At 37.0% G+C, this 57,671-nt stretch carries 57 protein-coding genes (1 of these 57 running past the window's edge); 31 read left to right on the forward strand and 26 right to left on the reverse strand.

Annotated features, from left to right (window positions below):
- Nucleotides 1-199: 199 nt before the first annotated feature.
- From MKJ01_RS11675 to topA, 10 genes are all read right to left on the reverse strand, one after another.
- Nucleotides 200-886, reverse strand: a complete 687-nt coding sequence (locus MKJ01_RS11675; protein WP_241614274.1) for a hypothetical protein — start codon at nt 884-886, stop codon at nt 200-202.
- 9 nt (nt 887-895) lie between these two features.
- Nucleotides 896-1,756 (reverse strand): dTDP-4-dehydrorhamnose reductase, encoded by an 861-nt coding sequence (rfbD, locus tag MKJ01_RS11680; protein WP_241614273.1) that lies wholly within the window; start codon nt 1,754-1,756, stop codon nt 896-898.
- Nucleotides 1,756-2,241 carry a thioesterase family protein gene (locus tag MKJ01_RS11685; RefSeq protein ID WP_241614272.1) on the reverse strand — a complete coding sequence of 162 codons (486 nt, stop codon included), beginning with the start codon at nt 2,239-2,241 and terminating at the stop codon, nt 1,756-1,758. The genes rfbD and MKJ01_RS11685 overlap by 1 nt, the downstream gene beginning before the upstream one ends.
- Before the next feature lie 68 nt (nt 2,242-2,309).
- Nucleotides 2,310-2,813: an OmpH family outer membrane protein gene (locus MKJ01_RS11690; protein WP_241614271.1), complete on the reverse strand. Its 504-nt coding sequence runs from the start codon at nt 2,811-2,813 to the stop codon at nt 2,310-2,312.
- Between the two features lie 63 nt (nt 2,814-2,876).
- Nucleotides 2,877-3,422, reverse strand: coding sequence for an OmpH family outer membrane protein (locus MKJ01_RS11695; RefSeq protein ID WP_241614270.1), 546 nt, complete (start codon nt 3,420-3,422; stop codon nt 2,877-2,879).
- Nucleotides 3,423-3,430: 8 nt separating this feature from the next.
- Complete coding sequence (gene bamA / locus MKJ01_RS11700; RefSeq protein WP_241614269.1) at nt 3,431-5,968, reverse strand: outer membrane protein assembly factor BamA; 2,538 nt, start codon at nt 5,966-5,968, stop codon at nt 3,431-3,433.
- A 27-nt stretch (nt 5,969-5,995) separates the two neighbouring features.
- On the reverse strand, nt 5,996-6,745 hold the full coding sequence (locus MKJ01_RS11705) for an isoprenyl transferase (protein ID WP_241614268.1): 750 nt from the start codon (nt 6,743-6,745) through the stop codon (nt 5,996-5,998).
- Nucleotide 6,746: 1 nt separating this feature from the next.
- The gene (locus tag MKJ01_RS11710; protein ID WP_241614267.1) at nt 6,747-7,640 is read right to left on the reverse strand and encodes a DUF6089 family protein; all 894 of its coding nucleotides are present in this window, start codon (nt 7,638-7,640) and stop codon (nt 6,747-6,749) included.
- 289 nt (nt 7,641-7,929) lie between these two features.
- Complete coding sequence (locus tag MKJ01_RS11715; protein WP_241614266.1) at nt 7,930-9,000, reverse strand: formimidoylglutamase; 1,071 nt, start codon at nt 8,998-9,000, stop codon at nt 7,930-7,932.
- Between the two features lie 197 nt (nt 9,001-9,197).
- Nucleotides 9,198-11,759: a type I DNA topoisomerase gene (gene topA, locus MKJ01_RS11720; RefSeq protein WP_241614265.1), complete on the reverse strand. Its 2,562-nt coding sequence runs from the start codon at nt 11,757-11,759 to the stop codon at nt 9,198-9,200.
- A gap of 633 nt (nt 11,760-12,392) precedes the next feature.
- On the opposite strand from topA, the gene MKJ01_RS11725 reads away from it, so the two are divergent.
- From MKJ01_RS11725 to MKJ01_RS11835, 23 genes are all read left to right on the forward strand, one after another.
- Entirely contained in the window at nt 12,393-15,962 is a 3,570-nt protein-coding gene (locus MKJ01_RS11725; protein WP_241632617.1) for an MMPL family transporter, read from the forward strand.
- Between the two features lie 42 nt (nt 15,963-16,004).
- A complete protein-coding gene (locus tag MKJ01_RS11730; protein ID WP_241614263.1) occupies nt 16,005-16,919 on the forward strand; it encodes a hypothetical protein in 915 nt (304 codons plus the stop codon).
- 1 nt (nt 16,920) lies between these two features.
- Entirely contained in the window at nt 16,921-18,060 is a 1,140-nt protein-coding gene (locus tag MKJ01_RS11735) for a beta-ketoacyl-ACP synthase III (RefSeq protein ID WP_241614262.1), read from the forward strand.
- The gene (locus MKJ01_RS11740) at nt 18,060-18,491 is read left to right on the forward strand and encodes a hypothetical protein (RefSeq protein WP_241614261.1); all 432 of its coding nucleotides are present in this window, start codon (nt 18,060-18,062) and stop codon (nt 18,489-18,491) included. Before MKJ01_RS11735 ends, MKJ01_RS11740 begins: the two co-directional genes overlap by 1 nt.
- A gap of 90 nt (nt 18,492-18,581) precedes the next feature.
- Entirely contained in the window at nt 18,582-19,025 is a 444-nt protein-coding gene (locus MKJ01_RS11745; protein ID WP_241614260.1) for a hypothetical protein, read from the forward strand.
- A 3-nt stretch (nt 19,026-19,028) separates the two neighbouring features.
- Nucleotides 19,029-19,433, forward strand: a complete 405-nt coding sequence (locus tag MKJ01_RS11750; RefSeq protein ID WP_241614259.1) for a hypothetical protein — start codon at nt 19,029-19,031, stop codon at nt 19,431-19,433.
- Entirely contained in the window at nt 19,433-20,428 is a 996-nt protein-coding gene (locus MKJ01_RS11755; protein WP_241614258.1) for a BtrH N-terminal domain-containing protein, read from the forward strand. Before MKJ01_RS11750 ends, MKJ01_RS11755 begins: the two co-directional genes overlap by 1 nt.
- Nucleotides 20,429-20,430: 2 nt before the next feature.
- The gene (locus MKJ01_RS11760; RefSeq protein WP_241614257.1) at nt 20,431-21,189 is read left to right on the forward strand and encodes an ABC transporter ATP-binding protein; all 759 of its coding nucleotides are present in this window, start codon (nt 20,431-20,433) and stop codon (nt 21,187-21,189) included.
- Complete coding sequence (locus MKJ01_RS11765; protein ID WP_241614256.1) at nt 21,176-22,444, forward strand: ABC transporter permease; 1,269 nt, start codon at nt 21,176-21,178, stop codon at nt 22,442-22,444. Before MKJ01_RS11760 ends, MKJ01_RS11765 begins: the two co-directional genes overlap by 14 nt.
- Nucleotides 22,434-22,862 carry a thioesterase family protein gene (locus MKJ01_RS11770; RefSeq protein WP_241632623.1) on the forward strand — a complete coding sequence of 143 codons (429 nt, stop codon included), beginning with the start codon at nt 22,434-22,436 and terminating at the stop codon, nt 22,860-22,862. Before MKJ01_RS11765 ends, MKJ01_RS11770 begins: the two co-directional genes overlap by 11 nt.
- Nucleotides 22,859-24,019, forward strand: a complete 1,161-nt coding sequence (locus tag MKJ01_RS11775; protein ID WP_241614254.1) for a beta-ketoacyl synthase N-terminal-like domain-containing protein — start codon at nt 22,859-22,861, stop codon at nt 24,017-24,019. Before MKJ01_RS11770 ends, MKJ01_RS11775 begins: the two co-directional genes overlap by 4 nt.
- Nucleotides 24,016-24,555 (forward strand): hypothetical protein, encoded by a 540-nt coding sequence (locus tag MKJ01_RS11780; RefSeq protein WP_241614253.1) that lies wholly within the window; start codon nt 24,016-24,018, stop codon nt 24,553-24,555. Before MKJ01_RS11775 ends, MKJ01_RS11780 begins: the two co-directional genes overlap by 4 nt.
- A 107-nt stretch (nt 24,556-24,662) precedes the next feature.
- Nucleotides 24,663-24,920 carry a phosphopantetheine-binding protein gene (locus tag MKJ01_RS11785; protein ID WP_241614252.1) on the forward strand — a complete coding sequence of 86 codons (258 nt, stop codon included), beginning with the start codon at nt 24,663-24,665 and terminating at the stop codon, nt 24,918-24,920.
- A gap of 94 nt (nt 24,921-25,014) precedes the next feature.
- Nucleotides 25,015-26,214, forward strand: coding sequence for a beta-ketoacyl-[acyl-carrier-protein] synthase family protein (locus MKJ01_RS11790; protein WP_241614251.1), 1,200 nt, complete (start codon nt 25,015-25,017; stop codon nt 26,212-26,214).
- Nucleotides 26,211-27,272, forward strand: a complete 1,062-nt coding sequence (locus tag MKJ01_RS11795) for a beta-ketoacyl synthase N-terminal-like domain-containing protein (RefSeq protein ID WP_241614250.1) — start codon at nt 26,211-26,213, stop codon at nt 27,270-27,272. The genes MKJ01_RS11790 and MKJ01_RS11795 overlap by 4 nt, the downstream gene beginning before the upstream one ends.
- Before the next feature lie 52 nt (nt 27,273-27,324).
- Nucleotides 27,325-28,077, forward strand: coding sequence for a polysaccharide deacetylase family protein (locus MKJ01_RS11800; RefSeq protein ID WP_241614249.1), 753 nt, complete (start codon nt 27,325-27,327; stop codon nt 28,075-28,077).
- Nucleotides 28,077-28,703: an outer membrane lipoprotein carrier protein LolA gene (locus MKJ01_RS11805; RefSeq protein WP_241614248.1), complete on the forward strand. Its 627-nt coding sequence runs from the start codon at nt 28,077-28,079 to the stop codon at nt 28,701-28,703. The genes MKJ01_RS11800 and MKJ01_RS11805 overlap by 1 nt, the downstream gene beginning before the upstream one ends.
- Nucleotides 28,669-29,304 (forward strand): hypothetical protein, encoded by a 636-nt coding sequence (locus tag MKJ01_RS11810; RefSeq protein WP_241614247.1) that lies wholly within the window; start codon nt 28,669-28,671, stop codon nt 29,302-29,304. Before MKJ01_RS11805 ends, MKJ01_RS11810 begins: the two co-directional genes overlap by 35 nt.
- A gap of 7 nt (nt 29,305-29,311) precedes the next feature.
- The gene (locus MKJ01_RS11815; RefSeq protein ID WP_241614246.1) at nt 29,312-29,923 is read left to right on the forward strand and encodes an outer membrane beta-barrel protein; all 612 of its coding nucleotides are present in this window, start codon (nt 29,312-29,314) and stop codon (nt 29,921-29,923) included.
- 135 nt (nt 29,924-30,058) lie between these two features.
- Nucleotides 30,059-30,661, forward strand: coding sequence for an outer membrane beta-barrel protein (locus MKJ01_RS11820; protein WP_241614245.1), 603 nt, complete (start codon nt 30,059-30,061; stop codon nt 30,659-30,661).
- Between the two features lie 4 nt (nt 30,662-30,665).
- Complete coding sequence (locus MKJ01_RS11825) at nt 30,666-31,046, forward strand: hypothetical protein (protein WP_241614244.1); 381 nt, start codon at nt 30,666-30,668, stop codon at nt 31,044-31,046.
- Complete coding sequence (locus MKJ01_RS11830) at nt 31,043-31,519, forward strand: hypothetical protein (RefSeq protein ID WP_241614243.1); 477 nt, start codon at nt 31,043-31,045, stop codon at nt 31,517-31,519. The genes MKJ01_RS11825 and MKJ01_RS11830 overlap by 4 nt, the downstream gene beginning before the upstream one ends.
- A gap of 4 nt (nt 31,520-31,523) precedes the next feature.
- Nucleotides 31,524-32,696 (forward strand): DUF2062 domain-containing protein, encoded by a 1,173-nt coding sequence (locus tag MKJ01_RS11835; RefSeq protein ID WP_241614242.1) that lies wholly within the window; start codon nt 31,524-31,526, stop codon nt 32,694-32,696.
- Between the two features lie 64 nt (nt 32,697-32,760).
- Here the strand turns inward: MKJ01_RS11835 and MKJ01_RS11840 are convergent, their stop codons facing one another.
- The 10 genes from MKJ01_RS11840 to hutH all read right to left on the reverse strand — a co-directional run bounded on the left by MKJ01_RS11840 (nt 32,761) and on the right by hutH (nt 45,221).
- A complete protein-coding gene (locus MKJ01_RS11840) occupies nt 32,761-34,773 on the reverse strand; it encodes an FG-GAP-like repeat-containing protein (protein WP_241614241.1) in 2,013 nt (670 codons plus the stop codon).
- Nucleotides 34,774-34,793: 20 nt separating this feature from the next.
- A complete protein-coding gene (locus tag MKJ01_RS11845) occupies nt 34,794-35,888 on the reverse strand; it encodes a hypothetical protein (RefSeq protein WP_241614240.1) in 1,095 nt (364 codons plus the stop codon).
- Between the two features lie 188 nt (nt 35,889-36,076).
- Nucleotides 36,077-37,825, reverse strand: coding sequence for a C45 family peptidase (locus tag MKJ01_RS11850; protein WP_241614239.1), 1,749 nt, complete (start codon nt 37,823-37,825; stop codon nt 36,077-36,079).
- Nucleotides 37,806-39,353: an NAD(P)/FAD-dependent oxidoreductase gene (locus MKJ01_RS11855; RefSeq protein WP_241614238.1), complete on the reverse strand. Its 1,548-nt coding sequence runs from the start codon at nt 39,351-39,353 to the stop codon at nt 37,806-37,808. Before MKJ01_RS11855 ends, MKJ01_RS11850 begins: the two co-directional genes overlap by 20 nt.
- Before the next feature lie 98 nt (nt 39,354-39,451).
- Nucleotides 39,452-40,285 carry a GLPGLI family protein gene (locus tag MKJ01_RS11860; protein WP_241614237.1) on the reverse strand — a complete coding sequence of 278 codons (834 nt, stop codon included), beginning with the start codon at nt 40,283-40,285 and terminating at the stop codon, nt 39,452-39,454.
- A 36-nt stretch (nt 40,286-40,321) separates the two neighbouring features.
- Nucleotides 40,322-41,206, reverse strand: coding sequence for a hypothetical protein (locus tag MKJ01_RS11865; protein WP_241614236.1), 885 nt, complete (start codon nt 41,204-41,206; stop codon nt 40,322-40,324).
- A gap of 99 nt (nt 41,207-41,305) precedes the next feature.
- Entirely contained in the window at nt 41,306-41,560 is a 255-nt protein-coding gene (locus MKJ01_RS11870) for an acyl carrier protein (protein WP_241614235.1), read from the reverse strand.
- A 4-nt stretch (nt 41,561-41,564) separates the two neighbouring features.
- Nucleotides 41,565-42,785: a beta-ketoacyl synthase gene (locus MKJ01_RS11875; RefSeq protein WP_241614234.1), complete on the reverse strand. Its 1,221-nt coding sequence runs from the start codon at nt 42,783-42,785 to the stop codon at nt 41,565-41,567.
- Nucleotides 42,786-42,899: 114 nt separating this feature from the next.
- Nucleotides 42,900-43,631: a 3-oxoacyl-ACP reductase FabG gene (gene fabG, locus MKJ01_RS11880; RefSeq protein WP_241614233.1), complete on the reverse strand. Its 732-nt coding sequence runs from the start codon at nt 43,629-43,631 to the stop codon at nt 42,900-42,902.
- Nucleotides 43,632-43,700: 69 nt separating this feature from the next.
- Nucleotides 43,701-45,221: a histidine ammonia-lyase gene (hutH, locus tag MKJ01_RS11885; protein ID WP_241614232.1), complete on the reverse strand. Its 1,521-nt coding sequence runs from the start codon at nt 45,219-45,221 to the stop codon at nt 43,701-43,703.
- A 100-nt stretch (nt 45,222-45,321) separates the two neighbouring features.
- Between hutH and MKJ01_RS11890 the strand changes: the two genes are divergently transcribed.
- Nucleotides 45,322-46,566 carry an NAD(P)/FAD-dependent oxidoreductase gene (locus MKJ01_RS11890; protein ID WP_241614231.1) on the forward strand — a complete coding sequence of 415 codons (1,245 nt, stop codon included), beginning with the start codon at nt 45,322-45,324 and terminating at the stop codon, nt 46,564-46,566.
- Between the two features lie 33 nt (nt 46,567-46,599).
- Here MKJ01_RS11890 and MKJ01_RS11895 read toward each other — a convergent pair whose 3' ends face one another.
- The 3 genes from MKJ01_RS11895 to MKJ01_RS11905 all read right to left on the reverse strand — a co-directional run bounded on the left by MKJ01_RS11895 (nt 46,600) and on the right by MKJ01_RS11905 (nt 48,524).
- Nucleotides 46,600-46,848: a hypothetical protein gene (locus MKJ01_RS11895; RefSeq protein WP_241614230.1), complete on the reverse strand. Its 249-nt coding sequence runs from the start codon at nt 46,846-46,848 to the stop codon at nt 46,600-46,602.
- Between the two features lie 126 nt (nt 46,849-46,974).
- Entirely contained in the window at nt 46,975-47,208 is a 234-nt protein-coding gene (locus MKJ01_RS11900) for a hypothetical protein (protein ID WP_241614229.1), read from the reverse strand.
- Between the two features lie 23 nt (nt 47,209-47,231).
- The gene (locus MKJ01_RS11905; RefSeq protein ID WP_241614228.1) at nt 47,232-48,524 is read right to left on the reverse strand and encodes a phenylacetate--CoA ligase family protein; all 1,293 of its coding nucleotides are present in this window, start codon (nt 48,522-48,524) and stop codon (nt 47,232-47,234) included.
- 509 nt (nt 48,525-49,033) lie between these two features.
- On the opposite strand from MKJ01_RS11905, the gene ileS reads away from it, so the two are divergent.
- From ileS to trpS, 7 genes are all read left to right on the forward strand, one after another.
- Complete coding sequence (gene ileS / locus MKJ01_RS11910) at nt 49,034-52,495, forward strand: isoleucine--tRNA ligase (protein WP_241614227.1); 3,462 nt, start codon at nt 49,034-49,036, stop codon at nt 52,493-52,495.
- Nucleotides 52,496-52,546: 51 nt separating this feature from the next.
- On the forward strand, nt 52,547-52,927 hold the full coding sequence (locus tag MKJ01_RS11915; RefSeq protein WP_241614226.1) for a TraR/DksA C4-type zinc finger protein: 381 nt from the start codon (nt 52,547-52,549) through the stop codon (nt 52,925-52,927).
- A gap of 85 nt (nt 52,928-53,012) precedes the next feature.
- Nucleotides 53,013-53,258, forward strand: coding sequence for a DUF6576 domain-containing protein (locus MKJ01_RS11920; RefSeq protein WP_241614225.1), 246 nt, complete (start codon nt 53,013-53,015; stop codon nt 53,256-53,258).
- Between the two features lie 14 nt (nt 53,259-53,272).
- A complete protein-coding gene (locus MKJ01_RS11925) occupies nt 53,273-53,464 on the forward strand; it encodes a DUF2683 family protein (RefSeq protein ID WP_241614224.1) in 192 nt (63 codons plus the stop codon).
- Nucleotides 53,465-53,514: 50 nt separating this feature from the next.
- On the forward strand, nt 53,515-54,153 hold the full coding sequence (locus MKJ01_RS11930) for a lipoprotein signal peptidase (protein ID WP_241614223.1): 639 nt from the start codon (nt 53,515-53,517) through the stop codon (nt 54,151-54,153).
- A 13-nt stretch (nt 54,154-54,166) separates the two neighbouring features.
- Complete coding sequence (locus MKJ01_RS11935; RefSeq protein ID WP_241614222.1) at nt 54,167-54,811, forward strand: vancomycin high temperature exclusion protein; 645 nt, start codon at nt 54,167-54,169, stop codon at nt 54,809-54,811.
- Between the two features lie 93 nt (nt 54,812-54,904).
- Entirely contained in the window at nt 54,905-55,873 is a 969-nt protein-coding gene (gene trpS, locus MKJ01_RS11940; RefSeq protein ID WP_241614221.1) for a tryptophan--tRNA ligase, read from the forward strand.
- 53 nt (nt 55,874-55,926) lie between these two features.
- Here trpS and MKJ01_RS11945 read toward each other — a convergent pair whose 3' ends face one another.
- The 3 genes from MKJ01_RS11945 to MKJ01_RS11955 form a co-directional block, all read right to left on the reverse strand.
- Nucleotides 55,927-56,622, reverse strand: a complete 696-nt coding sequence (locus tag MKJ01_RS11945) for a YjjG family noncanonical pyrimidine nucleotidase (RefSeq protein ID WP_241614220.1) — start codon at nt 56,620-56,622, stop codon at nt 55,927-55,929.
- Nucleotides 56,623-56,828: 206 nt separating this feature from the next.
- Entirely contained in the window at nt 56,829-57,419 is a 591-nt protein-coding gene (locus MKJ01_RS11950; protein ID WP_241614219.1) for an RNA polymerase sigma factor, read from the reverse strand.
- A 195-nt stretch (nt 57,420-57,614) separates the two neighbouring features.
- Nucleotides 57,615-57,671, reverse strand: the final stretch of a protein-coding gene (locus MKJ01_RS11955; protein WP_241614218.1) for a hypothetical protein. 435 nt of this gene lie beyond the right edge of the window; the window shows 57 of its 492 coding nt (coding positions 436-492); its start codon lies beyond the right edge, outside the window; the stop codon is at nt 57,615-57,617.

Below are 57,671 nucleotides of genomic sequence, written 5' to 3' on the forward strand. Positions count from 1 at the left end.
ATGATCATATTACCAAAACCCTAGCCCCGATAGTAACGGTTACCCCGCAACAGGCAAGGCAAAGCAAAGGAACAGCACAGGAAAAACAAAGCGTGAGGAGTAATAGTGCATAGCGGGATGAAGCTCCTGATAAAAAAGACCTGAAAACTGAAATTCCAATTATTGTTTTGCAAAGTATTTCATAAAAGAAAAAGCAAAGTTAATAACCCTGCTTTTCTTTATTATATATTGTGCTTAAAAATTCCGCATAAGATTTTTCGAGACCGATGATATCCCCGCTTTTTAAGTTCAGTCCGCCGGCTCCTGTTTCATCAGCTTTTACTTTCGCAGATGATATTTGAAAATATTGATTTGATCTGCTTTCTTTTGGCTGAATTTTTATAGTGGATCCCAGAAGCTTTTTTGTTGATAAAGTATATATCTCTCCCGGAATTATTTCTACTGTAAAATAAGATCTTGGGGAAATCATATAATCTTTTTTATTTATCGCTATTTTCTGATCTTTATCTGAAGAAGCGAATACATATATATAGCCTTTTTGATTAATTAATTTTTCTTTCGGCAGATAATATAAACTCAATCTATAATTTGCCGGATTAAAGCCCTGAGGCGAACCGTCAATATTCTCAAAAGGCTTTAACGAAAACGTATTGGCTCCAATTTCCTTTGCTTTTTTATAAATTAATGAAAAAACTTCAGCATCTTCTTTTGAAAATCCCTGAACTTCTATTTCACCCAGATATTCAGCATCTTTTATTTCTTCGTTTATTTTATATAAGAATCTGTCTGTGCCATCATGTGTTTTTTCAACTTTTGTGAGATATACATTTTGCCCACTTACAAAGTGAATCAGAAAAATGAAAACGAAAGCGGTAAGATTTTTCATGTTGTTTTGTTATTGTGTAAGCTGGTTAACACATTCTTCTAGACTGTTTTCCCAATATTTAGGCTCTATTTTATAAATTTCTTCAATTTTATCAAGGCACATGGTACTTCTTCTCGGTCTCGTGGCCGGTGTCGGGTATTGTTCTGTTGTTAACGGATTTAATTTGACTGAAGAATTTGAAAATTCGGCAATTTTTCGGGCAAATTCAAACCAAGTGGTTTCCGGATAGTTAGAGAAATGGAAAATGCCATAGACTTTTTCAGGACTTTCAATAATTTCCATGATGGCTTCTGCCAAATCATTTGCATTGGTAGGCTGCCCAAACTGATCGGCTACAATTCCCAGTTCTTCTTTCTGAGAAAAAAGGTTCAACATGGTTTTAACAAAATTCTTATTGAATTCAGAATATAGCCAAGAAGTTCTCAGTATGATGGTTTCCGTATTTAAATCCAAAGCTAATTCTTCTCCTTTTAATTTTGATGCTCCGTACACTCCGTTCGGATTTGTAAAATCGTCTTCAGAATAACATAAATTGGTATCTCCGTCAAAAACATAATCTGTAGATACATGAATTAAAGTAGTATTATATTCTTTACAGGCTTTAGCCAGATGGGCAACACCGCCAGCATTTACCGCAAAGGCTTTATCCGTCTCCGTTTCCGCAAGGTCAACAGCTGTGTATGCTGACGCATTAATACAAAAGTCGGGTTTATGTGTATGAAAGAATTCATTGACTCCATTTTCATCTGTAATATCCAACGTCTGCGAATCTGTAAAAATAAATTCGTAGTCCAATTCAAAATCCGGAGCGATTTTTGTGATACAATTTCCTAATTGGCCGTTTCCTCCCGTTACTATTATTTTCTTCATTATGAATTTCTTGCGTTTTGTGATCTTAAAAATTTAACCCTTGACTGGAAATCTTTCTGTTCCAAATCTACATAAAACCGATTGAATGTTTCCCTTATTTCTTCCGGATGCACTTCAGACTTTCTGGTTTTAACATTAAAATAAATTACCGTTACCCACAATACGGCATGAACTGTTTTTTCATCCAGGCTTTTCATCAGGATCTCGACTTTGGATGTCCTGTCCTGAATATCGATGGTTTTACTGCTGATCACAACCGAAGTATTGTATCTGACTTCTTTCATGTAAGCGATTTCATTCTGAATGGCAATCCATGTACACCCTGTAAGTTTGGTGTATTCTTCATACGTAAAACCATAAAATTCTTCTACATGGTCTTCTCTGGCATTGAACATGTAATCGAGGTATTTTACATTATTCAAATGACCGATCGGATCACAATCACTAAATCTAACCTTTACCGTGGTTGATATTTCTTTTTCCATTCTGCAAAAATAAAAAAACCACCCTGATGAGAGGTGGTTATTTTATAAATGTTTGATAATTTCTAAAATTATTGAACGCCCAGTTCTTTCTTCACTGCAGGAGTCGCATCAGGACCTCCTTTGAATACGAAAGCTGAAGAGTTAGCATCCATAATATAATCGTACCCATTTGCTTTCGCCACTTTAGAAACAGCATCATTCAGCTTTTTCTCGATTGGTTCGTAAGCAGCATCCTGTTTTGCAACAAAATCTTTCTGAGCTTTGTCATTCATTTGCTGAATTTCTTCCTGCATTTTTGCCAATTCACCTTCTCTTGCTTTGTTTTCTTCAGCTGTTTTCTTAGGAGCTTCCTCAGAATACAACTTTAATTTAGCCTGACCAGCGTCAGCTTTCTTTTTGATTTCGGCTTGTTTAGTATCTAAATAAGCTTTAAGATCAGTATCTGCTTTTTTCTTTTCAGGCATTGCATTAAGAACACCTATAACATCTAAAGTAGCAATTTTTTGAGCCTTCGCCATACCTACTGATACAACCATCATTACCGCTGCAAATAATACACTTAATTTTTTCATAATTGGTAAAATAAATAATTTAATTTGTTTTTTAGATCTGTAAATGTAATAAAAGTTAAACTTTTATTTTTTGGTTTTCGTTTTTTCTTTTTTGTCGGTATCTTTTAATAAGATATCCAGGACTTTATCTGAGTAATCAAATCTTTTCTGAAGAAAAATCACATTGTTACTCGTTTTATCGAGAACCATACCCAAACCGTTTTTTTCAGACATTGTTTTTATCGCTCCCCAGATCTGGTCCTGAAAAGGCTGTACAAGATTTGTCCTCAGCTTTTTAATTTCTCCTGTAGCTCCGAAGCGCAAACTTGTTGTGGTTTTGATATTCTTTTCCAGATCCATTACTTCTTTTTCCCTGAGCTTCAGCTGGTCACCGATCAGAAGAACTTTTTCACTTTCGAAAGCAGATCTTTTACGTTCGTATTCAGACTGAAGGCTCTGAAGCTCAGACTGCCATGTGTCGATCTGTGCGTTTAATCGTGCTTCAGCTTCTTTATATTGAGGCATTTTATTCAATATATATTCAGTATCCACAACGCCAACTTTCTGTGCATTGCTTAGACCGAAAAGCAGGAATAATACGAATGAGAAAACAATTCTTAGGTTTTTCATAATATGAATTATAATGATTGGTTCATCAAGAAGTGGGTCTTCCATCCGGAAGGCTCGGTTCCAGTAACTGTTTTGTCGAATCCGTAAGCAAAGTCAAATCCAATCAAACCAAATGCTCCCATATACACTCTTACCCCAACACCAATTGATCTTTTTAACTGGAAAGGATTATAACTTCCCCAAGAATTCCAAACATTACCTCCTTCAGCAAATGTCAGTGCATAAATTTTTGCCGTCTGGTTCAATGAAATCGGATATCTTAGTTCTAACGTAAATCTGTTGTAGATAGTACCTCCACCTGTTGGCGTAATATCTTCAGAAGTTCCTCCGTAAGTAGACGCATTTTCGTACCCTCTTAACGGGATCAATTCCCTACCGTCATATCGTCCTCCGAATAAACCGGTACCTCCTACATAAAATCTTTCAAATGGCGGAGCTCCCAATTCCTTGTTGTATCCGTCCATGAATCCCATCTCGGCAGAAGATCTCAACACCAATTTACCAACAATTTCATTGTAGACATCAGCTTTGAACTTTACCTTATAGAATTCCATCCATTTATATTTCTCCGTTGGCGTCATTGTAGAATAGTTTTTATTGCTAAACAATGAGTATGGTGGAGTGAATTTTACCGAAACATCAATATTAGAACCTGATGTAGGGAAAATAGGATCAACCCCTGCAGAGTTTCTGCTTAGCCCTAAATTGATGCTGAAGTTGTTTGCAGTACCATAATTTTCCGTAACTCCTCCGAAATCGAAAGGATAGTTTTGAAAGTCATACTTCTGAAACTGAAGACCTGTATATAAGGAGAAATAATCATCCGGCCATCTCAGATATCGGTTTAATCCTACTGAAGCAGAGAAAATATTCAGCTTCTGAGAAGATCCGAACTGATCGGAATATTTCACCCTTGAATTATTCAAACTCACAGAAAGTGCGGTAGGTCTTGTTCCGAATAGCCACGGTTCTGTAAATGACACTCCATAATTCTGGAAGTATTGTCCTGCCTGAGCCTGAAGGGAAAGCGTCTGCCCGTCACCCTGAGGAACCGGCTTAAAATCTTTGAACTTCAGGAAGTTCTTTAGTGAGAAGTTATTGAACGTTAATCCCAATGTTCCGATAAAGCTGTTACCTCCGTAACCGGCCTGTAACTGTACTTGAGAAGATCCCTTTTCTACCAGCTTCCAGTTGATATCTACTGTATTATCCTGCTGGTTCGGCTGGATGTCCTGACCTACCTGTTGCGGATCAAAGAACTGCATCCCGGCTAAATCAAAATAAGTTCTTTTAATATCACTTTTAGCAAAAAGGTTTCCCGGTTTGGTTCTTAAAGCTCTAAGGATTACATGATCATGGGTAGTGACGTTCCCTTCCCATGTTACTTTATTCCATGTTGCTTTTTCTCCTTCATTGATCCGGATTTCCAGATTGATCTTATCACCGTTTACCGATTTTTCTACGGGTGTTACGTTAGAGAAAAGATAACCGTTATTCATATACATCGATTTGATGTCTGAATCATCTTCTTTTCCACCATCCTCACCTACTTTTTTATTGAATCCTACGGCATCGTAGATATCTCCCTTTTTGTATCCCAATAATCTCTGAAGATATTCGGTAGGATATACGGTGTTACCAGTGAAAGTAATATCACCGATATAATATTGTTTTCCTTCGTTAAGTTTTACATTGATTTCGTAATTGTTTCTTTTATTCCTCCATACGGAATCTGAAACAATAGCAGCGTCTCTGTACCCTAAAGAGTTATAATAGCTGATCAGGTTTTGTTTATCTTCCTGGTATTTTCCTTCAATAAATTTTGAAGATTTCAAGATACCGCCGATCCCGAATCTTTTCTGCTTGGTTTCCTTAAAAGCTTTTTTTCTTAGCTTTCTGTCCGTTACTGCCTGATTTCCTTCAAATTCGATGTGATCGATTTTGATTCTTTTTCCTTTATCTACATTAATTGTCCAGTCTACCAAATTAGGATCTCCTGCATTTACTTTGTCCTGAATGGTAATTTTCGCATCCGCATATCCTTTTTTGATATAGTCTTTAGGAATATTTGTTTTAAGACTTGAAACTAAATTCTGGGTAATTTTAGTTCCGGGCTTCAGATTGTTATCTTTAGCCATTTTCTCATTCTTCGATTTACCGATTCCTTTTCCGGTGAATTTCACTTCACCAAGATCTTTAAGATCCTGAAGGTAAAAACGTAAAATAATGGTTTCGCCTTCAATACTCTGCACGTATACTTCCACCTCAGAAAAAGACTGGGTGTCCCAAAGTTTTTTTACAGCATTGCTGATTTTCTGTCCCGGAATGTCTACCGTTTCCCCTTTTGATAATCCTGTAAATCTCAGAATCTGAGCCGGCGTATATTTTTTAACCCCATCTACAACGATGTCTTTCAGAGTGTATGTTCCTGCCTGGTTTTCTGCATGTACAGAATTGCTTACCTGTGTGCTGTCCTGTGGAGTTACCTGTCCATAAAAATGTGCAGAAGCAACAAACATAATGATGGGTAATAGTCTAAACTTCATTTTTTATCGTAGTCTTTCTTTTCTTAATTACTGGATTTTTATTTGTTCACCGGTCATTCCGAATCTTCTTTCTTTGTTTTGATAATTCACAATACACTGGAAGAAAATATCTTTTGTGAAATCCGGCCACAGAACATCTAAAAACTGCAGTTCTGCATAGGCGATCTGCCAAAGGAGGAAATTACTGATTCTGATTTCGCCGCTGGTTCTTATTAAGAGATCAACAGGCGGCAAATCTTTTGTATAGAGGTAACTTTCGAATAATTTTTCATCAATGTTTTCTACATCTACCCTACCTTCTTTTACGTCTTCACTTATGTTTTTTATGGCATTCAGTATTTCATTTTGGGAACCATAGCTGATTGCCAGTACTAAATTCCCTTTTGTGTTTTCTTTTGTAAGTTCCATCACGCGAAGCAGCTGATCCTTCACAAGTGATGGTAATTTTTCCAGGTTCCCGATAACGTGCATTCTTAAACCTTTACTGAAGATTTCTTCCGCCTCCAGCAATAATGTTTCTACCAGTAAATTCATTAATGTATTTACTTCTTCAGCGGGACGGCTCCAGTTTTCCGAAGAAAAGGTGTACAGCGTTAGATAGGGAATATGCACTTCATTACATGCATTAATGGCATTCCTTACCGCATTAATGGCATTCCGGTGGCCGAAGGTTCTTTCTTCACCACGGGATTTCGCCCATCTTCCATTACCATCCATGATGATTGCAACATGCTTTGGTAAATTTTCAGGATCTATTTTATCTTTTATCAACGACATATTAATCACAATAACACGGAGGTCTTCCAAATGAATACGTCAACCCTAAACTTACGGTATTCATCCAGTCTTTAGACTTCAGGTCTCCTATATTTCTATCTCCTATAATGGCAGCTTCCCGTTCTTTAGAAACTACATAATATGCATCAGTCTGAAGCAACGAACCACCAGTAACAGGACTTAAAATATCTCCGTTATAAGTAGCCACCACATCTTTGTTCAGAATTTTGCTGTAGTCCAGCTGGTCGGTTAATGTATACCTAAATGTAGCTTCAGCAAAAATTGCCCAACTATAATTAAACTTATATTTTAAGCCTACCCCAAAAGGTATGTGCATTGTTGTCTTTGTACCGGTAGAGTATACGGCCGTAGTTGTAAAATCCAACTCATTGACAGGAGCCAGGGCAACACCGTCCGCATCTCTTTTGAAGTCATTGATCATTGTTGCTTTCGGAGCATCAAACATTAATGCACCTACCCCACCGAAAATATATGGGCTTACCATACCTTTCTGTTCATTATTTACTGGAAAGAAATTATATTCGAAAACCAAACTTGCTTCATAAACATTATTTTTCCCGTACGAGCCTCTGTTTCTTCTGTATTCCTCTTTAGCAGCCCTATCACTAAACTGAATCTGGTTATAGCCGAGATCCAGTCTCACAGTCTGATGAGGATTAAAATTAAATCTATATAAAATACCTCCATAAAACGGCAATCCATAATCTGATGCTTTACTTACATTATATGGCTTTTGTAAAATATAATTCGTTCTCCCTATATCCCCAACTAGGTTACTCATACCTAGACGAACTCCAAGTTCGTTTCTTTGAGCTTTAACACTTACCACAGTTCCTAGGGCGGCAAGGAAGCTAAACAATAATTTTCTATTCATAAAAGAATATAGATTTATGGTTATTTTAAAATTTAATTTTTGCAAATATAAAACATTTTTATATTAAAGATAATCTTAATGCTTAGTTAAAAATAAACAAAAAAACATAATTTGTTATAAAGTAAACGACAAACTCGCCAAATTATTCTTTTTTTAATAGATCAATATTAGCATTACAGAAATAACCCCATTAATGAGGGCTTAAAAGTATTATTTTTTATTGGATATATCCTTTGCTTTTAATCTTAATTCTACTAAAGAAGGTTCAAAAATAAATAAGCATTCCGTTTTACATTTTCGTAAACCGTGTACTGAGCCATCCTTTCTTTGCCTCTTCAAAATCTTTTCTGGAACAAGGAATGCAGTTTTCAATATTTTCATCATCTCCAAAATACCACAGATTGCTGAACGTATCACGCTTGAAGGCATATTGACGGTCTTCTACCAGTACATAAAAAACTTCATAAGACCTTTCTTTGGGATGAGACCGCTGAATATTGATTCCTTCCGCCAGATACCAGATCATCTGCGCAAGAAGCTGGTGATTCAGCTGGTTTCCTGAATAAATATTATAATTAAATATTCCGACAGATTTCAGATTTTCGCTTAGTCCTATTTCTTTCATGTAAGCACAGATTTCCCTTCTGTTTAATCCATTTACCTGTGGATTTATGGAAAATGGTTCGCTGAAGCTTTCGATGGCATCACAGTTTACGGTAACCAAATCGGCTTTCCTGAAAAAAGGTTCTGTTTTTTCCGTGGAATTCATCATCTCCGCCAACCGGACAATATCAAATTCAACTTCCCTGATCAGCCGAACAGAGTCGGTTTCATTCAAGTGTTTCTGATACCCCAAATGATGATAATTTTTAATAGAGAAATTCTTCGAGCCTAAAATTTTGCCTAAAAAAGTATATTCATTGATCGCCTCACCCTGCTTCAGAGAAATAATATTGCTGATTTGAGTGTAATTAATATGATTCTGATGAAGATTTAATGCAGAAAAGAGCGAAAAAGCAAAATCGTTAGAACCTCCGATTACAACAGGGATTGCCCTTCTCTGATGACAAGCTGACATTATTTCCTGCAGAATATAATGGGAATCCTGAACCGACTTCCCTGAAACCAAATCACCAAGGTCGACTACAGGAATTTCAAAATCCAGCTGTGATAATCTATAAAATTCTTTCCTGATTCCCGTAAAATCCTGTACTTCCGCATTGCCATTGGCCCCGCGGTAATCTGAGACGAAGAGAAGTACAATACTGTCTTCTTTTATATTTTTTGTAATCCGGCTACCGATCTGCCAATTTTCTGTTTTGAAATTTCTTGGCGAAATAATAAAATCTTCAAAATCCATATATCAGAATGGGGTAATTTTAATCTTATAATTATTTTTTAAATAACGAAATCAATGTTATCCGTAATCTTTATTTAAGTACCGGATAATATTTCCGCAAACATACAAAAACCTCAGCGAGTCAGGATCCTTGTACAGTATTATTAATAAAAAACCGTCAACAAACTGTCAACGGTTACTATTATTATGTCCAATATCTATTTCTTTTTTACAGCTGTTTTCTTTGCTGTTGCCGTTTTCTTTGTAGTGGCTGCCTTTTTTGCGGCAGGCTTTTTCTTTTCTGCAAAAGCTTTAGGATCCTGATCGGTGATCCATTTTTTCACTTCTTCCAAAGAAACTTCTTTCAGTTCTTCTGCATCATATTTTGTATCGTCTTTCTTTTTCGGGATCTTAAACATGGCTTTCCCGAATTTTAAAAAAGGTCCCCATCTTCCGTTTTCAATAGAAATTTTTTCTTTTTCCCATTGCTGGATATATCGGTTCGCCTCTTTTTCCAGCTTGGCATCAATTAATTCATCAATATCACTTTGAGAAAGATAATCAAAATTATACCTTTTCGGAACATTAATAAAGAGGTCTTTATACTTAATAAACGGGCCGAATCTCCCGGTTCCTTTGGTTACCGGATCTCCTTTATAAGCCGCAATCGGAGCATCTGCCAGTTTCTTTTCATTAATAATTTCTTCTGCACGTTTCTGATCTACAGAAAGCGGATCTTCTCCTTTCGGGATACTGATGAAGGTTTCTCCCCATTTTACATACGGACCGAATCTTCCGACCCCTACTGAAACAGGCTGCCCGTCTACTTCATTCAGATCAAAAGGAAGTTTGAACAGTTCCATAGCCTCTTCAAACGTAATCGTTGCGATATTCTGGCCAGTCATTAACGAAGCAAAAATTGGCTTCTCTTCGTCATCCGTTTCACCGACCTGAATCATCGCCCCAAATCTTCCGATTCTTGCATGTACATTTTTTCCGGTTTTCGGATCCACTCCCAAAAACCGCTCTCCGGTGGCTCTTTCTGCATTTTCTTCTACATCCTCAATCCTCGGATGGAATTTTGAGTAAAAATCCGTCATCATTTCCTTCCACTTCTGGTCGCCATTCGCAATTTCGTCAAAACTTTCTTCAACTCTTGCGGTGAAACCGTAATCCAGGATTTCTTTGAAATTATCTGTTAAGAAATCACTTACCACTTCTCCTGTGTCCGTAGGAACGAATTTATTTTTATCCCCTCCGAATTTTTCTTCAACGACTTCTTTTTTGATTTTATCTTTTACCAAAGACATTTTTACCACTTCACGGATCTGTGGTTCAATTTCTCTTTTATCGACATATTCACGGTTCTGAATCGTCTGAATCGTCGGAGCATAGGTTGACGGTCTTCCAATCCCCAACTCTTCCAGCTTTCTCACCAGCCCGGCTTCCGTATATCTTGCGCTCGGCCTTGTGAACTTTTCTGTTGCCGTAATTTTTTTATAATCTAAAACCTCCCCTACCTTTACTTTCGGAAGCAGCTTTTCGTTATTTTCTTCATCGTCGTCTTCTGCCTTTACAATTCCATAAGCTTTTAAGAACCCGTCAAAAATAATGACTTCACCCTGTGCTTCAAAATTCTGCGGCAGTCTTGCGTTTCCTATCTCAATAACTGTTTTCTCAATCTTGGCATTCGCCATCTGAGAAGCCAGTGTTCGCCTGTAAATTAACTGATACAATTTATTCAGCTGGACATCCCCGATACTTTTGACACTGAAATCGGTCGGGCGGATCGCTTCGTGGGCTTCCTGTGCAGATGCGGATTTCGTCGTATAATTTCTTGGTGCCGAATACTCCGCTCCATACTCTGAAGTAATCTGGTTTCTTGCCCCCTCAATAGCTTCCCGGGAAAGATTTACGGAGTCTGTTCTCATATACGTAATATACCCTTCTTCATATAATCTCTGGGCAATACGCATGGTATTGGTTACATTATACCCAAGTCTGGATGAAGCTTCCTGCTGCAAGGTAGACGTGGTAAAAGGAGCGGAAGCAGAACGTGTTCCGGGTTTAGTTTCAACATTGAGTACTTTAAATTCCGTAGCTTTTGCCAGTTCAAGAAATTTTTCAGCCTCTTCTTCTTTATTGAAGTCTTTTTTAAGTTTCGCAGCAATTTCCTGTTGGGCATCATTTAAAAAAACACCTTCAAGCCTGAAGCTTGCTTTCGCAACAAATTCACGGATTTCTTTTTCTCTTTCAACAATCAGCCTTACTGCTACTGATTGCACTCTTCCCGCTGACAGTCCCGGCTTTACTTTTTTCCAGAGCACGGGTGACATTTCAAATCCTACGATTCTGTCCAGCACTCTTCTGGCCTGCTGTGCATTGACCAGGTTCTGATCAATATCCCTGGGATTGTCAATGGCTTTCAGAATGGCATTTTTCGTAATCTCGTGGAAGACAATTCTTTTACGGTTTTCCGGTTTCAGTTTTAACTCGTCTGACAAATGCCAGGCAATAGCTTCCCCTTCTCGGTCCTCATCGGAAGCCAACCACACCATATCGGCTTTCTTCACAGCAGCTTTCAGTTCAGTAACCAGTTTCTTTTTGTCTGCAGAAACCTCGTAATCGGGACTGAATGTAGCCAGGTCTATTCCCATTCCTTTCTTAGGCAGATCCCTGATGTGTCCGAAACTGGATTTCACATCAAAATCTTTTCCTAAATACTTCTGAATAGTTTTTGCCTTAGCCGGTGATTCTACGATTACTAAATTTTTCGACATTCTAAAATTTTTGCAAAAGTAAAGTTTTTTTATCAGATAGATTTTTTTATTACATTTTATTTAGAAACAAGAATAGCACAATAAGTGCGATTACAGAATTATCCCTTTTGCAGAATATTGATGTTACCATCTTATCTTTATAGTTAATAAAAAAGAATAATTCACCGTCTAAAATACAATCTTATTTAAATTAAATCTCGTTTAAATCTTTATATGCTGTCTTATTGTATTAATACGATAAAGTATATATTGATACGTATCAATATATAGTTCGGCAAATAGACAGGCTGCATAAGTACGGATAAAACAAATCACAATTGCAAATAAAATAGATGGTATCTTTTAAAAATTTAGAAATTTTAAATAATACATACTAAATAAAACCATAATTAATTTTGACATTATACTCTAATCCTCACTTATTATAGCTCTTTTGTACGTATTCAGTAGTTTATTATAACCTATTGTTATTCTTCAGCGAAAAGTTAGTGTTAAAACTTTTTGAACTCATCATGAAAAAATTAAATTTGCAACTTGATTTACCATGGAATGCATCGTTTCTTTATTTCTTTATATTATCTAATCTCCAGAAACAGGCTTCTTTCTGTATTTTTTACAGTTGGAATAGCAGTTTTGTGCATATTTTTTGCCTCAAAAATCAATTTCGAAGAAGACATTAACCAGATTATCCCTAAAAATGAAAAATCGGATCTTACAGCTAAGGTTTTAAAGCAGCTTAACTTTTCAGATAAGATCATTGTTATTATTGAAAATAAATCTACAGAAAACAGTTTTCAGCTTTCTGAAACAGCTGATGCTTTTTTGAAGAAAATACAGCCGCTGCAACAATACATCGGTTCGGTCCAGGGCAAAGTAAATGATAATGAAATATCGGAAACCTTTGATTTCGTCAATCAGAATCTTCCGTTATTTTTAGATGAAAGGGACTATAAGGAAATTGACAGAAAACTTCAGAAAGACAGCATTGCAAAGCAGGTGGAAAACAATTACATTGCCCTTTCTTCACCGACAAGCCTGGTAACAAAAGAATTTATCAAGAAAGATCCCCTGGGAATCACTTTCTTAGGGATTAAAAAACTTAATGCGCTAAATATCAGCAAAGATTTCAAACTTGAAGACAGCTATATCGTCACAAAAGATGGGAAGAACCTTCTTCTTTTTATTGATCCGAAAAACAAGAGCAATGACACCAAGAACAATGAAGCTTTTATAAATGAACTGAATGAAATAAAAACTCATCTTAACCAACAGTTTAAAGGAAAGACGGAAATCAGCTATTTCGGCTCACCGGTAATTGCCGTGGCCAATGCCCAGCAGATCAAAAAAGACATACAGAACACGGTGATTATTTCTATGACCGTCCTTCTGATTCTTCTGATTTATTATTTCAGGAATATCTTTACTCCGATTATCGTTTTCCTTCCGACTGTTTTTTCGGTGTTACTGGCCCTACTGATTCTATATTTTATTAAAGATAAAATCTCAGCAATTTCACTCAGTGTCGGCGCCATCCTCATCGGAATCACTATTGATTATGCGTTGCACATCCTAACTCATTACAAACATAATAACAATATTGAAGAACTTTATAAGGAAATTACACAGCCTATTATATTAAGCAGTGCGACAACAGCTGTTTCTTTTCTGTGCCTGGTCTTTGTCCGTTCGGAAGCGCTGAAAGACCTTGGCCTTTTCGCTGCTATCACAGTCATCCTGTCTGCAGTGAGTGCTCTGATTATCGTTCCTCAACTATATACACCGAAAGTAAAGGAAAATAAAGTCAGCACGAATTTCATTGATAAAATCGGATCTTATCCTTACGAAAAAAACAAGCCTTTGATTATCGGCTGTTCCGTCATTATTATTGCATGCCTTTTCGGGTTCAGGCACGTCGGCTTTAATGAAGACATCGGCGATTTGAATTATATTCCGAAAGATTTAAAAATAAGCGAAGCAAAACTCCAGAAGCTGTCTGATATCACGTCAAAATCCATCTATACGATTTCTTACGGAAATTCAGAGGAAGAAGCACTGATGAGAAACTCCCAATTGAGCCGGTTTCTGGAAAAAGAAAAAGAACAGGGGAAAATTTTAAGCTATAATTCCCTGGGAAATGTAGTTTTATCTGAAAAAGACCAGCGAAAAAAGATTGAGGCATGGCAAAAATTCTGGAATACTGATAAAAAAAACCAGACCATTTCTGAATTAACAGATAACGGTAATAGGTTCGGGTTCAACAGTTCGGCCTTTGATCAGTTTACTGAAAACCTGAATAAGCCTTATGCTGCTTTAAGCCTGAAAGACTATGAAAAAATAAAAGCTTTACAGATTTCTGAATTCTTAAGCCAGGAGAATGGTTTTTATACGGTTTCCAATGTAGTAAAGGTAGATGAAACAAAAAGAGATGCGTTTATTCGGGATGTTGAAAAGAACCATGATGCACTGGCTATTGACCGACAGCAGATGAATGAGAATTTTTTAGGCCTGCTGAAAAGAGATTTCAACACCCTGATCAATTACTCACTTCTGGCGATTGTTTTAACCATCATCGTTTTCTTCAGGAATTTTGAATTAACAGTATTAACAATGTTCCCGATTGTCCTGACCGGAGTGGTCACTGCAGGGATCCTGTATTTCTTAGGATTGGAATTAAATATTTTCAGCACAGTGGTCTGCACCTTGGTCTTCGGAGTAGGAGACGATTTCAGCATCTTCCTGACACAAGCTATGCAAAAGGAACATACGACTGGGAAGAATGAGCTTCCAACGTATAGAACTTCTATTATTCTGGCTGTTTTCACCACCATTCTGTCCATCGGCTCACTGATTTTCGCAAAGCATCCGGCTTTACATTCTCTGGCTTTAGTGGCATTAATAGGAATGTTTTCCGTGATCATCATTACCTCAACACTATATCCGTTCTGGTTCAGGCTGTTGATTACCAACAGGGCAAAGAAAGGGCTGTCGCCCATTACATTCAGATTATTTGTACACGCGGTGATCTCTTTTTTATATTACGGTTTGGGAGGCTTGTTTTTTTCCCTGTTCGTCAGCCCTTTCACCAGGAATTCCAAAGGAAGGACACTAAATTTTATCAAACTAATTCTAGCGCGGTTTTTAACTTCTGTGTTATTTACGAATCCATTTGTAAAGAAAAAGATCATTAAAAATACGAAAGAAGATTTCACCAAACCTGCTGTGATCATTGCCAACCATACTTCTTTTCTGGATACGTTAGCCATTTCAATGGTTACCCATAAAGTCATCTATCTGGTTAATGACTGGGTCTATCAATCACCTGTTTTTGGAAGAATCGTAAGAGCATTGGGGTTTTATCCCGTTTCTCAGGGCATTGAAAACGGAATGGAACAATTAGAAAGAAAAATAAATCAGGGATATTCACTGGTTGTTTTTCCGGAAGCGGAACGTTCTTACAACAGCAATGTCAAAAGATTCCATAAGGGAGCATTCTATCTTGCGGAACAATTCGGACTAGACATTCTGCCGCTTTATATCCATGGAAACTCTGAAGTATTGCCAAAAGGGGATTTTATTATTTATGACGGGTCGATCACCGTAAAAGTGGGCGAGAGAATCATGAAAGAGGATGTGAACTTCGGGAGGAATTATTCTGAAAGAACAAAGAAAATCAATGCCTATTTCAGGAATGAATTTACCAGACTGAGAACAGAACTCGAGGACGAGAATTATTTTAAAAAGACGTTGTTCTTAAGTTTCCTGTATAAAGATGTTGAGGTTGTTAAAGAGGTAAAACAGGATTTCAACCGTAACAAGTCTGTTTATTTTGAATTAAATAAGCATATTCCAAAGGATGCGAATATTTTGCATGTGGCGGATGATTTCGGGCAAAAAGATATCCTGATGACACTTCAACAACCGGGAAGAACCATTGTCAGCTGTATAAAAGATCCTGAGAAAAGAGAGATTGCCCGTCAGAATTATCTGGTAAAGAGAAGAAAAATCAGGTATACGGCCGATACGAATGAGATTAATAAAAAAATTGATGTGCTGCTGATTTCTGATCATCAGTTCAGCATCAGCGAAATAACATCTCTGCCGGAAACGGTTATTTTTATGAATGCAGGAAATAACTCATTAGACATAGCAGGTTACCGCCTGAAATATGATACCGAATCTTTAAAAGTATTTAGTTCTGAATAATAAATATGAAAATCATATTTTTGTAACCGGAAAAAAGAATTAATGAAAAAAAATATACTTGTACTGTATTATACACAGTCGGGACAATTGGAAGATATTGTAAGAAATATTGCCCAGCCGTTTGAAAATAAAAACAGCAAATACGAGGTAACCTATTACAATATCCAACTTAAGGAAGATTTTCCTTTTCCCTGGCCCGGCGATGTATTCTTCAACACCTTCCCGGAATCATACCTGCAGATCCCGAGTGAAATTCTTCCCCCTCCGGATGAGGTTCTGAACAGGAAATTCGATCTGATCATTTTCGGATATCAGGTTTGGTATCTGACCCCCTCCATCCCTACCATTTCATTTCTGAAAAGTAAATATGCAGAAGGTATTCTGAAAGACACACCTGTCGTTACCGTTTCAGGTACGAGAAATATGTGGATGCTTTCCCAGGAAAAATTAAAAGTATATTTAAAAGATTTAAAAACACCATTAGTAGGGAATATTGCTCTGGTAGACCGGCATGACAATTATACCAGCGTATTGACCATTCTTCGATGGATGACCACCGGGAAAAAAGAAAAATCAGGAGTTCTTCCGGCAGCCGGAGTTTCAGATGAAGAAATTGCAGGTTCGGCAAAGTACGGAACAATCATAGAAAAACATTTATCTGAACATACTTTATCAGATTTGCAGCCTGAACTGGTAAAAAACGGTGCGGTAGAAATCAGGGCTTTTCTGGTAAGAGTGGAAAAAGTAGGAAACAAAATTTTCACGGTGTGGTCCAACCTCATCATCAGGAAAAAAGAAAAACGACCATTGCTGATTAAATTCTTTAAGGTATATTTGATGGCTGCGATCTGGATTATTTCACCCATCGTATTGGTTTTACACCTGCTGACAACACCCATTTTCTGGTTTAAAAGAAAAAAACAAAGAGAGTATTTACAAGGAATTAATTTAAAATAGAATGTACGACGTATTTATAACAAAAGCATCAACATACTTGCCGAATGAGCCGGTTTCAAATGATGAAATGGAAACGTATCTTGGTTATATAAATGGCGCAAAATCTAAAGCCAAATCAATTATTTTAAGAAACAATAAAATTGTTACGCGATACTATGCTTTAGATAAAGAAGGGAATCCTACCCATACCAATGCACAGATTGCTGCAAATGCCGTAGAAGGACTTTTTGATGAAAAATTCACCAAAGAAAATATGGAACTGCTTTCCGCAGGAACCTCTTCTCCGGATCAGATTCAGCCTTCACATGCATCTATGATTCACGGGGAACTGAATATGAACAAGTCTCTGGCGGTTAATACGGCATCCGGGCTTTGTAATTCCGGAATGAACGCATTAAATTATGGTTTTTTATCCGTAAAAGCAGGGGTTCATAAAAATGCAGTCTGTGTAGGTTCTGAAAGGATGTCTGCATGGATGACGGCAGATAAATTCAACCATGAAGCAGAAAACCTTTTGCTGCTGGAAGAAAGACCGATTATCGCTTTCAAAAGGGAGTTCCTAAGATGGATGCTTTCTGACGGGGCAGGAGCTTTCCTGTTAGAAGATAAGCCCAGAGAGGATGAGGTTTCTTTGAAAATAGAATTCATTGACTTTTATTCTTACGCTCATGAAATAGAAGCATGTATGTATGCTGGCACTGAAAAGCAGGAAGACGGAAGCCTGAAATCATGGGCTGATTATCCGTCTGATGAATGGCTGAAACAATCCATATTTGCCCTAAAGCAGGATACCAAACTTTTGGATCAGTATATTCTGGTAAAAGGTGCTGAAAGTTTAAGGTCTTCCTTTGATAAACATAACCTTGATCCTGATACGGTGGACCATGTATTGGCCCATATCTCTTCAGGATATTTTAAAGAAGGACTGAAAAATGAATTTGCCAACGTAGGGCTCGATTTCCCTTGGGAGAAATGGTTTTATAACCTTTCTGAAGTAGGAAACATCGGAGCAGGCTCTATTTTTATTGCGTTAGAACAGCTAATGAATTCCGGAAGATTGAAAAAAGGAGAAAAAGTACTTCTCTGCGTTCCGGAAAGCGGGAGATTTTCTTATTCTTGTGCCCTGTTAACGGTTTGCTAATGGAGAAAAGACTGCCTACTTCTGACCAGAATTTTGTAGAAAGCCTGATTCCTCAGCGTTTCCCTTTCGTCATGGTCAGCAGCATTGCTGATTACACTGAAAATCAACTGATTTCAGGACTTCATATACATGAGGAAAATATTTTTGTTCATAATGGGATTTTCCAGGCTTCGGGCTTAATAGAACATCAGGCACAGAGTGTAGCGTTACACACAGGCTATAAGTTTTACCTGCTTGGAAAAGAAGCTCCTACAGGCTATATCGGAGCCATCAAATCTTTTGAGGCCTATGTATTGCCTGAAACAGGAGATCTTCTTAAGACAGAAGTAAAGATCCTGAACGAAATCATGGGCGTGACATTAGTGGATGCTGTTACAAAACTTAACGATGAAGTTATTGCAGTATCTCAGATGAAAACGGTTGTAAAATAAACAGTAAAGTGTAATCCATTGCTCAACGAATATTTTTGATTCATTAAAGCAATCCGGAAAACTATATGTTTTTGTGATTAAAAAATAAAGATGGAAATCAAGGAAGAAAACCTCATCAACATTCATAATTTCCTTCCGCATCGCGACCCGATGCTGATGACAGATTATATTCTGGAATTGACCCGGGAGAAAGTAGTCACTTCCTTCGATATTCTGGAAGACAATATCTTTGTTCACAACCGTCAATTTATCGAAGCAGGCCTGATTGAAAATGTAGCTCAAACCTGCTCTTCAATTTTAGGGCAAAGCTTTTTTGAAAATCCTGAAACAGACACAAAGGTGATCGGTTTTATTACCAATATTAAAAAAATTGAAGTTTTTGCGTTGCCGAAGGTTGGCGACAGGATTATTTCTAAAGCATCCCTGATCTCCCAATTTGAAAATATATGCCAGATATTTTGTGAGACCTTTAATCATGATGACCTGTTGATACGTGCAGAGATTAACCTGTTTATCCAAGAAGTAAAGCATTAATACATGAAGAAACAAGATCTTCCCCAAGACGAGAGCAATCTGAAATCCGCCAACATGACGGAAGTCTTATATGTAACTGATGAAAACGATAATTATACAACAGCCAACAGCATTGGCTGGGACGCTAAAAAAGCAGCCTTAGACGAGTCGATGGAGCTGATCCATGAAAGGATTGAAGAAGCAAGACAAAATGTGGCAGCTCATAAAGTGAGTCCGATTATCTATTTTATGGAACTTAACAAAATGGACCCTCAGGTTCTGGCAGCCTATGTAGGAATGTGGCAATGGCGTGTTAAGAGACACACAAAACCCAAAATATTTAAAACACTAAGCGAATCCGTACTGAAAAAATATGCCGATGCTTTCGGAATTTCAGTGGATGAATTAAAAAATTTCGACGGAAAATAATGGAACTTAATTTTGAACATCACCAGACAGCACATTGCGAAAACGGTGTTGCCTCCAACTTATTATTAAATAAGGGGCTGAAGCTCAGCGAACCTATGATTTTCGGAATAGGCTCCGGACTTTTCTTCGTGTATTTGCCTTTTTTAAAAGTTAATTTTGCTCCTGGGTTCAGCTACCGTCCCATGCCGGGAGCCATTTTCAGCAAGGCCGCCAAAAGACTGGGCATTAAAATTAAAAGAGAAAAATTTTCAAATCCTGCAGAAGCCCAGAAAGCCTTGGAAAGAAATTTAAACAATAATGTTCCCACAGGTTTACAGGTAGGCGTTTTTAACCTTACCTATTTTCCTGAAGAATATAAATTCCACTTCAATGCTCATAATTTAGTCGTTTATGGAAAAGAAAACGGAAAATTCCTGATCAGTGATCCTGTGATGGACTATACGACAACGCTTACAGAAGCAGAGCTGGAAAAGGTAAGGTACGCCAAAGGAGCACTTCCTCCAAAAGGCCATATGTACTACCCTACTTACATTCCTGAACATGTCAACCTGGAAGAAGCCATAAAAAAAGGGATCAGGGATACCTGCAAAAACATGCTCGCTCCTGTACCGATTATCGGTATTAAAGCAATGCGCTGGGTCGCTAAAAGCATTCCCAAATGGGCTGAGAAAAAGGGAACAAAAACTACCAACCATTATCTTGGACAGCTGATCAGGATGCAGGAAGAGATCGGTACCGGCGGAGGTGGATTCCGGTTTATTTACGGTGCTTTTTTACAGGAAGCCGCCGTGATTCTTAAAAACGATCAGCTTAAAGAACTTTCCAGGGAAATTACCACAATTGGTGATCTCTGGAGAGATTTTGCCGTAGATATTGCGAGAGTATATAAAAACAGGAACTCAAAAAGTGACATCTATAATAAGCTTTCAAAATCAATGCTTCATATTGCAGATCTGGAAGAAGCTTTTTATAAAAAACTGAGAAAAGCAATCTGATCATGGCAGAACACAGCATTGAGATTAAAAATTTATATAAAAAATATAAAAATGCAGAAGATTTTTCAGTGAATGACATCTCCCTGAATATTGACAGAAATGAAATTTACGGAATCTTGGGGCCTAACGGAGCCGGAAAGACGACCTTGATTTCGATGCTTTCAGGACTGATAAAACCTACTTCAGGACATTTTACCATTTATGGGCTGTCACCTCAGAAAGACGGTTTTAAATTAAGACAGATCATAGGAATCGTCCCTCAGGAATATGCAGTATATCCAACTTTAACTGCCCGGGAAAATTTAATGTTTTTCGGAAGCCTGTACGGATTAAGCCATAAAAAATTAAAAAATGCCATTGATGAATCTCTGGAGATTATGGGTTTATCTAAGTTCGCAAATAAAAAGGTAGAACAGTTTTCCGGAGGAATGAAGCGCCGCTGCAACCTGATTGCAGGAACACTACATAATCCGAAAGTCTTGTTTCTTGATGAACCGACCGTCGGCGTTGATGTACAGTCTAAAAAAGTAATTATCGATTATCTTAAAGACCTGAATAATAAAGGAACATGCATAATCTATACGTCGCACCATCTTTCAGAAGCAGAAGAATTCTGTACGAAAATTGCGATTATCGATCACGGAAAAATCCATGCTACCGGAACACCGGAAGAACTGGTGAACCGGGTTTCCAATGCTGAAAATCTCGAGGATGTTTTTATTTCATTAACCGGAAAAGAATTAAGAGATGTTGTTGTATAAATTGTGGAGAAGCTTTATTAAGGAAATCCTTTTACTGAAAAGGGACATCGGAGGAATCGTCATTATTTTCGTAATGCCGCTCTTGCTGATCATTACCATTACATTAATTCAGGATTCTACTTTTAAAAACCTGGAAGGATCAAAAATTCCGATTATTTTCATTGATCATGATAAATCTGAGATTTCAAAAAGTATAAAGCACGAACTTGAAACCAGTAAGACATTTGAATTGCTGACAGATTATAATGAACAATCTGCCCAGGATGCTGTTTTTTCAGGAGATTATCAGATGGCCATCGTGATTCCTGAAAATTTAACGAAAGACTTAAATTCAAATATTGATTCCAAAGTCCAGACCATTGTAAGTTCATTCGGGCTGGAAACGGATTCTGCCCATGTTAAAAAAATAATCTCCAAAACAAAAGATATCCATCTGTATTTTGATCCTGCAACCAATGTCGGTTTTAAAAACAATGTGATGAATGCTGTGAATAAAATGATTTTTGAGATTGAAAATAAAAAAATCTATAAAGCATTTCAGGACCAGCTGGGAACAACTGAAAATCTCCAGGAAAATAAAAATCTAATCAGTTTTAAAGAAATTACTCCGAAAAAAGGAAATATGGATGTCATGCCGAATTCGGTTCAGCATAATGTACCGGCCTGGGCACTGTTTGCGATTTTCTTCATTGTCGTTCCTCTGTCTATCAATTTAGTAAAAGAAAAAAGCCAGGGTACGAGTGTAAGAGCGAGAATCAGCCCGACTCCTTACTTTGTGCATATTTTAGGAAAAACATTTACTTACCTGATCATCTGTGTCATTCAGTTTCTGCTGATGGTGGCTGTGGGTATTTATCTTTTCCCTTATATGGATTTACCACAGTTCGATGTCACCGGAAAAATGTTCCAGCTCATTGTGGTCACTATTTTTGCGGGATTGGCAGCGATTGGCTTTGGGGTCTTGTTAGGTACGATTGCTGACACTCAAGAACAGTCTGCACCTTTTGGAGCCACTTCCGTAGTGGTTTTGGCAGCGATCGGAGGAATTTGGGTTCCCGTATTCCTGATGCCGGAATTTATGCAGAATATTGCAAAGTTCTCTCCGATGAACTGGGGGCTAAATGCCTATTATGATATCATTTTAAGAAACAGTGGGATCGTAGGAATTGCCAAAGAACTTATTTTCTTATTTTTATTCTATATAGCCATGGTGGCTATTTCATTATTTTATGAAAGGAAACAAAATGCAGTCTAAAGAAAATATACTAAGCTGTACTGAAGAAGTCCGGGTACGGTTCAACGAGACAGACCCACTGGGAATTGTCTGGCATGGACATTATATCGTGTATTTTGAAGACGGAAGAGAAGCTTTCGGAAGACAGCATGGCCTGACCTATCTGGATATTCAGCAAGCAGGATATGTAACACCGATTGTAAAAAGCACCTGTGAACATTTCCTTCCTTTAAAATATGGAGAAACATTCAATATTGTGACGACTTTTGTAAATTCAACTGCGGCAAAACTGATTTACCGGTATGAAATTTTTAATGCAGACAATAAATTAGTTTGTTCAGGAGAAACCGTTCAGGTGTTTCTGGATGCTGATAATAATCTATGTCTTTATAATCCTGAGTTTTTTCAGGCCTGGAAAGACACAATGGGACTGTCATGACAAAGGAAGTTTACATCACGGATTATAACTGCGTCACTCCTTTAGGTTTTGATGTACAATCCAACTGGAAAGCTCTTCTGGAAGGAAAATCAGGAGTTGCTTCCCATACAATTATGGAAAACCATGAAGCTTTTTATGTTTCGAAAATTGATTCTGAAAAACTGAATAGCGAATTCAATCAGTCTTTCAATGAACTTCAGAATGGCGATTCAGGTTTCACAAGACTGGAAAAAATGTTTCTGCTGAGCCTTAAACCATTGATAGAAAGACAAAATATTTCAGAAGAAACAGTATTAATTTTATCAACGACAAAAGGCAATATCAGTTTATTAAAAAACCAGGCTGCTTTACCGGGAGCCGTTTACCTTTTCCATCTGGCCCGGAAGATAGCCGGTTTTTTCGGCTTTAAAACAAAACCTATTGTCATTTCCAATGCCTGTGTTTCAGGGGTCATGGCCATTGCTGTGGCTAAAAACATGATCCAGGCCGGAAGATATAAAGATGCTTTTGTGATTGCCGGAGATGAAATTTCAGAATTTGTTATTTCGGGGTTCAATTCTTTTCAGGCTATTGCAACAGGACCCTGCAGACCCTATGATAAAAACCGCAATGGAATCAACCTTGGTGAGGCCACAGCTGCAGCATACATTACTTCAGAATTAAACCAAACCGTAAAATTTAAGTTTAAAATTTCAGGTGACTCTGCCATCAACGATGCGAATCACATTTCCGGCCCCTCAAGGACAGGTGACGGATTATATGCAAGCATCAAAAATGCAATGAAAGAGGCGAATGTTTCTGCCGAACAAATTGATTTTATTTCAGCTCACGGAACCGCAACATTATACAATGATGAAATGGAGGCGATTGCTTTCAACAGAATGGAATTGCAGAATGTTCCGCTGCACAGCATGAAAGGATATTACGGGCACTGTTTGGGCGCGTCTGGTTTACTAGAAAGTATTATTTCAATGGAAAGTGCTGTGAATAACATACTGATTCCTTCTAAAAATTTTAAAGAACCGGGAACTTCCCAGCTTCTGAATATTATTACAGAAAACCAGCCGGCAGATATCAGATATATTTTAAAAACAGCTTCTGGTTTTGGCGGTTGCAATGCGGCTATTGTTTTGGAAAATATTAAGATGACATCATGAGGAAGACAGGTATTTGCATCATAGAACACTCAAAAATCATTGTTGACAAACAAATCATTTTTGAAAACCAGGCAGAAAATTTTTCAGATTTCGCAAAAGAAGCCTATAAAAATTTAGGGATTAATTATCCTAAATTTCATAAAATGGATAACCTGAGCAAGCTGGCATTTCTAGCTTCTGAAATGATCCTGAAAAATGAAGACCACAGCAGAACCGCCCTTGTTTTTGCCAATACATCATCAAGTTTGGATACAGACTCCAAATATCAGGAAAGCATTAATTCGCCGGAAAACTATTTTCCCAGCCCTGCTGTTTTTGTATACACGCTGCCCAATATTTGTGTTGGAGAAATCAGCATCAGGCATAAAATGCAGACTGAAAATGCATTTTTTGTCTTGGATGAATTTGATGAAAACTTTTTAAATTTATACGCAGGACAGGTTTTACAGTCAGGAAAGGCTGAAAAAGTACTCTGCGGATGGGTCGAACTATATCAGGAAAGTTATAATGCTTTCGTATATTTGCTGACTATGTAATCTAACAATATAAAAATGTACCGGTTTACCAATTTTTAAATAATGCAGATAACTATTATTACACTGCTAAGCGGGTACATTGATACATTATAAATGAAATTTATTTTATGGAAAACTTAAGAGAAGAATTAAAACACAAAATTGTTGAAGTCCTTAACCTTGAAGATGTAGCTGTGGAAGAAATCAAAGATACGGATCCATTATTCGGAGGCGGTCTTGGATTGGATTCTATCGATGCTCTTGAACTGATTGTTCTTCTTGATAAAGAATATGGGATTAAATTGGCGGATCCTAAAAAAGGAAAGGAAATTTTCACGTCTATCGATACAATGGCAAAGTTCATTGAAGAGAACAGAACAAAATAATTCAATCTGACAATGTATTCAATTTAACAATGTACCAATCTGGAATGATAATATTGTTACACTGTAAATTGGTATATTGGTACATTATTAAAAAATGAATCAAAAAATTGCCATTACGGGAATGGGTATCATTTCTTCCATCGGGAATAACGTGGGAGAAAACCTGAACGCATTAAAAACCGGGAGACATGGTATTTCGGACATTGAATTATTTGAAACCCGGCATCAAGGAAATATTAAAACCGGCGAGATCAAATGGTCTAATGAAGAACTGGTTAGGAAACTTCAGCTACCTGAAGATAATAATGCCACCAGAACTGTATTATTAGGAATAACGGCCGCAAAAGAAGCTGTAGAAAATGCCGGTATTTCAGACCTAAATGAATATACAACAGGCTTAATCTCTTCTACCAGTGTAGGTGGAATGGACGTCACCGAAAAGTATTTCTATTCTTACGAAGATTTTCCTGAGAAACAAAAGTATATTGATGCTCATGATGCCGGAAACTCATCCCTGCTCATCGCAGATTATCTTGGCTTAAAAGGTATGGTTTCTACCATCAGTACGGCTTGCTCTTCAGCAGCAAACGCTATTATGATGGGAGCAAAACTTATTAAAAACGGAGTTTTGGACAGGGTGATTGTAGGCGGAACAGATTCTCTTTCAAAATTTACGTTGAATGGCTTTAATACATTGATGATTCTTACCGATTCTTACAATACACCGTTTGATAATGACAGAAAAGGGTTGAATCTGGGCGAAGCAGCTGCTTATATTGTCCTGGAATCCGATGAATGTGTAAAAAAAGGAAACAAAAAAGTTTTAGGTTATCTGTCGGGTTACGGAAATGCCAATGATGCACATCATCAGACGGCTTCTTCGGAAAACGGACAAGGCGCTTATTTAGCTATGGAGAAAGCTTTGAAAGTTTCAGGTTTAGATAAAGAAAAGATCGACTATATCAACGTTCACGGAACGGCAACTCCAAATAATGATCTTTCGGAAGGAATTGCTATGATCAGAATATTCGGGGAAGATAAAGTTCCGGAATTCAGTTCTACAAAGGCTTTCACAGGTCATACTCTGGCTGCAGCAGCAGGAATTGAAGCAGTGTATTCATTGCTGGCTATGCAGAATAATCTTATTTTCCCAAACCTGAACTTTAAAACAAAAATGCAGGAATTTGACCTGACACCTGTTACTGAACTGAAAGAAAAAAACATCAATCATGTTCTATCCAATTCATTTGGATTCGGAGGAAACTGTTCAACTTTAATTTTCTCAAAATCATGAGCGGGGTTTACATCAACAGTGCAGCCTGTATTTCGGTTCAGGATACTTTAAATGAAGATTTTTTCCAGAATTTAAAATCAGAGAACTCAGTTCAGGTTTTAAAAGCAATCGAGCCCAATTACAAAGAGTTTATTCCTCCTGCCATGAGCAGGAGAATGTCCAAGACTGTAAAGATGAGCTCAGTAGCTTCAAAATATGCTTTACAGGAAGCAGGAATCGAAAATCCCGACGCTATTATTGTCGGCACCGGAATGGGCTGTTCACAGGATTCGGAGAAGTTCTTAAAAAATGTGATCGACAACCACGAAGAATTTCTGACTCCTACTTTTTTTATTCAATCCACTCATAATACCGTGGCAGGGCAAATTGCTCTGGGCCTGCAGTGCCATGCATATAATTTCACGTATGTCAATCCTTCTTCCTCCCTCGAATTTTCATTGCTGGATTCAAAATTGCAAATCAATGACGGTGAAGCAAACCATGTTTTAGTAGGCTCAACCGATGAACAGACAGATCGGACAATGGAATTGTATAAACTCAACAATACCATTAAAAAAGAAGAAAACCTTCCCGTAGATTATATGAACTCAACTACAGAAGGTGTTACTTGGGGTGAAGGGTCAAGCTTTTTTGTTGTAAGCAAACATAAAACGGCAAGCTCTTATGCCCAGCTGAAAGATATAAAAATCAGTAACAGGTTAGATTTAGAAGAAACTCAACGGTTTATTGAAGATTTTTTAACCAAAAATAATTTGTCAGCCCAGGATATTGATGCATGTATTTTAGGATGTAGCGGCGATGAAAAATCAGATATGTATTACGTCAAAGCATTGGATTTATTTAAAAATTCAGCGATGTTGTATTATAAACACCTGAGCGGAGAATTTAATACCGCAAGTGGCTTTTCAACATTCATGGCCTGTCATATTCTGAAAAAACAAGAGATTCCGGAAGTGATGATGATTAATGATGTTAAAAAAGACAGCATTCGTCATATCATTTTGTACAATCATCTTGGCGGAAATGATCATAGTTTGGTTTTGCTTGAAAAAATCTGATTTAATTAAACAAAATTCATTCAAAATAAACCCTGAGATTTAAGAATAAAAGATGAAACATTACTTATTTATATTATTTTATCTTTTTTGTAACGTTCTCATTTACGTGTTTCATGGAAGCTTATGGGTGTATTTATTTTGTTTTTTACTATTTTCTTCAGTTGTCATTTGGGGCTCCTTTGATATAACATTAGGATATTTTGTCAACAGCATTATCCGTAAAAGAACAAAAATTAAAGAAGTGGCCCTGACTTTTGATGACGGTCCCACAGAATTTACTCCGAAATTTTTAGATCTATTAAAAGAAAACCAAATAAAAGCGACTTTTTTCTGTATCGGTAAACAGGTTGAAACATATCCCGAAATCTTTAAAAGAATCATTGCTGAAGGCCATACCATTGGAAATCACACCTTTTCCCATTCCGATAATACCGGATTTTTATCCGCTTCAAAAATGGCTGAAGAAATTCAAAAGTGTGATGAAATCCTATTCAAAACGGGAAATATCAAGACTGATTTATACCGGCCTCCTTTTGGCGTTACCAATCCGAACATCGCCAGAGCAATAAAGAGAACCCATAAAGTAAGCATCGGCTGGAACGTCCGTTCTTTAGATACCGTAATACAAGACGAGAAAAGAATTTACAGAAATGTAGTCCGCAATATAAAAAAAGGAAGCATTATTCTGCTTCATGATACTTCAGAAAAAACATATAACGTTCTGAAAGATTTATTGCTATTTTTGAAAGATAAAAGCTATTCAACTTTTACAGTTGATCCAATAAATGATAAAAAAACAAAATAATGATTAAAAATTGTTCACTTGGAGCATTTTTGTTGATTTCAGGTTTATTCTTGTCACAAAATACAGCCATGTCAGCGGCTGAAGCAAAAGCATTTGTAACCAAAGTTTCTTCGGAAACAAAAGCAATAAAAACCCTGCAAAGCGATTTTACCCAAACCAAAAAAATGGATTTCCTGGATAAAAACATTGTCACGTATGGAAAAATGTCTTTGAAAACACCTAGTATGCTGAGCTGGAGATATACCAGGCCTTACCAGTACAGCATTGTGTTTAAAGACAACAAAATATTCATCAACGACCAGGGGAAGAAATCTTCTGTTGATGCCAAAAGCAAAACGTTTGAAAAAATCAATAAGCTGATTGTAGGCAGCTCCAACGGACAGATGTTCAACGATCCTGAATTTTCTGTGACTTATCAGAAGAGTGCAAATTTTAACATCGCAAAATTCATCCCCAAGTCTGCTCAGCTGCTGAAATATATCAAGCAAATTGAATTGAGTTTTCCTAAAGGGCAGTCTACGGTTTCTCAGGTAAATATGACGGAAGCTTCAGGAGACACGACGAATATTGTTTTTAAAAATACAAAGATCAATGCGCCGATTGCTGCTTCAGAATTTAGCTTATAGTCTTGTTCTTCTGTTTTGTCTTTCCTGCAAAACCTATTCGCTTACAGATGCACAACCGGTTTCTACTGCTGAAAAAACAGTTGAAAACAGGTACTTTTCTTCCCATGAAGATTATGTTTATAAATGTCAGATGGATATTTATCAGAATCATGTAAGCGGAATCCTGATCATAAAAAAAATAAATGAAACAACGCATCGTGTTGTTTTAACTTCTGATTTCGGAAATAAGTTAATTGATTTTGAAATTTCAGAGACTGATTTTAAGCTTAATTATGTCCTTCCCGATCTGGATAAAAAAATAGTTATCAATTTTCTAAAAGATGATTTCCAACAACTGTTAAAACAGACCTATTCCGTAACCGAAAGTTTTGAAAATCAAAATTCAAAGATTTATCTGTTAAAAATTGATAAGAAAGCCTATTATTTATTTTTTAACAAAGAAAACGGTTTGTTAAAACAAATCATTTATACGAAAAACAAGAAGGAAAAAATCGATTTTACTTTTGAGGCTAAAAAAAATAATTTTGCAGACAGCCTTAATCTTCAACATAAAGATTTCAAAATCAATATAAAACTGTTTCAGATAACCGAAAACGAATAAATTTTACATGAAAAAAATTATTTTCCCCCTTCTGATCATGATCTCAGGGGTTTCAATGGCCCAGGTTACCTGTAATCCGGGAATAAGAACAGGCATCAACTTTTCAAATTTCACGGGTGGAAAAAATGAAAATTTTTATATATACGAAGATGGCAACCCGGAAAAAGTAACCCATACAGATTTAAGAACAGTGACTGACTTTTATCTCGGATTAGAGGCAAATATAAGGTTTTCAAAGCATTATGCTTTACAACCAGAAGTCAATTATTCAAGACAGGGTACAAGTCTGCAGTACACGACAGAAAATGGAGCAATGCCGCGAAAAAGACTGCAGTATAATTTTATTGGGTTACAGTTGACGAATAAATTATATATCCAAAATTTTAATATACTTGCAGGTCCGTTTCTCGATTTATCTGTCGGCAAGAATAATTCGGGACTGGATTTGGGTTTCACGGGAGGTTTGGGATATGATTTGTCTAAAAACCTGGGGTTTGAAGCCAGGATAAAAAAAGGCTTCGTCTCCATGCTTGATCATGAAGATTCTTCTTTCCTGTTGGGAAATTCCAATACTGTTATTCAGGTCGGCGCCTATTACACATTCCATTTTAATAAATAACGTTATTCCATTAACAGATAACAATTTTCTTTTCCTTTCAAAAAAACATATCTTCGCGGACAGTTTAAGTCTTCAGTAAATACTTAAAAATAAAATATACAACTCTTCAGATAACTGAAAACGAATAAATTTTACATGAAAAAAATCATTTCTTTACTAGCAATTATGATTTCAGGATTGTCTTTTGCTCAGGTAACGTTCAACCCGGGAATCAGAATTGGAGCCAACATCTCTCATTTCTCTGATGGACCCGCTCATCAGGCATGGAATTACACAGATTCCAATCATTATTATTACTACGGTTATAATACGTTCGATGTAAAGTCCAAAGTAGATTTATATATCGGTTTTCAAGGCAATATACGATTTGCTAAAATCTATGCATTGCAGCCTGAACTTTATTATTCGCGCCAGGGAGCCAGATTTGAGAGTCAGGAGTCTTCTGTTCCATCGAAGACGGTAACCGTATCTTATATTGGTGCAGCAATGGTAAATAAATTTTATTTTGACAAATTTAATATTCATTTCGGACCGACTCTTGAATTGTTAACTGATCATAAAAATATTGATTTTACTACTGAAGCCGATTTGGGTATTTTATTAGGGACAGGATATGACATCACAAAAAATATCGGGGTAGAGGCCCGGATTAAAAAAGGATTCGTACATATTTATAACGATCACACGAATGTTACATTCCAGGCAGGTGTTTATTACACATTTAATATGAAAAAATAATTTTATGAAGACCATTCTTACGGATTTTTATACTTTACAAGCTTATGAACAGATTGAAAACGGAAGTTTCACTGCTCAGATATTGTTAAACAAAGACCATGACATTTTCAAAGGCCATTTTCCGGGAAATCCGGTAACACCGGGAGTTTGCATGATGCAGATCGTAAAGGAACTGACAGAAGAATTTACCGGTAAAAAATTGTTTTTAATATCTGCTTCAAATGTAAAATTCATGGCCATCATTAATCCTTATGAAACTCCTGAACTGAAGCTTCAACTGGATATTAACGAAGATGAAGATTATGTTAAGGTAAAAAATACAACTTCTTTTGGCGGGACTATTGCATTAAAAATGTCAGTTAACTACCAAAAAACATCATCATGAAGCTTATATTTTCATTTTTGACTGCTTTTATTCTGTTCTTTCAATCGGGTCTTGAATCTCTGAGGAACAGCTACGCCAAAGCTAACGTATCCAATGCCAATACAGAGGCCTTCATCAGTACAGCAGAAAAAGCTTCCGGTTCCGACGCTGTAACACAGGGATACAAAGCTGCTGCAAAGATTATGGAAGCAAAAATTACCAAGAACAACAGAAAGGCACTGGTAAAATCCGGAGCTACAAGTCTGGAAAGCCTCATCAAATCTCATCCGCTGGATGTAGAACTCAGGATCATAAGGCTGAGCGTTCAGGAAAACATCCCTAAAATTGTAGGGTATCGTGGAAGCCTTAAAGAAGATAAAGCTTATATACTTTCTAATTACGGAAAACAAAACGCTGCTCTTAAGAACTATATTAAAAAGTTTGCTGCTCAGTCTAAAACCATGACGGAAGCTGAAAAAGCAATATTAAAATAAACTGATGACCCTTTCTGAAGTTCAACATGCGATTTCTGAAAAGAAAATCTGTGTTCTGATTCCTACTTACAATAATGAAAAAACCCTGCAAAGGGTTATTGATGGGGTATTGGAATATACTGCCAATATCATCGTAGTAAACGATGGCTCTACAGATTCCACGCTGGAGATTTTAAATCATTATCCTCAGATTACTGTCATTAATCTTCCTGAAAACAAAGGAAAAGGTAATGGCCTGAAAACAGGTTTCAGGAAAGCTGAGGATTTAGGATACAATTACGCACTCACGATTGATTCAGACGGACAGCATTATCCGGATGATATCCCTGTTTTTACAGAAGCTTTACAATATGAAAAGGAAGAGGTTTTACTGATCGGCAACCGGAATATGTCACAGGAAGGCATTCCGAAGAAGAGCAGTTTCGGAAACCGATTTTCTAATTTCTGGTTTTGGTTTGAAACAGGGATCAGGCTTGAAGATACCCAATCCGGTTACAGATTATATCCTCTCCATAAAATTCCCAAAAAATATTTTACCCCGAAATTTGAATTTGAAATTGAAATCATCGTACGGACAGCTTGGCGGCATGTGGTTGTAAAAAATGTTCCGATTAAGGTTTTGTATGATCCTGCAGAAAGGGTTTCACATTTCCGGCCTTTCAGAGATTTTACCCGAATCAGTATCCTGAATACCACTTTGGTGACGATTACATTGCTGTATATCATTCCAAGAAATTTCATTAATAATTTCAGGAAAAAGAGTTTTAAAAGATTCATTAAAGAAGATGTTCTGGAAAGTGACGGAAGCAACCGTACCAAGGCATTTTCTATTGCGCTTGGTGTATTTATCGGATTTTCTCCTTTCTGGGGATTTCATACGCTTCTTACCATTTCCTTATCCGTTCTTTTCAAGCTGAATAAGGTTCTTGCTTTCGTGGCATCCAATGTAAGCCTCCCTCCGTTTATTCCTCTTATTATCGCGGCATCCTTATTTTTAGGATCGCCTTTTGTTTCAAATGAAAGCAATATCTTCAGTCAGGAGCTTAATTTTGAACTGATAAAGAACAACCTTTTGCAATATATAATCGGAAGTTTTATACTCGCAACAACATTATCCGCCGTTTCGGGTATTGCTACCTTTCTTTTTTTAAATAAACTGAACCCTGATAATAATTAGTGTAACATAAAACTGCAAAGCCTCCCGGCTCTGCAGCATATTAATTGTTATTATTTGCGTTGAATTATTTCTTCGTCATTTTCTGAGAATAGTTTTTCCCATTTTTATCTGTTAGCACCAGAAGATAATTTCCAGTTTTTAATTCTTTGATTGACAGCTCACTTCTTTCAACTTTAGATTGTAAAACCAGTCTGCCGCTTGTTTCATACACTTTAGCCTCAACAGGAATAAAATCTGATGTTGTTTTAAAACTGATTATATCATCAGCCGGATTTGGATAAATGGTGAATATCTCGTGAGAATTCTGAACTTCCCGTGTATTTAGAAATGATCCTTCTACAACATTTAACGTAGTGTTGGGTGTTACATTGTTGATGATATCAACCAAACCTGAAGGCCACCTCACAATAACTTTTGTGATTGCAGCTGCCTGCCCGATTCCGAAATGGGTATTGATCGTACTCATATTACCGAATCCTGTTCCGCTCTGTACATCACGGATCTGTTTTCCCCAGGCGCCGTAGATTTCAACTCTTGCCCCTATTCCGTTTCTGTTACTTTGAGTCCCTTTTAAAGTTACCTTCAGCCATTTATTGGTATTTCCTGCATTCATCATGATGTTATTTCCATTCTGAATGTCAAGGAATCCGTCGTTATTAAGATCTCCTATGGGACGGTCAGAGTAACTAAGATTATAAGCAGTCGCATTGGGAGTAAATGTAAAGTCGCCATTTCCAAACATGATTGTGTTTCCTGCACCTAAAACATCCAGAAACCCGTCATTGTCAAAATCATAGGCCACATATTCTCTGCTTAAAGCATTTGTGGTGTCATAACCTGATCCTGCTGATTTATCTGTAAAGGTCCCGTCTCCATTATTTTTCATTACTTTGCTCAGGCCGTTACTGGTAGAGTTGATCCCTACTACAGCATCCATCCAGCCGTCATTGTTAAAATCTCCCCAGGCCGCAGACCATGTCTGAGTGGGGTTTGCGATATTGGCAGCAGCAGCAACATTGGTAAATGTTCCGTTTCCGTTATTCCTGTGCAGTTCGTTTATATTTCCGCCGGGACCGGAACCGCCGCCACTGCATTTTGCAATGAAAAGATCCATGTCACCGTCATTATCATAGTCGATCCAGATAGATCCGTAATTCCCGCCTGAAGGAAAGTCTCCCAATCCCCCCTGATGATGGTTCATATTTGTTCCGTCATTAATATAATATCGATTAGGAGCATTGTCATCACAAACGAAGGCATCAAGTTTACCATCATTATTGATATCTATAAAATTGGTTCTCTGAACTAAAAAAGATTGAGGCTTTTTCTCAGAAGTGTAGCCGGTGCCGTTTGAATTTGCCTTTACAAAAGCAATTCCGCTTCCTGAACCGTACATAAGATCATTATAGCCATTGTTATCATAATCTCCCGCAGCAATACTCCATGAAGGTGTTATTGAAGTATTTGGGATTGTATAGGTAACATTATTAAATCCACCGCCAGACTGCTGATAAGAAATCACGATCTGAGTGTTGCTTACCACGGATACGATATCATCAAGATAATCACCGTTCATATCCACAATACAATTATTAAAAGTTCCTGCAGCAGGCACAGGCTGTGCCACGAAAGATAAACGGTCCGGGACCACCACTACTTCAGAAAGAGTAATGTTAAAGCCTAAAGAAGAATATTTATTATCGAATACAATATAATAAGTGGTTCCGGCAACCATATTAAGAATGACCTGAGAAAATTGTCCGGAAGAATCGTCATTAGCAGTAAGACAACTGAGTGCTGTGCAGCTTCCTGTAAATACAATAAGGCGTGTATCTGCATTTTGTCCTGCTGAAGAAGTATTTATTTTAATGGTTTTATTCTCTGTAGCAGTATACTTATACCATAATCCTCTTGCTCCGGCTACACCCAGATTACATCCAGTAGGCGGCGGATCTCCTGATACTGCAGGGGCAGTAACTGTTCCTATGGTTAAAGGAACGGCTGTGGCGCATGTGAATTGTGCAATTCCCCATGTAATGTTGAGGATAACTGCAAAAAGCGATAGAGTTTTCTTCATTTTATTGGTTGTTATTAATTTTACGGACAGTTTTGGTTCAATGTATTGATCCACTGCTTTAAAAGATCAACACCTTCATCATGAACAATGGTTCTTCCCAATAAAGGCATCCTGTTATTTTCATCTATAGAATTAAGCCTGAAATGCATAATTGATTTGGAAGCATTTCCGGGTGTAATAATCCTTTCCAGAGAGGGATCAAGCGGTTCATCAGCCATTACGCAAACTCCTATTTTTGATAAGTCAGAGGTTTGGCTGAAACTCAGGCGGATGGCTCTGTAATCGCAACGCGCATTTTCCTGATGGCAATGGGCACAATTGATGTCCAGATACGATCGCAGCCTGATATCCAAAGGCTTATTTGCATCTTTGTAATTTACCGTAGAGGCTATATTGGCAGGATAACTTTGGAGATACCCCTCATCAACCAGCTTCTGAAGCTGATTTTTAACTCCGTTCGGATAATTATAAGTACCGTTCAGATTCTGAGGTTTTACACCGATAGGAACAGGTTTGTTATCAAGCTTATGACATGCAAAACATTCGGTTTCAGAAGGGATTCTATAATCTGTATTGATTACATTACCATTCTCTTTTTTGAATGTGATGTTTTTCGAACTTCCACTGGTAAAATTAGTTCCTGTAATCAGTTCTGCTTCTTTCTGGGCATCATTCCATACATATTCAGCGAAGATCCAGCCGCTTGCTTTTTTAATCATTAACCGGGTTTCAATAATTTTAGTGGTATTTCCGGGTTGTATCGTATTATAATAAAAGTTTTTAATTAAAACAGTCCCGACAGGAAAATTTAATGATTTATCGTCTCCATCATAACTTGCTTTTAAACCACCCGGCATCCAGATAAACCTTTTCTTTAAAGCATAGTCTGTAAAAAGGGAACTGGCAGGTTCATAAGGAATGACTTTCGTATTAGGATTCAGATTTTTAAGTTCGCCTGTAAAAAATGAATACGTCGACAATTTAGCATAGGGAACAGCGTCAATATTGAAATTAACAAAAGAGCTTTCCGTTTCAATACTTTCTATTTTTTCATCATTTTTACATGAAAAAAGAAAGAGAAAACAAAATAAAAGCAATAAGTAGATTTTTTTCATTCACATTCGATTTAAAAAAACGAATATAAATAATAAATCTGCTTGCAACCAAATTTTAAGCAACAAAAGCAATCGTTTAATTAAAATTTGAAAATATAAATATTCAAATACAAAGAATTCATCAATCTAATCCTACAAAAAATTCAGAAACGATAATCAAAAACAACAAAATTAATTTATCAGAAAAATTATCTTAATTTCTTTAATGTTTTTTGTCTGTATTCTTCAACATGTTCTTTATCCGGAATGGTAGTAATTTCTTTTGTTAAAGCTTTTTCAAATTGAAGATTCGCATTAGAATATTGTTTTTTATTAAAATAATATTTCCCGATCTGATAATGCACCAGCCAAAAATCAGGATTTAAAGATTGATAAGAATGGATAAATTCCTCTGAAAGTAAGTTATCTTTATTGTCAATCGCATCTTCAACCTGAGTGCTCAGTTTTTTATATTTTTCATAATTTATGAATTCATGAGAATCGACAAAAGGATCTTTAGGAATATTCAGGCTGGATCTGGCAAATTCGCCATCTGTATGTTTTTTATCAGAAAAAATGGTATTCAGATCATAGCATACGAATTCTCCGAGCTGGTATGGACTGGACGAAACCCAGACCAGCTTTTTCTGAGGTGAAAAAATGACAGCATGATGTGCCAGAAGCTGATTAATTGCTTTTTCGTTTCCATAGCCGATCTTTTTCCCTTTTATGCCTGATTTATCTCGTAAAATCGAAGCCATTTTCTCAGGATTCAGTTTTTTATTTTCCTGTAAAAGCTCCTGTAATTTTTCGTAACGGTATTCCGAATGGCTTTCTATAATATGCTTTTTATTTCTTTTATCATCTTTGTAGGCGTCAGACTGAAAATGGTTTGTGCAAAAAATCCGGTGCGTATTTTCAACTTTATATACTCCGAAATTATCCGGAGACACTTCAATAATCACTGCATTTTTATCATTCGAGCTTCCCACCAGAATGGATTCGGAAACAAAGACTTTTCTTTTTCTCGCAATAGCAATCGCTTCATCGATATTCTTGGCAAATTGTAAAATTTCCCTTGTCACCAAAGAAATAGGTGTTTTGGCTATTAACGGAATTTTTGATTTCCCTGCGTTAATGGTCACGGTTATTCCTTCTTTATTCATGCCTGAGACCACACCGATCATACCAGGCCAGCTTACAGAAAGATAAGGAATCCCGATTTCAGGTTCTACAAATTCTATCAGTTTATTTTTAGCAAAGTCATCTCCTACATAAAAATCGAAATTCCTACCGATCAGCAGGTCGCCGTCTTCTGTATTTTCATCCCAGACTGCAAGAGAGGTACAGCCAACTACCATTAAATCCTGCATGGCATGGCCGATATCGTGCGCACCATGGAGGTACAGGTTCCTGAGATATTTGGGTGCAATAAAGTTATATTTATCCGATGAATACCGAGATAATCCGTATAATTCGGCCTGAAAGTCTTCCCGGACATTCAGATACATCTTTCGGTTATACCATTTCAGGAAGCTCCGCAATAAGTTCTGTTTGAATTTTGAAGGTACAAAACCTTCCACTTTTGAAAAGAAAATATCTTCCTGCTTCTGCATTAAACCTTGGGTCAGTGCTCCATTATTATACCCCAATTGCAAAGGGTTTCCTTTAATATACAATTCCCAGAGCTGCTGTTTATTTTTTGTCAGATAGTTCTGATTAAAACTGAATGTTGAATCATTGATTGTCTTGACAACCGGGATATCAAGAGAATATTGTTTTACCCCAGGAATATGCCGTATCGATTTTCTGATGCCGCAAGATGTAATGCTGAATGTAAGAAAAACGCATAGGATAAACCTTTGGATCTCTTTCCGATGATACTGCAAATCTATGTTTGTCCATCTACATTCTTTACAGATCATCATATATTGCCTGTTAATTCCTCTGTTCTTCACTTTTGCTTTTATTAATCATGCGGGTTAATCTTTCATCAAGAACTTCCTTGCCTAAGATTTCAGCACAGGTATTAAAGGCTCCTATGGTACAGCCCAAAATCCCGTGCATATTGACAGACTGCCCTGTTAAAAAGAGGTTATCAATTTTAGTTCGCGGGGAAACCATCGTTTTCAGAGGATTTTCAGAAGTTTTCACATATCCGTACATATTTCCGTTAAAACTTCCTATATAATCCCGGTATGATAAAGGTGAAGACGTGTGAATATTTTTAATGCAATTTCGGATGCCGGGGATTTTCTTTTCCAAAGCGGTAATCATTTTTTCCGCTTTTTCTATTTTGAATTTATTATACAGCTCTCCCCTTTCATTCTCATTGGTAACCGTATTGAATGTACTTTCCCATTCTTTCACTTCACTAAAATCCATATAAGAAATTGCCGTTATACTTTCTGCAAATTCAGGATAATGCTTTGATTGGGAAGAAGAGAGCATATAAGTTTCAGGCCATGAATTTCTCTCGTAACGGTATGCATTCCAGACCATTTCTTCACTGGAATAATGGTATATGTTGTAATTAAAATTCGGAACAGCCTGAGGTTTTAGAACAATATACACGCTGAAACACGATGGTATAGGTTCCCAGCTTAAAATCCGGTTAAGAAACGATTTTTTTAGCCGTTGCTCCCCAATCAGCCTGATGGCTGCGCGGATTTCTATATTTGAAATTATTTTTCCCGCAGAATATTCTGTTCCTGCCTGCGTTTTCACTCCTGTTAAAGAATTATTTTCACTGAAAATAAATTCAGTAACTTCAGCATGTTTATATATGTCTGCTCCGTATTGGCGGAGTTTCCCAATTAACAGTTTTGAAATCTGGCTTCCGCCCTTGACGCATTTATAAGCACTCTGAATATAAGAATTCACCGTTAAAGCATGAACATAAAAAGGTGTATTTTCAGAATCACCGGCATATAAAAAATTGGATCCTAACAATACCGACTGCAGCTTTTTATTCGAGGTAATTGATTCGATGAGCCTCTTTGTATTTAGATGTAAAATCTCTTCAGGATAGGTATCTTTCCCCACTACATGATATCTGGGAAAATGGCTGCAGACCCGCTGAATTTCTTCGCAATAATTTTCTAAATTTTCTTTTTCTTCAGGAAAATATTCTGATAGCTGTTTAACAAAATTTTTATACCCCTGAGCATGCGGATATTCGATTTCATCATCTCCGAAAGTAATTTTATCATAAGCATCTTCATCCATTTTCTGAAGTTCCAGATCATCCATAATCTCCAGATAAGAAAAAAACCGATAAAGGTTCTGCCCTTCAGAAAGCCCACCCAGATAATGAACACCTGTATCAAAAATCAGTTTGTCCCTGGAAAAGGTCTGTAAATTTCCTCCGTACTGATTGTTTTTCTCCAAGACACACACTTTCAAGCCTTCTTTCGCCAAAATAAGAGCCGAAACAAGCCCCCCCAGCCCGCTGCCGATTACAAGGATGTCATAATTTTTTTTCAATGTGGAAGATATGCGTCAAAAATATACAGAATTTTGAAATATTGAAAGATAAACTTAAAAAATAGTGGTATTTCCTGTCATGATTAAATAAAATCAAATTATTTATATTCAACTTTTTGATTGAGCTCAACAGGATTATTACTCTTCTCTATTCTTTCCTGTATTTTTTTTATATAGTCTCTTGTGTCCACAGGTTTATATCCGCCATTACCATCATCCGTCATCACATTCATCCCTTTTGCCTTAACGGAAGAAAGCGGATCACTGAAATAATCCTGTAACAATTTCTTATATTGCTCCCAGGTAATCATGTTTCCCCCTTTAGTTTCATACAGAGAATTTTCAGTATTTTTTTTTATTTGAATGACTCTAAAAAGAAAATCATGATGATCATCCTCAATCTGTATAATCAATCCTGGAAGCCCGTGAAAATAATAGGGACCTTCCGAAGTGGCAATATCTCCCGAAAACCATGCAATCCAATGCCTGCCGCCATACTCAAATTCCGCTTTCTGGCACTTTATGTTCTCAATAATCGCTGTTTCGGGTAAAATATCCCACTTGAGTTCATCTGTAATATCGATAAAGAACCGATCCCGGCTCAAAGGGGAAACGAAATATTTCCTGTAGCTTGGTCCGTTTAAATCTTTTGTAAAATAAAGTTCGGTGTTGATATTTGAATTATATCCTGTACCAAGCCCTGTTTTTAAAATCATAGAATCCGATTGCTTTCGAAAATCTGTCCTAAAAACGGATTTTCGGGAAACAATATCCAGTACATAATTCTGGTTTTCTGCTTGTGTCCCGGACGCAGGATCAGGTTTATAAGTAAGTTCATACAAAACACTCATATTTTGCGAAAATACATAAGAAGGTAATCCGGAGAAGATGACAATGAATACCTGAAATAAAAAAATACGGTTTCTCATCATTTTATGAAAATTAGTTTTCTCAAAAATGGTGAAAAATTAAGGTAAATCATCCCAAAAATCAAAATAATTGAACCATTGAAACGGATATTTTTTAATCATTGACTCAAGATTTTGCGTGTAGGAATGTAAAAGTCCTGCTGCATCCCGTTTCTTAACATTTTGAGCGACTCTTGCATACAGATGGTAATGAAGATTACTTTCTTTCATAACGTATACATATACCACCGGAACACCCAATCTCGAAGCGATCATGAAAGGACCTGCCGGGAATTTTGCAATTTTTCCCAATAAATCTCCTTCCAGGAATTTTGAGCCTTCAAAATAGCGGTCTCCCGTAAAGCAAATAAGTTCATTTTTGGACAGTGCCTCATTGATATCGAATATATGCGACATGTCATCTTTTACATAAATAAACTTGATGTTGCTTTCTTTAACGGAAACACTTTCAAGATATTCTTTTATTACAGTAATTTCCTGATCTGTAGTTACCATGTTAATCTGGCAATCAAAATCAATATCTGCAAAAAAATGCTCAGCAATTTCAAAATTACCGATATGCGCGCTGATCAGGATGCCGCCTTTTTTTTCCGCTAAAAGATTTCTGAGGTTTTCAATCCCGTCAAATTCATAAGTGTATTGGTCCCGTAAACCGGTGGAGATAGCCGTTTTATCAATAAGTACTTTACCAAAAGTAAAATAACTTTTAAAAACAGATTTTTTAGCCTTCCAGGCACTATAATTCAGTCTTTTTTTGAAATAATATGAAATATATCGGTTACTCTTTTTTTCGAATAAGAAATAGTAGGAAGCGACAAAGTAAAGCACCGCATATGAGCTCCGGATCCCGATATTTCTAATACACCAGACAAATATTTTATATCCTAAAATGGTGCCTTTAGATTTACCTTTCCACTTATTCATCGTTATAGTTTAATAATCATAACACCCTAATAACAAAACACTTAAAACTATTATCTTATCGTAGAGTTACATTTTTGAGAGTAAATATCCAACCGATAATTATGAGTTTTTTTCAGTGATTTTGTTTTCAATGGTTGAGTAGAAATCATCAAACGTAATGATATTCTTAAAATCGGCTTCTCCCAATTTTACACCGAAATTAGATTCGATCACCACCACCATATCAATATAATCCAGGCTGTCTAAACCTAAGGTCTTTTTAAAATTAGCTTCATTGCTGATTTCATCGCCATCGACTTCAAATTCATTGATTAAAAAGTCGTTGACAACCGCAACAATTTTTTCCCTTTCCATGTTTTTATTCAAATTTTTTAACAATTAATGCAGAATTGGTTCCCCCAAATCCGAAAGAATTTGACAAAAATACATCAATTTTTTGACTTTTTGTTTCAGCGACTAAATTTATCTTTTTCGCGTCATCGTCAGGATTTTCAAGGTTGATGTTCGGCGCCACGAAATCATTCTGCATCATCAGGATCGAGTAAATCACTTCACTGGCTCCCGCCATCCAGCATTCATGTCCGGTCATTGACTTGGTAGAGCTTACCGGAACTCTGCTGCCAAAGATTTCATAGATGGCTTTGGCTTCATTCGCATCACCAAGCGGTGTAGAAGTTGCATGGGCATTAATATAATCGATATCTTCTGCATTTAAGCCTGATTGGTTCAATGCTCTGTTCATGGCCAGAGCAGGGCCGTCAACATTGGGTGTGGAAATATGTCCTCCGTTTGAAGAAAAACCATAGCCAACGATTTCAGCAATAATATTTGCCCCTCTTTTCTGAGCAGACTCCAAACTTTCAACAATTAAAGAGGCTGCTCCGCCGCTTGGGATCAGTCCATCCCTTCCTGAATCAAAAGGCCTTGAAGCTTTTGTCGGCTCATCTTCCCTAACGGAAAAAACGCCTAACCCGTCAAAGCTGGCCATTGAATACTTATTGGTTTCCTGCGCTCCGCCACAGATAATCATTTCCTGGAAACCGTTTTTAATCATCATATACGCTAAGCCCAATGAATGAGAACCACTTGCACAGGCAGCACTGATTGTCAGGTTGATCCCTTTCAGCTTAAAAATTGTAGAGAGGTTCATGGTAACAGTAGAATTCATAGATTTGAAAATAGCTCCCGAACCTATTAAAGTGGTATCCTTTTTCTCTCTTGCAATATCAATAGATTCTACAACAGCCTGGGAAACACTGTCATTGCCATATAGAATACCGACTTCATGAATATCCAGAAAATCCTGGTCTATATTTGCCTGCCGTAAGGCGTCAAGCGTTGCAATGTAAGCATATTCACTTTCTTCGCCCATGCTTATACGCTGCCTTCTGTTCAGAAGATTTTTTAAATCCGGTTTAGGCACAACGCCTGTAAGCCCCGATCTGAAACCGAACTCTTTTCTTTCATTCATCAAAACAATACCGGATTTTCCCTGATAGAGAGATTTTTTCACCTCTTCCAAAGAAGTTCCGATGCAGGAATAGATTCCCATTCCGGTAATGACAACTCTATTTTCCATTTATTAAATGTAACAATTTATCGACATAACAGTGTAACAATTTTTAACCGATCTGTTTTTATTGGTAAACCGATACATTGGTCTATTGGTACATTGGTACATTGTTATATTATTTTACGAATAAATTCCTCCGTTAATATTAATTACTTCTCCTGTAATGTATGATGATTTTTTAGAGGCTAAAAACGCAACTAAATCAGCCACCTCTTCTGCTTCACCAAATCTGTTGACAGGAATCATCGCCTTTAATTCATCTTCATTGAATTCCTGAGTCATATCTGTCCTGATAAACCCGGGCGCTACAGCATTCACTGTAATGTTTCTTTTTGCCACTTCCTGTGCCAAAGCTTTCGTAGCTCCGACTAAAGCACCTTTTGCAGCAGAATAATTCGTCTGTCCGGCAGTTCCTTTTACTCCCGACACCGAAACCATATTAATGATTCTGCCATATTTGTTGCGCAGCAGTTTCTGGATAAAGAAATTGGTTACATTAAAAAACCCGTTCAAACTGGTGTTGATCACTGCATTCCAGTCTTCACTCGGCATCCACATGAACAATCCGTCCCTTGTAATTCCGGCATTGTTCACAATCACTTCAACCACACAATCAGGCCGGGCTTCCTGCCATGCCGCTAATGTTTTTTGGGTTTCCTCTGCGTTTCCTACATCAAATTTAAGAATTTCCCCTGTAGATCCCAACTCTTTAACTTTAGCCAACGTTTCCAGTGCGGCTGCTTCATTGGAAGCATAGTTAATTAAGATATGATAGTTTTTCTCTTCTGCCAGTTTTATACAGATTGCTCTTCCTATACCTCTTGAGCCACCCGTTATGATTGCACATTTCATGTGTTGCTGTTTGTTTTTAGTTTTTAAGTATTCTCAACCTTAGTTAAGACAATCTATTATATGAAATAATTACAAAGCTTTTAAATAATTTTTCACTTCTTGAAGATAAGGATACATCACCATGTCATCCGAAAAAGCTGGAATGATCTTCCTGACCTCATCATAGAGTTCTTTGGTTGCAGATGAAACTTTATCCTGATAACCCAGGTATTCGATCGCCTGGGCAATGGTAATGGCTTCGATCGCCAATACTTCAAACGCATTTTCAATGACTTTTCTGCAGATCACGGCTGCATTGGTCCCCATGCTTACAATATCCTGGTTGTCATTATTGTTAGGAATACTGTGAACATACATCGGATTAGACAGCATCTGGCTTTCTGCCGTAGTGGAAGTTGCAGTAAACTGCACGCCCTGCATCCCAAAATTAAATCCTAACTTCCCTAAATTGACAAAAGGCGGAAAAATCTCATTGATTTTTGCATTCAAAAGGTAATTCAATTGCCTTTCCGCCAACATGGTTAATTTGGTCACTACGATTTTCAGCTTATCCATTTCCAGAGAAATGTAATCTCCATGGAAGTTCCCTCCATGATACACATGCTGGTCTTCAACATTGATAATCGGGTTATCGTTTGCAGAATTGATTTCGTTTTCCAAAACCTTTTCTGCATATTCCATTGTATCTAAAACAGGCCCTAAAATCTGAGGCACACATCGCAGAGAATAATATTCCTGCACCTTTTCTTTAAATACTTTTTCCTGTTCGTCAAAACGGGTATATAAATGATCTGCCCTTTTTCTGATCAACTGACTGTCAGATAAGTGCTCACGCATTCTGGCTGCAATCTTTTGCTGTCCTTCATGTAGTTTTGTTCCGTTCAGAACTTCAGAAAAATGATCATCATATGCCTGAACAATTTCATTGATGGCACAAGACAGTTTTATGGAAATATCCGTTAACTGGCTTGCTTTATGGGCATTGACAATACCAATCCCTGACATTACGGAAGTTCCGTTCATTAATGCAAGACCTTCACGGATCTCTACGTGTATCGGCTGCAGGTTCTCAATTTCAAAAACCTCTTTGGCGGATTTCCTTTCTCCTTTATAAAATACTTCACCCTCACCAATTAAAACCAAAGCCAGATGTGCCAGCTGAACCAGGTCCCCGCTGGCTCCAACGCCACCATGCTCAAAAATCAGTGGTGTAATATCTCTGTTTATAAACTCTTTAAGCAAAACAATTACCGAAGGATGAACCCCTGAATTTCCAAGGGACAAGGTATTCAGTCTTGCCAGCATGGAAGCTTTTACTTCTGCCGCAGGAAGAGGATTTCCGATTCCTGAAGAATGACTCCTGATTAAATTATACTGAAGCTGATGCGTATCTTCATCGCTGATTTTGAACTGGGCCATCGGTCCAAAACCCGTGTTTACACCATATATTACTTTATTTTTCGAAAATTCTTTCAGAAACTGAAAACTTTTATCCACTCTGGCTAAGAGTGTTTCATCCAGTTCTATCTTCTCATTTTCAATGATGACTTTTTTAAAGTCGTTCAGTTCTAAAAAGTTATTTATTTTCATTAATCAAAAAGTAATAGTAAGATAATTTTTGTAATTATTAATTAATTGTCATTAATTTTGCGGCAAAGATAGAAGTTATTATTAAAATAAAAAACCAAAGATGAGTAAAGAATTTGTTGATGTTCTCGTAATCGGTGCAGGACCTTCCGGATGCGTATCTTCTTCATACTTAAAGAAGAACAATATCAACGTGAAAGTTGTCGAAAAAACAAAATTTCCCAGATTGGTAGTAGGCGAAAGCTTAATTCCGAGAGTGATGGATCATTTTGATGAAGCCGGACTTTTCCCTGCTTTGGATAAAATGGGTTTTGAGAAAAAGCTGGGGGCCCGCTTTTTACGAGGCAATGAAGTCTGCATCTTTGATTTCAGCAACAAGTTCGGAGACGGCTGGGACTGGACCTGGCAGGTTCCGCGGGCTGATTTTGACAATGTCCTGGCCCAGGAAGTCATTAAAAAAGGAATTGACCTTGAATTTGAAACAGAAGTGACAGGTATCCGCTTTAACGGAACGGATTCTGTGACCACAGTAAAAGATAAAAACGGAGAGACAAAAGAAATCCACGCCAAGTTTGTCATTGATTCCAGCGGATATGGAAGGGTTTTACCCAGACTATTAAACTTGGAAAAACCGTCTAAACTGTCTCCGCATTCTGCTATTTTCGCCCATGTAGAAGATATCAACAGAGAAGAAGGAACGGAAGGCACTTTGATTTCTTTTGATATCATTGAAACTGAAGTCTGGCTTTGGGTAATTCCTTTCTCAAACGGGAATACCAGTGTAGGAATCGTAGGTCCTACGGAGTATATTGAAAAATTATCTGAAAACGGGAATACGGCTGAAGCTTTGAAAAAAGCCATATCGCTTTCAGACTATTATGTAAAACGTTTTGGAGATGTAGATTTCCTTTTTGAGCCCAGGCATTTGAAAGACTATTCGTGTTCGGTGAAAAGCTTATTTGGCGACGGATTTGCCCTGACGGGAAATGCTTCGGAGTTTCTGGATCCTGTATTTTCATCAGGAATGGCATTTGCCACAGAATCCGGAATGCTGGCAGCAAAGCTGGCTTTACGCCAATTGAACGGCGAGACCATAGACTGGCAGAGAGAATATTCCGACTATATTTTATATGGAGTGAATGTTTTTACAACCTACGTAAAAGAGTGGTATACCGGAAATCTTCAGGAATTATTTTTCCACCAGCCGGAAAACCCTGAAGTCAAGAGGAAAATCTGTGCTGTCCTTGCAGGCTATGTATGGGACAAGAAAAATACATTTGTAAGAATCCATGATACAGCCATTAAGAATCTTGCAGAGTTTATCAAAACGGAAAAACAACAAGCATAAAAAAGGTCTGGAAATTTCCAGACCTTTTTCATTTTATTTTACTGCGTTTTTTATTTCTTTTCCCAGATATTTCCCAAGGGACTCGTATGCGCCGGCAATTCTGCCGTATTCCATCACAATTTCTTTATTATTTACGAATTTATCGAATTTATTAAACTCGGCCTCCGCTAAAACGTTTGACGGATGATTGGTTTCAATCAGCTTTATTTTTCCAGTAATTTCTGCAGTCATGACAACCATCCCTCCGTGCCAACCTGGAAAAACCCAGTTTGTCTCCAGCAATAGGGTATATTTCGATGATGGACTGGCCTTTTTAAAGCTAATATTTTTATAAGATTTATTCAGGCCCTTCGTAAAATAATTGACATATTCCTCATTTTTATACCTTTGCCATTCTCCATTCCACTTTTACCATCCCGCTTCACCTCTTTTAGGATTTGCCAGAACATCTTTTTTCCTGTTTTCAAGATATTGCTCCTCCGTAATGTTTTCTTTCATCATCAGTACGTTATCGAATTTAAATTCCACATTTACCTCCGTCTGATCTTTCAAAACGCTAAAACTGCCAGACTTAATTACTATTCTCTGTGCATTGAGAGCCAAAGCAATAATTAATGAAAATAGTAAGAATAATTTTTTCATAGTTTATAATTTAATTTTAAAATTTATCTCAAATCTATAAAAGTAATTGGCTTCCTGCTGTTCGGGTTAAAAACAACTTTAGACAAAATATCAAAATCGATAACTTCAATTCTTGGGCTTACTCTTAATTTAGCCCGGAAATGATCTCTTACCTCATTGACAAAATTTTCAGATCTACTATCTGTACTGAGTTTAATAACAATCTCATCCAACCCTATTTCATTCGACTGAATAACAATCTGATAGCACAGAATGTTATTAAAATCATTAAGGATATCGTTCATCGCAGGCGGATATAAAGTTGTCCCTTTATATTTGATCATCTGCTGCTTTCGGCCGACAACAGGCCCCAGCCGCATGGTATTTCTTCCGCATGGGCAAACTTCATAATGCGCTTTTACAATATCACCGGTTTTAAATCTTAATAAAGGAATGGCCTCTACACCTAAAGTGGTGATGGTCAATTCCCCACTTCCACCTTCTTTTACAGGATTTTCTTCGTCGTCAAGAATTTCGGTGATAATCAATTCCGGGTGTTGATGTCCGCCGATTTGAAATTCGCACTCTGTAAAAGCGGTGCTCATTTCTGTGGAAGCATAGGTCGAGAATAATTTAATATCCCATTTTTCCTTGATTTTCTGTGAAAGAATGTTATCCGTAAAATCCTGGTTTTTGATACTTTCCCCAATACAGACTGCCCCGTACACACTTGAATTTTTATAATCAACCCCATGTTTTTCGGCATAATCAATCATTTTTAGTAAAAATGAAGGAACGGTAATCAGATATTTTGGCCGATACCTGAAAATAGAATCCCACTGCAGTTCGGGAATTCCGGGACCCATTCGGACAACGCTCGCTCCCATTTTTCGCAACCCTAAAAAGTAAGCAAGCCCGGCCATGAATCTCTTATCGATCGTCGTGATCATCTGCACTACATCACCTTTGCGGATTCCGGCACAGGCAAAAGAAATCGCTTCGTTATATGCAAGCCTTTCCAGATCATTATCTGACAATCCGAATGTAACAGGATCACCTAATGTACCGGACGTCGTGCTGTAATCTACAATTTGATCAGGAGTTACACAGAAAAAATCATCATTATGCTGCTGAATATCATTTTTTGTCGTTGTCGGAATTTTCTGAAGATCTTCTAACGTCTGAATATCAGTAATGTTAATATTATTTTCTTCAAATAATCTCTTATAAAAAGGCGAGTTGTTTTCAAGATATATTAAAAGCTCCTGAAGTTTTCCCTCCTGAAACTTTTTGATTTCCTGAATGTCTGATTGTTCGATGGATGGATAAAATTCCAATGGCGTTTATTTTAAAGAACAAATTTATTTAAAATTAAAAGATTGAATGATTAAAAATTTAAAAATTAGATTCAGCTATGGATTTCCCGTGATGATTTTATTTTAAACGCAAAGATTAGTTACTGTACTTTTGATCTCAGATGGCAAAGGCAAATAAATTTGCTACGCAAAGCTTGAAATAAAGCTTCGTAAAATCAACTTGTTGATTATTCTTTGCTCACTTAACATTAAGTATGATTAATTAAAACTTTGCGTGAAAAAAGTTGGGTGAAAAGAAATTTAATTTCAAACGGGCTAAAGCCCGATCTTATATTGATTATAAGCTTCCAAATTACAAGTGGAAAAATTAACTTATCCACCATTAATAACTCAGCGATAATCAATTCTCAGATTTATATTTCTGAAACAGAACTTTTTCACTGTGAATATCAAAATAAAACATATATTATAAACCGGTAAATTTTAGTAAATTTGCCAACTTAATGAATCAACGATATCGATATAATACAATGAGCCAATTTAAAGAATATAAAAACCTCAATCTTATTGACGTAGCTGAGAATGTAGCTGAATTCTGGAAACAGAATAAAACGTTTAATAAAAGTGTTGAGATTCGTGAGGGGCAGCCTGAGTTTGTTTTTTATGAAGGTCCGCCTTCCGCAAACGGTATGCCCGGGATTCACCACGTTATGGCCAGAGCTTTAAAGGATATTTTCTGTCGTTACCAGACCCAGAACGGAAAGCAGGTTTTCCGTAAAGCGGGCTGGGATACCCATGGACTTCCTGTAGAGCTTGGTGTGGAAAAAGAACTAGGCATTACGAAAGAAGATATTGGCAAAAAAATTTCGATTGAAGAGTATAATCAGGCATGCCGTGAAGCGGTAATGCGTTACACAGACGTCTGGAACAACCTGACCGAGAAAATCGGGTATTGGGTAGACCTTGAAGATCCGTATGTTACCTACAAGCCAAAATATATGGAGACGGTTTGGTGGCTGCTAAAACAATTGTACGATAAAGGATTATTATACAAAGGCTATACGATCCAACCCTATTCTCCGAAAGCAGGAACAGGATTATCTTCCCATGAAGTCAACCAGCCGGGAGCATATCGTGATGTTTCTGACACAACCATTGTTGCGCAGTTCAAGGCATTGCCGGAAACCTTACCTTCATTTTTAAAGGGATTTGGAGATATCCATTTCTTAGCATGGACAACAACACCATGGACATTGCCTTCCAATACTGCCTTGACTGTAGGTCCAAAAATAGATTATGTTTTAGTAAAAACATTCAATCAATACACTTTTGAGCCGATCAGTATTGTTTTGGCTAAAGCTTTAGTCGGAAAACAGTTTACTAAAAAATATGCTGAAGGAACTGATGAAGATTTTGCAAATTATACTTCAGAAAGTAAAGTTATTCCTTATCAAATCTTAGCAGAATTCAAAGGTTCAGATTTGGTCGGAATTAAATATGAGCAATTATTAGATTATGCAACCCCTTATCAAAATCCGGAAAATGCGTTCAGAGTAATCGCAGGAGATTTCGTGACGACAGAAGACGGAACGGGTATCGTTCATACAGCACCTACTTTTGGTGCTGATGATGCGAAAGTAGCTAAAGAAGCTACTCCTGAAGTTCCGCCTATGTTGGTGTTAAACGAAAATGGAAATCCGGTTCCATTGGTGGATTTACAGGGTAGATTTTTATCTTTGGTAAAAGACGAAGTTTACGGTTTTGCCAATGAATACGTAAAAGCAGAATATCTGAATGATGACGAAAAAAATACAGAATTCAATATTCAGAAAGAACAGCTAAAATCAATCATCGCAGATTTAAAGAATTACCTTTCTGTTGATGAAAGAATTGCTTTAAAATTAAGAAAAGAAAATAAGGCTTTCAAAATTGAAAAATACGTTCACAGTTATCCGCATAGCTGGAGAACTGATGAGCCGTTATTATATTATCCGCTGGATTCCTGGTTTGTGAAAATGAGCTCTGTAAAAAACCGATTAGTAGATTTAAATAAAGAAATCAACTGGAAACCGAAATCAACCGGAGAAGGACGTTTCGCCAACTGGCTGGAAAATGTGAATGACTGGAACTTATCACGTTCAAGATATTGGGGAATTCCATTGCCGATCTGGAGAACGGAAGATCTGAAAGAAGAAATCATCATCGGATCTGTAGAAGAATTATACAACGAGATTGAAAAGTCGATTGAAGCCGGATTCATGACAGAAAACCCGTTCAAAGGTTTTGAAATCGGAAATATGTCTGAAGAAAATTACTCTCTGGTTGATTTGCACAAAAATATCGTTGATAAAGTAATTTTGGTTTCAGACTCCGGAAGGGAAATGCACCGTGAAAGCGACCTGATCGATGTTTGGTTTGATTCAGGTTCGATGCCGTATGCGCAGCTGCATTATCCTTTTGAGAATAAAGAATTGATCGATACTAAAAAGGCATTCCCAGCAGATTTTATTGCGGAAGGTGTTGACCAGACGCGTGGCTGGTTCTATACCCTTCATGCCATCGGAACAGCTGTTTTTGATTCAGTGGCTTATAAGAATGTAATGAGCAACGGGCTTGTTCTGGATAAAAATGGCCAGAAAATGTCAAAACGTCTAGGAAACGGAATTGATCCATTTGAAACGTTAGCCGTTTACGGCCCGGATGCTACACGCTGGTATATGGTTTCCAATGCCAATCCTTGGGAAAACCTGAAATTCGATATTGAAGGTATTGATGAAGTGAGAAGAAAATTCTTCGGAACATTGTACAATACTTATTCATTCTTCGCTTTGTACGCCAATGTTGATGGCTTCAGTTATTCTGAAAAGGATGTTGAAAACAGACCAGAAATTGACCGGTGGATTTTATCCGAATTAAATTTACTAATCAAAGAAGTTAAAGCTTTTTATGAAGATTACGAACCGACGAGAGTCGCAAGAGCCATCAATACTTTTGTAAATGATAATTTATCAAACTGGTACGTGAGATTATGCAGAAGACGCTTTTGGAAAGGAGATTATTCAGAAGATAAAATCTCTGCTTACCAGACTTTATATACCTGTCTGGAAACGGTTGCCAAATTATCTGCTCCAATTGCTCCGTTCTTTATGGATCAGCTGTACCAGGATTTAAATAAAGTAACCGGAAAAGATAATGCAGAATCGATCCACCTTACAAACTTCCCGGTTGCTGATGAAAGTTTGATTGATACCGATTTGGTTGAAAAAACGCATTTAGCGCAATCTATTACGAGCATGGTTTTCTCGTTGAGAAAGAAAGAAAAAGTAAAAGTTCGTCAGCCGTTACAAAAAGTTTTAATTCCTGTGTTGGATTCAAAAACAGAAGAGCAGATTTCCGCAGTTTCTGAGTTGATCAAACAGGAGGTAAATGTTAAAGAAATTCAATTGATCAATGCAGAAGAAGCGGCGCATCTTATCGTAAAACAGATCAAACCGAATTTCAAAGCGCTTGGACCCAAGCTGGGAAAAGACATGAAAACAGTTGGCGGAGAGATTGCCAATCTGGAAGCAGAACAGATTTCCAGCCTTGAAAAAGAAGGGAAGATTGAGGTTCAGGGATATGAGATTACATTATCTGATGTTGACATCTCAACAAAAGACATTCCGGGATGGACAGTAACTTCAGACGGGAAAACGACTGTGGCATTAGATTTGACGCTGACAGATGAGTTAAAATCAGAAGGGATTGCAAGAGAATTTATCAACAGAATTCAGAATCTTAGAAAAGAAAAAGATTTTGATTTAACAGACCGTATCAGGATCTCTATTGAAGAAAATTCTCCTTTCCTAAATGACATTAAGAAAAACGAAGAATATATTTCATCTGAGGTCTTGTCAGATAAAATAGAAATTGTATCTTCACTTTCAAATTTTAACGAAATCGAGATAGATGATGTTAATTTTAAGATAAATATTGAAAAAATTAATATATAGTTAGCGTTTTTCAATTTCCCATTTCATAATTTTATTAAAAGAGAAAAGAACATGTCAGACGAAAGAGTAAGATATAATGATTCTGATTTACAGGAGTTTAAATCGATCATTAAAGAAAAGATAGAAAAAGCAGAAAAAGATTTGCAGCTGATCAGAGAAAGTTTCATCAACGATCAGAACAACGGAACTGATGATACCTCTCCTACCTTTAAAGCATTTGAAGAAGGAGCAGAGACGTTAAGCAAAGAACAGAATTCTATTTTAGCCGGGAGACAGGAAAAATTCTTGCGCGATCTTAAAAATGCTTTAATAAGAATTGAAAATAAAACATACGGTATTTGCCGGGTAACCGGTAAGCTGATCCCAAAAGAAAGGCTGCTGGCAGTTCCTCATGCAACATTGAGCATCGAAGCGAAAAATATGCAGAAATAACTGCAGCGTCAGGTTAATTATAAGACATTGGGTTTATAAAGTATTTCATGCAATACTTTATAAACCTGATTTTTAATATATAATAATGACTGAATTTCTGATTCTACTATTTATTATTATCGCGGTATTGGTTTTTTTCAACAGAGAACAAATCAAAAGCAGGTTTTTTTCGCATAAAAAGACTCATTATACCATAGATGATCAGTTTAATTCTGAAAAACGCGAAAGAGAAAAAGAAATTGACAGACTGCTGAGCAAGATGGGCAAAAACGGAATACATGACTTGTCTGCAAAGGACAGAAAAAGACTGGATGAACTGTCTAAAAAGTAAATAAAACCTATACAATGGAATCTATTATTGTACACACCAAGAATGCAATGGAACTTACTGCTTTGAAAAGTGTTTTAAAAGACATGAATATTCAGTTTGAAAAGTTCCATACCAAGAATACGCATCATAACCAGAAAACGATTAAGAAAATCGTTGATAAGAAGAACGAAAAAATAGGAAAACCTAATAAACCGAAAGGACTCTAATACAGTCGCTCCGGCGGTTCTATATCCTCATTAACCATTCAATTCCCCTCATGAAAAAGATATTATTTGTCACTTTTCTTATTTTATTAATTGATCAGGCTTCAAAAATTTATGTAAAGACACATTTCAACCTGGATGACAGCATTTCTGTATTTCCTGGCTTCAAACTGACCTTTGTTGAAAATCCCGGAATGGCTTACGGGCTTCATTTCGGCGGAGTCATCGGTAAGTATTTCCTGGTCATTGTAAGGGTTTTCCTGATCGGAGGAATGATTTATCTCTTTAGAAAATGGCTGCAGAGGGGAGAATCCAATTATCTTCTTATTCCTATGGCCATGATCTTTGCAGGAGCTATTGGAAATTTAATAGACGGTATGTTTTACGGACTTATTTTCGACAGCGGAACGGTATATGATGCCAGCATTGACCGATGGATCGGTTACGGGGGAATTTCAAAGCTGACCTCTTTCGGACACGGATATTCCACTTTTATGAGGGGCTGTGTCGTTGATATGCTTCATTTCCCTCTGGTAGACTGGAACGTTCCCGAAAGCTGGCCTTTAATCGGAGGAAAACATATAGAATTTTTCAAATATATCTTTAATGTCGCAGATTCTGCCATTACTGTAGGTGCAGCTCTCTTGCTGATATTCAGAAAAAAAGCATTCCCGAACGGACTTGAATTTTAAGATTATACACAAGATGAAAAAATTCATTAAAAATGTGATAATTATTTTCCTGCTTCTTTTCGTAGCAGGAATTATTTTTATCTTCTGGGCCAACTACACCATGAAAAAGGACAGTGAAAATTATGTATCCTATCAAATTACTGATGTGCCGACAATAAAAACAGCATTGTTGCTGGGGACAAGCAAGACTCTGAATAACGGCCAGCCCAATGCGTATTTTGATAACAGAATCGAAGCTGCATGGCAGTTGTATAGAAGTGGGAAAATACAATATATTATTGTCAGCGGGGACAACAGCAGAAAAGATTATAACGAACCCGAAGATATGCAGCAGGCTCTGATTAGGAAAGGAATACCTGAAAATTATATATTTATGGATTTTGCCGGATTCAGAACTCTGGATTCCGTGGTTAGAGCCAAAGAAATTTTCGGTCAGCATAAAATCATTATTATTTCTCAGAAGTTTCATAATGAAAGAGCTGTATTTTTAGCCCGGCAAAACGGTATCGAAGCTTTCGGATATAATGCGAAAGATGTAAATAAATACGCAGGTTTTAAAACGAACCTCAGGGAATACCTGGCAAAGGCGAAAGCTTATTACGATGTATTAACAGGCGTCGAACCGAAGTTCGGAGGACAGAAAGTCCTGATCCCTTAGTTTTGATGACCTGTTACATTTTAAGATAAGTTTTATCATCTTTAGGTGGATTCCCTTAAATTTGCAATTCATTAATTTATATAAATTTAAACAATGTCAAGAATTCTTACCGGCATTCAAGCCACCGGAACCCCGCACCTTGGTAATTTGTTAGGTGCCATCATTCCTGCAATTGAACTTTCAAAGCAGGAAGGAAATGAATCATTTTTATTTATTGCAAATCTTCACTCTTTAACACAGATTAAAGATGCGAAAGAACTGAAACAGAATACCTACGAGATTGCTGCGGCTTGGCTTGCTTGTGGGCTGGATACTGAAAAAACCTACTTTTACAGGCAGAGTGATATCCCTGAAACCTGTGAACTTTCTTGGCATTTATCATGTTTTTTTCCGTACCAGAGACTTACTTTAGCGCATTCTTTTAAAGATAAAGCAGACCGTTTACAGGATGTCAATGCCGGCTTATTTACCTATCCGGTTTTAATGGCAGCTGATATTTTATTATATGATGCTGAAATTGTTCCTGTCGGGAAAGACCAGCTCCAGCATCTGGAAATTGCACGTGACGTAGCTTCCCGATTTAATAACCAGATGGGTGAAGTTTTTGTTCTGCCACAATCTGAGCTTCAGGAAAACACAAAATATGTTCCTGGAATTGATGGCCATAAAATGTCTAAATCCAGAGGAAATATCATCAATATCTTTTTGCCGGAGAAAGATCTGAAAAAACAGGTAATGAGCATCGAATCTGACTCAAAATCACTGGAAGAACCGAAAGATCCTGAAACGGATAAGACTTTCGCTATTTATCAACTGATCGCAACTCCTGAACAGACGGAAGAATTGAGGGCAAAATATGTAGCGGGAAACTTTGGATACGGCCACGCTAAAAAAGAACTTTTGGACCTGATTTTGGTAAGGTTTGAAAAGGAAAGAGAACTGTTCTCCTATTATATGAACAATTTGGATGAACTTGAGACAAAACTTCAGGAAGGCGCAGCAAAGACAAGACTAATTGCTACCGAGACTATCACAAGAGTAAGAGCAAGCCTGGGAATTTAAATGTCCTATTTACGATAAAAAAATTTCGGCGGCACCTTTGGTGCCGCCGAAATCTATAAATATTCCCTGATCTGTAAGAGATGTTTAATCGTTTTCAGATCTTCCTGTTGAGGATTTTCATTAAATACATCAAAGAAAATAACATCCATTCCGAAATTTTGAGCTCCTACAACATCTGCAACCCAATCATCACCAATCAGGATACTATTCTCTTTTGTAGCATCAGCAAGACTTAAAGAATACTCAAAAATCTCAGGTTTCGGCTTTCGTACACCTACTGTATCGGCACTGGTAATGGTCTGAAAATAACGGGCAATACCGGATAGAATACACTTTCTTTCTGTTACTTCTTTGAAGCCATTGGAAATTATATGCAAAGTATATTTTTTAGATGTAAGATAATCCAAGATATATCCAGCTCCTTCTACCAGTTCATTATGATTGAGGATTTTATCCAGGAAATGCTCTTCAAAATACATGGCAAGCGCTTCGTCGTTAATCCCAAAGTGGTTAAAGGTATCATAAAAACGATGTTTTCTTAAATATTCTTTATCAATAATTCCGTCCCGGATATTCTCCCAAAGCTTTTCATTGATTTCATGATACACGAAATGAAATTCTTCAAAATCGATATTGTATTTTAAGCTAATCTCTTCCTTTTCAAAAAGGCTTTTAATCGTAAGATAGGCATTTCTGCGATGGTCCCAGAGTGTATTGTCGAGGTCAAAAAAAATGTGCTGAATTTTCATACAGCACAAAATTAATCAATTTAATTTTTAGAAATCGGATAATTCTTGCTCTTGGTCTTTACAACCTCGAGGTTCTTTGAAAAGTTGAGCAAAAACTCAACCGTTTGTTTCTTTGGTTTCAAAGTGGTGACTTTTAAGGAATCATTTTTTCTCATAGGCGAGTATATGTTTTTCCTTAAAAACGGGAATTTTCCGAAATTATTATCTTATCGTGTCAAGACAATGTGATTTTCATCCATGATTTTTCTCAGGTTTATCAAAGCATACCGTACTCTTCCCAACGTAGTATTAATACTCATGTTGGTATGATCTGCTATTTCTTTAAAACTAAGTCCGTCAAAAAACCTCAACTGAATCACTTCCTGCTGGTTTTTAGGAAGATACTGCAGCATTTTTAAAAGATCGTCCTGGATCTGATTGGTTACCAGCTGATCTTCAATATTCTCAGAAGGCTCTTTCAGCAAATCAAAAATAGAATATTCATCGGTTTCAAAAGTCGTTTCAGAAACTTTAATATTTTTTGATTTGGACCTGAAATGGTCAATAATAAGGTTATAAGCAATTCTTTTTGCCCAAAGGATAAATTTTCCTTCTTCGTTATAGCGTCCTTCTTTCAGCATAACAATGATCTTCATGAAGGTATCCTGAAAAACATCATTAGCTAAATCTTCATCATTAATTTTATAAAAAATGAATGTAAAAAGTTCTCTCTGGTGGCGGTGAATAAGGGCTGACAACGCCTCTTCGTCTCCTTTCTGATAAAGGGAAATGAGTAAACTATCCGATTTTGATTTCATAACTTCTTCTCAATAAATATTTTTGCTGACAATCTGCTTCAGATATATTATCTGACATCAGCGGTAAATACAAAACAATTCTTCAGAGTAAAGTATAATCAATAGGCGGATACAATTTTCTATGGTGTAAATATAATAATTTTTTAATAACTGTTAAGCAATTATTAAATTTTTACAAGAAAAAATTAATAAAAATCAATTAAACATGTCATGAATGAATGCAGTAGGGAGATTTAGTGTAAAATTAATATT

The sequence above is a fragment of the Chryseobacterium sp. SSA4.19 genome (genome assembly GCF_022601875.1).
Lineage (GTDB): Bacteria > Bacteroidota > Bacteroidia > Flavobacteriales > Weeksellaceae > Chryseobacterium.

Excerpts from the sequence above, each read along its gene's own strand:
- MKJ01_RS11795 (WP_241614250.1), top strand. The coding sequence starts at position 26,211 with ATGAGCGGGGTTTACATCAACAGTGCAGCCTGTATTTCGGTTCAGGAT.
- MKJ01_RS11710 (WP_241614267.1), bottom strand. The coding sequence starts at position 7,640 with ATGAATAGAAAATTATTGTTTAGCTTCCTTGCCGCCCTAGGAACTGTG.
- MKJ01_RS11815 (WP_241614246.1), top strand. The coding sequence starts at position 29,312 with ATGAAAAAAATTATTTTCCCCCTTCTGATCATGATCTCAGGGGTTTCA.
- MKJ01_RS11835 (WP_241614242.1), top strand. The coding sequence starts at position 31,524 with ATGACCCTTTCTGAAGTTCAACATGCGATTTCTGAAAAGAAAATCTGT.
- MKJ01_RS11775 (WP_241614254.1), top strand. The coding sequence starts at position 22,859 with ATGACAAAGGAAGTTTACATCACGGATTATAACTGCGTCACTCCTTTA.
- topA (WP_241614265.1), bottom strand. The coding sequence starts at position 11,759 with ATGTCGAAAAATTTAGTAATCGTAGAATCACCGGCTAAGGCAAAAACT.
- MKJ01_RS11785 (WP_241614252.1), top strand. The coding sequence starts at position 24,663 with ATGGAAAACTTAAGAGAAGAATTAAAACACAAAATTGTTGAAGTCCTT.
- MKJ01_RS11920 (WP_241614225.1), top strand. The coding sequence starts at position 53,013 with ATGACTGAATTTCTGATTCTACTATTTATTATTATCGCGGTATTGGTT.
- MKJ01_RS11805 (WP_241614248.1), top strand. The coding sequence starts at position 28,077 with ATGATTAAAAATTGTTCACTTGGAGCATTTTTGTTGATTTCAGGTTTA.
- MKJ01_RS11935 (WP_241614222.1), top strand. The coding sequence starts at position 54,167 with ATGAAAAAATTCATTAAAAATGTGATAATTATTTTCCTGCTTCTTTTC.
- MKJ01_RS11845 (WP_241614240.1), bottom strand. The coding sequence starts at position 35,888 with ATGAAAAAAATCTACTTATTGCTTTTATTTTGTTTTCTCTTTCTTTTT.
- MKJ01_RS11695 (WP_241614270.1), bottom strand. The coding sequence starts at position 3,422 with ATGAAAAACCTAAGAATTGTTTTCTCATTCGTATTATTCCTGCTTTTC.
- MKJ01_RS11715 (WP_241614266.1), bottom strand. The coding sequence starts at position 9,000 with ATGGATTTTGAAGATTTTATTATTTCGCCAAGAAATTTCAAAACAGAA.
- MKJ01_RS11685 (WP_241614272.1), bottom strand. The coding sequence starts at position 2,241 with ATGGAAAAAGAAATATCAACCACGGTAAAGGTTAGATTTAGTGATTGT.
- MKJ01_RS11735 (WP_241614262.1), top strand. The coding sequence starts at position 16,921 with ATGTACGACGTATTTATAACAAAAGCATCAACATACTTGCCGAATGAG.
- hutH (WP_241614232.1), bottom strand. The coding sequence starts at position 45,221 with ATGAAAATAAATAACTTTTTAGAACTGAACGACTTTAAAAAAGTCATC.
- MKJ01_RS11820 (WP_241614245.1), top strand. The coding sequence starts at position 30,059 with ATGAAAAAAATCATTTCTTTACTAGCAATTATGATTTCAGGATTGTCT.
- MKJ01_RS11830 (WP_241614243.1), top strand. The coding sequence starts at position 31,043 with ATGAAGCTTATATTTTCATTTTTGACTGCTTTTATTCTGTTCTTTCAA.
- MKJ01_RS11840 (WP_241614241.1), bottom strand. The coding sequence starts at position 34,773 with ATGAAGAAAACTCTATCGCTTTTTGCAGTTATCCTCAACATTACATGG.
- MKJ01_RS11745 (WP_241614260.1), top strand. The coding sequence starts at position 18,582 with ATGGAAATCAAGGAAGAAAACCTCATCAACATTCATAATTTCCTTCCG.
- MKJ01_RS11925 (WP_241614224.1), top strand. The coding sequence starts at position 53,273 with ATGGAATCTATTATTGTACACACCAAGAATGCAATGGAACTTACTGCT.
- ileS (WP_241614227.1), top strand. The coding sequence starts at position 49,034 with ATGAGCCAATTTAAAGAATATAAAAACCTCAATCTTATTGACGTAGCT.
- MKJ01_RS11760 (WP_241614257.1), top strand. The coding sequence starts at position 20,431 with ATGGCAGAACACAGCATTGAGATTAAAAATTTATATAAAAAATATAAA.
- trpS (WP_241614221.1), top strand. The coding sequence starts at position 54,905 with ATGTCAAGAATTCTTACCGGCATTCAAGCCACCGGAACCCCGCACCTT.
- MKJ01_RS11675 (WP_241614274.1), bottom strand. The coding sequence starts at position 886 with ATGAAAAATCTTACCGCTTTCGTTTTCATTTTTCTGATTCACTTTGTA.
- MKJ01_RS11740 (WP_241614261.1), top strand. The coding sequence starts at position 18,060 with ATGGAGAAAAGACTGCCTACTTCTGACCAGAATTTTGTAGAAAGCCTG.
- rfbD (WP_241614273.1), bottom strand. The coding sequence starts at position 1,756 with ATGAAGAAAATAATAGTAACGGGAGGAAACGGCCAATTAGGAAATTGT.
- MKJ01_RS11865 (WP_241614236.1), bottom strand. The coding sequence starts at position 41,206 with ATGAATAAGTGGAAAGGTAAATCTAAAGGCACCATTTTAGGATATAAA.
- MKJ01_RS11705 (WP_241614268.1), bottom strand. The coding sequence starts at position 6,745 with ATGTCGTTGATAAAAGATAAAATAGATCCTGAAAATTTACCAAAGCAT.
- MKJ01_RS11780 (WP_241614253.1), top strand. The coding sequence starts at position 24,016 with ATGAGGAAGACAGGTATTTGCATCATAGAACACTCAAAAATCATTGTT.
- MKJ01_RS11915 (WP_241614226.1), top strand. The coding sequence starts at position 52,547 with ATGTCAGACGAAAGAGTAAGATATAATGATTCTGATTTACAGGAGTTT.
- MKJ01_RS11945 (WP_241614220.1), bottom strand. The coding sequence starts at position 56,622 with ATGAAAATTCAGCACATTTTTTTTGACCTCGACAATACACTCTGGGAC.
- MKJ01_RS11890 (WP_241614231.1), top strand. The coding sequence starts at position 45,322 with ATGAGTAAAGAATTTGTTGATGTTCTCGTAATCGGTGCAGGACCTTCC.
- MKJ01_RS11860 (WP_241614237.1), bottom strand. The coding sequence starts at position 40,285 with ATGATGAGAAACCGTATTTTTTTATTTCAGGTATTCATTGTCATCTTC.
- MKJ01_RS11790 (WP_241614251.1), top strand. The coding sequence starts at position 25,015 with ATGAATCAAAAAATTGCCATTACGGGAATGGGTATCATTTCTTCCATC.
- MKJ01_RS11870 (WP_241614235.1), bottom strand. The coding sequence starts at position 41,560 with ATGGAAAGGGAAAAAATTGTTGCGGTTGTCAACGACTTTTTAATCAAT.
- MKJ01_RS11690 (WP_241614271.1), bottom strand. The coding sequence starts at position 2,813 with ATGAAAAAATTAAGTGTATTATTTGCAGCGGTAATGATGGTTGTATCA.
- MKJ01_RS11930 (WP_241614223.1), top strand. The coding sequence starts at position 53,515 with ATGAAAAAGATATTATTTGTCACTTTTCTTATTTTATTAATTGATCAG.
- MKJ01_RS11730 (WP_241614263.1), top strand. The coding sequence starts at position 16,005 with ATGAAAAAAAATATACTTGTACTGTATTATACACAGTCGGGACAATTG.
- bamA (WP_241614269.1), bottom strand. The coding sequence starts at position 5,968 with ATGAAGTTTAGACTATTACCCATCATTATGTTTGTTGCTTCTGCACAT.
- MKJ01_RS11765 (WP_241614256.1), top strand. The coding sequence starts at position 21,176 with ATGTTGTTGTATAAATTGTGGAGAAGCTTTATTAAGGAAATCCTTTTA.
- MKJ01_RS11900 (WP_241614229.1), bottom strand. The coding sequence starts at position 47,208 with ATGAAAAAATTATTCTTACTATTTTCATTAATTATTGCTTTGGCTCTC.
- MKJ01_RS11875 (WP_241614234.1), bottom strand. The coding sequence starts at position 42,785 with ATGGAAAATAGAGTTGTCATTACCGGAATGGGAATCTATTCCTGCATC.
- fabG (WP_241614233.1), bottom strand. The coding sequence starts at position 43,631 with ATGAAATGTGCAATCATAACGGGTGGCTCAAGAGGTATAGGAAGAGCA.
- MKJ01_RS11755 (WP_241614258.1), top strand. The coding sequence starts at position 19,433 with ATGGAACTTAATTTTGAACATCACCAGACAGCACATTGCGAAAACGGT.
- MKJ01_RS11810 (WP_241614247.1), top strand. The coding sequence starts at position 28,669 with ATGCGCCGATTGCTGCTTCAGAATTTAGCTTATAGTCTTGTTCTTCTG.
- MKJ01_RS11750 (WP_241614259.1), top strand. The coding sequence starts at position 19,029 with ATGAAGAAACAAGATCTTCCCCAAGACGAGAGCAATCTGAAATCCGCC.
- MKJ01_RS11800 (WP_241614249.1), top strand. The coding sequence starts at position 27,325 with ATGAAACATTACTTATTTATATTATTTTATCTTTTTTGTAACGTTCTC.
- MKJ01_RS11770 (WP_241632623.1), top strand. The coding sequence starts at position 22,434 with ATGCAGTCTAAAGAAAATATACTAAGCTGTACTGAAGAAGTCCGGGTA.
- MKJ01_RS11825 (WP_241614244.1), top strand. The coding sequence starts at position 30,666 with ATGAAGACCATTCTTACGGATTTTTATACTTTACAAGCTTATGAACAG.
- MKJ01_RS11950 (WP_241614219.1), bottom strand. The coding sequence starts at position 57,419 with ATGAAATCAAAATCGGATAGTTTACTCATTTCCCTTTATCAGAAAGGA.